The 57,671-nt window shown below is 71.3% G+C and carries 35 protein-coding genes, 1 pseudogene and 2 CRISPR repeat arrays (1 of these 38 cut by a window edge); of the genes and pseudogenes, 10 read left to right on the top strand and 26 right to left on the bottom strand.

All coding sequences use genetic code 11. The features are described 5' to 3' along the window. A protein-coding gene (locus WMF33_RS49465; protein ID WP_437335092.1) for an STAS domain-containing protein crosses the window boundary here: on the top strand, positions 1–1,812 show its 3' portion. Its footprint begins 33 nt before the window's first position; 1,812 of the gene's 1,845 nt are visible here — the last part of the coding sequence; its start codon lies off the left edge, out of view; its stop codon occupies positions 1,810–1,812. A gap of 13 nt (positions 1,813–1,825) precedes the next feature. Here WMF33_RS49465 and WMF33_RS49460 read toward each other — a convergent pair whose 3' ends face one another. From WMF33_RS49460 to WMF33_RS49445, 4 genes are all read right to left on the bottom strand, one after another. Continuing rightward, positions 1,826–3,757 (bottom strand): sensor histidine kinase, encoded by a 1,932-nt coding sequence (locus WMF33_RS49460; protein WP_437335091.1) that lies wholly within the window; start codon positions 3,755–3,757, stop codon positions 1,826–1,828. A gap of 156 nt (positions 3,758–3,913) precedes the next feature. Further along, a complete protein-coding gene (gene thrC / locus WMF33_RS49455; RefSeq protein ID WP_061623896.1) occupies positions 3,914–5,266 on the bottom strand; it encodes a threonine synthase in 1,353 nt (450 codons plus the stop codon). Between the two features lie 54 nt (positions 5,267–5,320). Beyond that, on the bottom strand, positions 5,321–6,406 hold the full coding sequence (locus tag WMF33_RS49450; RefSeq protein WP_437335090.1) for a serine/threonine-protein kinase: 1,086 nt from the start codon (positions 6,404–6,406) through the stop codon (positions 5,321–5,323). Positions 6,407–6,495: 89 nt separating this feature from the next. Continuing rightward, positions 6,496–7,794: an NAD(P)/FAD-dependent oxidoreductase gene (locus tag WMF33_RS49445; protein WP_437339592.1), complete on the bottom strand. Its 1,299-nt coding sequence runs from the start codon at positions 7,792–7,794 to the stop codon at positions 6,496–6,498. Positions 7,795–7,905: 111 nt separating this feature from the next. Here WMF33_RS49445 and WMF33_RS49440 point away from each other — a divergent pair, with 111 nt between their 5' ends. After that, on the top strand, positions 7,906–9,141 hold the full coding sequence (locus WMF33_RS49440; protein ID WP_437335089.1) for a hypothetical protein: 1,236 nt from the start codon (positions 7,906–7,908) through the stop codon (positions 9,139–9,141). Positions 9,142–9,182: 41 nt separating this feature from the next. Continuing rightward, positions 9,183–11,444 (top strand): DUF2169 family type VI secretion system accessory protein, encoded by a 2,262-nt coding sequence (locus tag WMF33_RS49435; protein ID WP_437335088.1) that lies wholly within the window; start codon positions 9,183–9,185, stop codon positions 11,442–11,444. A gap of 2 nt (positions 11,445–11,446) precedes the next feature. On the opposite strand, the gene WMF33_RS49430 is transcribed toward WMF33_RS49435, so the two are convergent. The 9 genes from WMF33_RS49430 to WMF33_RS49390 form a co-directional block, all read right to left on the bottom strand. Further along, positions 11,447–11,776: a hypothetical protein gene (locus tag WMF33_RS49430; protein WP_437335087.1), complete on the bottom strand. Its 330-nt coding sequence runs from the start codon at positions 11,774–11,776 to the stop codon at positions 11,447–11,449. Between the two features lie 11 nt (positions 11,777–11,787). Next, complete coding sequence (locus WMF33_RS49425; protein WP_437335086.1) at positions 11,788–13,386, bottom strand: PAAR domain-containing protein; 1,599 nt, start codon at positions 13,384–13,386, stop codon at positions 11,788–11,790. Positions 13,387–13,400: 14 nt separating this feature from the next. Beyond that, a complete protein-coding gene (locus WMF33_RS49420) occupies positions 13,401–13,835 on the bottom strand; it encodes a DcrB-related protein (protein WP_148314644.1) in 435 nt (144 codons plus the stop codon). Between the two features lie 63 nt (positions 13,836–13,898). Next, on the bottom strand, positions 13,899–16,595 hold the full coding sequence (locus tag WMF33_RS49415) for a type VI secretion system Vgr family protein (protein ID WP_437335085.1): 2,697 nt from the start codon (positions 16,593–16,595) through the stop codon (positions 13,899–13,901). Positions 16,596–16,639: 44 nt separating this feature from the next. After that, the gene (locus WMF33_RS49410; protein ID WP_437335084.1) at positions 16,640–17,650 is read right to left on the bottom strand and encodes a GAF domain-containing protein; all 1,011 of its coding nucleotides are present in this window, start codon (positions 17,648–17,650) and stop codon (positions 16,640–16,642) included. Positions 17,651–17,851: 201 nt separating this feature from the next. Beyond that, on the bottom strand, positions 17,852–18,811 hold the full coding sequence (locus WMF33_RS49405) for a histone deacetylase family protein (protein ID WP_437335083.1): 960 nt from the start codon (positions 18,809–18,811) through the stop codon (positions 17,852–17,854). Beyond that, the gene (locus WMF33_RS49400; RefSeq protein WP_437335082.1) at positions 18,808–20,214 is read right to left on the bottom strand and encodes an aminotransferase class III-fold pyridoxal phosphate-dependent enzyme; all 1,407 of its coding nucleotides are present in this window, start codon (positions 20,212–20,214) and stop codon (positions 18,808–18,810) included. Before WMF33_RS49400 ends, WMF33_RS49405 begins: the two co-directional genes overlap by 4 nt. A gap of 34 nt (positions 20,215–20,248) precedes the next feature. After that, a complete protein-coding gene (locus WMF33_RS49395; RefSeq protein WP_437335081.1) occupies positions 20,249–22,594 on the bottom strand; it encodes an FdhF/YdeP family oxidoreductase in 2,346 nt (781 codons plus the stop codon). Further along, positions 22,591–22,719 (bottom strand): hypothetical protein, encoded by a 129-nt coding sequence (locus WMF33_RS49390; RefSeq protein ID WP_437335080.1) that lies wholly within the window; start codon positions 22,717–22,719, stop codon positions 22,591–22,593. Before WMF33_RS49390 ends, WMF33_RS49395 begins: the two co-directional genes overlap by 4 nt. 135 nt (positions 22,720–22,854) lie before the next feature. Between WMF33_RS49390 and WMF33_RS49385 the strand changes: the two genes are divergently transcribed. Both WMF33_RS49385 and WMF33_RS49380 read left to right on the top strand, forming a co-directional pair. After that, positions 22,855–24,252, top strand: coding sequence for an AAA family ATPase (locus WMF33_RS49385; protein WP_437335079.1), 1,398 nt, complete (start codon positions 22,855–22,857; stop codon positions 24,250–24,252). Positions 24,253–24,255: 3 nt separating this feature from the next. Next, positions 24,256–24,942 (top strand): hypothetical protein, encoded by a 687-nt coding sequence (locus WMF33_RS49380; protein WP_437335078.1) that lies wholly within the window; start codon positions 24,256–24,258, stop codon positions 24,940–24,942. A 66-nt stretch (positions 24,943–25,008) separates the two neighbouring features. Here WMF33_RS49380 and WMF33_RS49375 read toward each other — a convergent pair whose 3' ends face one another. The 3 genes from WMF33_RS49375 to WMF33_RS49365 all read right to left on the bottom strand — a co-directional run bounded on the left by WMF33_RS49375 (position 25,009) and on the right by WMF33_RS49365 (position 28,368). Continuing rightward, on the bottom strand, positions 25,009–25,890 hold the full coding sequence (locus WMF33_RS49375) for a formate dehydrogenase accessory sulfurtransferase FdhD (protein ID WP_437335077.1): 882 nt from the start codon (positions 25,888–25,890) through the stop codon (positions 25,009–25,011). Positions 25,891–25,975: 85 nt separating this feature from the next. Then, positions 25,976–26,950 carry a hypothetical protein gene (locus WMF33_RS49370; RefSeq protein WP_437335076.1) on the bottom strand — a complete coding sequence of 325 codons (975 nt, stop codon included), beginning with the start codon at positions 26,948–26,950 and terminating at the stop codon, positions 25,976–25,978. Continuing rightward, on the bottom strand, positions 26,947–28,368 hold the full coding sequence (locus tag WMF33_RS49365) for an aminotransferase class III-fold pyridoxal phosphate-dependent enzyme (RefSeq protein ID WP_437335075.1): 1,422 nt from the start codon (positions 28,366–28,368) through the stop codon (positions 26,947–26,949). The genes WMF33_RS49370 and WMF33_RS49365 overlap by 4 nt, the downstream gene beginning before the upstream one ends. 81 nt (positions 28,369–28,449) lie before the next feature. Here WMF33_RS49365 and WMF33_RS49360 point away from each other — a divergent pair, with 81 nt between their 5' ends. Beyond that, on the top strand, positions 28,450–29,892 hold the full coding sequence (locus WMF33_RS49360) for an aldehyde dehydrogenase family protein (protein ID WP_437335074.1): 1,443 nt from the start codon (positions 28,450–28,452) through the stop codon (positions 29,890–29,892). 353 nt (positions 29,893–30,245) lie between these two features. Here WMF33_RS49360 and WMF33_RS49355 read toward each other — a convergent pair whose 3' ends face one another. From WMF33_RS49355 to WMF33_RS49345, 3 genes are all read right to left on the bottom strand, one after another. After that, the gene (locus WMF33_RS49355) at positions 30,246–31,043 is read right to left on the bottom strand and encodes a DUF4142 domain-containing protein (RefSeq protein ID WP_437335073.1); all 798 of its coding nucleotides are present in this window, start codon (positions 31,041–31,043) and stop codon (positions 30,246–30,248) included. A gap of 322 nt (positions 31,044–31,365) precedes the next feature. Further along, on the bottom strand, positions 31,366–32,499 hold the full coding sequence (locus WMF33_RS49350) for an STAS domain-containing protein (RefSeq protein WP_437335072.1): 1,134 nt from the start codon (positions 32,497–32,499) through the stop codon (positions 31,366–31,368). A gap of 295 nt (positions 32,500–32,794) precedes the next feature. Continuing rightward, complete coding sequence (locus tag WMF33_RS49345) at positions 32,795–34,294, bottom strand: ferritin-like domain-containing protein (RefSeq protein WP_437335071.1); 1,500 nt, start codon at positions 34,292–34,294, stop codon at positions 32,795–32,797. Positions 34,295–34,816: 522 nt separating this feature from the next. Here WMF33_RS49345 and WMF33_RS49340 point away from each other — a divergent pair. The 4 genes and pseudogenes from WMF33_RS49340 (at position 34,817) to WMF33_RS49325 (ending at position 42,626) form a co-directional block, all read left to right on the top strand. Continuing rightward, positions 34,817–41,272 carry an FG-GAP-like repeat-containing protein gene (locus WMF33_RS49340; protein ID WP_437335070.1) on the top strand — a complete coding sequence of 2,152 codons (6,456 nt, stop codon included), beginning with the start codon at positions 34,817–34,819 and terminating at the stop codon, positions 41,270–41,272. Between the two features lies 1 nt (position 41,273). Beyond that, positions 41,274–41,630: an Imm10 family immunity protein gene (locus WMF33_RS49335; protein WP_437335069.1), complete on the top strand. Its 357-nt coding sequence runs from the start codon at positions 41,274–41,276 to the stop codon at positions 41,628–41,630. A 224-nt stretch (positions 41,631–41,854) separates the two neighbouring features. Then, positions 41,855–42,079, top strand: a pseudogene (locus tag WMF33_RS49330) (AHH domain-containing protein); the annotation flags it as partial. Position 42,080: 1 nt separating this feature from the next. Next, positions 42,081–42,626 carry an imm11 family protein gene (locus tag WMF33_RS49325; RefSeq protein WP_437335068.1) on the top strand — a complete coding sequence of 182 codons (546 nt, stop codon included), beginning with the start codon at positions 42,081–42,083 and terminating at the stop codon, positions 42,624–42,626. Between the two features lie 34 nt (positions 42,627–42,660). Next, positions 42,661–44,913: a CRISPR direct-repeat array (repeat unit 36 nt; unit sequence GTGCTCAACGCCTTCCGGCATCACGGCGGGGATCGC). 107 nt (positions 44,914–45,020) lie between these two features. Continuing rightward, positions 45,021–48,854: direct repeats of the CRISPR family, unit length 36 nt; unit sequence GTGCTCAACGCCTTCCGGCATCACGGCGGGGATCGC. A 247-nt stretch (positions 48,855–49,101) separates the two neighbouring features. Here WMF33_RS49325 and cas2 read toward each other — a convergent pair. From cas2 to cas6, 7 genes are read right to left on the bottom strand one after another with little or no spacing between them, the layout of a single operon-like run. Beyond that, entirely contained in the window at positions 49,102–49,398 is a 297-nt protein-coding gene (gene cas2, locus WMF33_RS49320; RefSeq protein ID WP_063815964.1) for a CRISPR-associated endonuclease Cas2, read from the bottom strand. Positions 49,399–49,407: 9 nt separating this feature from the next. After that, positions 49,408–50,481: a type I-MYXAN CRISPR-associated endonuclease Cas1 gene (gene cas1, locus WMF33_RS49315; RefSeq protein WP_437335067.1), complete on the bottom strand. Its 1,074-nt coding sequence runs from the start codon at positions 50,479–50,481 to the stop codon at positions 49,408–49,410. 22 nt (positions 50,482–50,503) lie between these two features. After that, positions 50,504–51,178 carry a type I-MYXAN CRISPR-associated protein Cas5/Cmx5/DevS gene (gene cas5, locus WMF33_RS49310; RefSeq protein ID WP_437335066.1) on the bottom strand — a complete coding sequence of 225 codons (675 nt, stop codon included), beginning with the start codon at positions 51,176–51,178 and terminating at the stop codon, positions 50,504–50,506. After that, positions 51,175–52,194, bottom strand: coding sequence for a DevR family CRISPR-associated autoregulator (locus WMF33_RS49305; protein ID WP_437335065.1), 1,020 nt, complete (start codon positions 52,192–52,194; stop codon positions 51,175–51,177). Before WMF33_RS49305 ends, cas5 begins: the two co-directional genes overlap by 4 nt. A 4-nt stretch (positions 52,195–52,198) precedes the next feature. Then, the gene (gene cas8a1 / locus WMF33_RS49300; RefSeq protein ID WP_437335064.1) at positions 52,199–53,752 is read right to left on the bottom strand and encodes a type I-MYXAN CRISPR-associated Cas8a1/Cmx1; all 1,554 of its coding nucleotides are present in this window, start codon (positions 53,750–53,752) and stop codon (positions 52,199–52,201) included. Further along, entirely contained in the window at positions 53,737–56,199 is a 2,463-nt protein-coding gene (gene cas3, locus WMF33_RS49295; RefSeq protein WP_437335063.1) for a CRISPR-associated helicase Cas3', read from the bottom strand. Before cas3 ends, cas8a1 begins: the two co-directional genes overlap by 16 nt. Next, a complete protein-coding gene (gene cas6, locus WMF33_RS49290) occupies positions 56,199–56,828 on the bottom strand; it encodes a type I-MYXAN CRISPR-associated protein Cas6/Cmx6 (protein WP_437335062.1) in 630 nt (209 codons plus the stop codon). The genes cas3 and cas6 overlap by 1 nt, the downstream gene beginning before the upstream one ends. Positions 56,829–57,671: the final 843 nt, after the last annotated feature.

Genomic DNA, 57,671 nt, shown 5'->3' with positions numbered 1-57,671 from the left:
ATTCTGCTGATCGACGACAACGAGGCCATCCACGAGGATTTCCGCAGGATCCTCCGGTCCGACGCGGAGGCGTCGACCTTCGACCGCCTCGAGTCGGCGCTGTTCCGCGAGCCGCCCGGCCGGCGGCCGGTGAGGTTCGAGCTCACGACCGCGACCCAGGGCGCCGAGGGGCTGGAGAAGGTCCGCGAGGCGCGGCAGCGCGGCGCGCCGTACGCCCTCGCCTTCGTCGACGTGCGCATGCCGCCGGGGTGGGACGGCATCGAGACGCTCTCGCGCATCTGGCAGGAGGACGGCGCCATCCAGGCGGTCATCTGCTCGGCGTACTCGGATTACTCCTGGGAGGAGATCGCCACCCGGTTCGGGAACACCGACAACCTGCTCATCCTCGCCAAGCCGTTCGACCCGAACGAGGTCCGGCAGATGGCCTACGCGCTCACCGAGAAGTGGAACCAGCGCCGCGCCCTGTCCGAGGCGAACCACAAGGTGTCGGCGCAGTACACGGTGACGAGGATCCTCGTCGAGTCGACGACGCTGTCCGAGGGCATCCTCGCGCTCCTCGGCGCGCTCGGGGAGACGCTCGGCTTCCGGTTCGCCGCCCTCTGGCTCGGCGACGGCGAGAGCGGCGGCCTGCGCTGCGAGCACACGTGGAGCGCCGCGCCCGACGACGCCGCCGCGCTCGAGGCGGCGACCCGGGGCGCGCAGCTCGCCCTCGACGCGGGGCTGCCCGGCCGCGCGCTCGCCCAGGGGGAGCCGACCTGGTTCTGCGACCTCGACGCGGTCGAGGACGACCCGCGCGCGCGGGCGGCGCGCGGCGCCGGCCTCCGCTTCGCGGTCGAGCTCCCCATCGCGGTCCGCGCCGACGCGCAGGTCGCGGCCGTGCTGGAGCTCATGGACGCCGAGCCGCGCGAGCCCGACCCGGGGTTGCTCGACGTGCTGCTCGCGATCGCCGCCAAGGCCGGCCACTTCATCGGCAGCAAGCGCGTCGAGGCCGCCCTGCGCCGGAGCGAGGCGAACAACCGCGCGCTGCTCTACGCCATCCCCGACACGATCCTCCGGCTCAGCAGCGACGGCGTCTGCCTCGACTTCAAGGCGTCCCGGGAGTCGAGGCCGTCGCTCCGCGCCGAGGACTTCCTGCACCGGCACGTCGCCGACGTGTTCCCCGCCGGCGTGGCGGAGCAGATCACCGAGCTCGTCGGCCGCGCGCTCGCCGACGAGGCGACGCACGTCTTCGAGTACCAGGAGCAGGTCCGCGAGGGCACGCGCGACTACGAGGTCCGGATCGCCGGCAGCGACCGCGCCGAGGCGGTCGTGATCGTGCGGGACGTCACCGAGCGCAAGCGCGCGGCGGCGGAGACCGAGGCGCGGCGCGCCCGCGAGGAGGCGCTGCGGGCGCAGAACGAGATCCTCGCGGCCCTGTCGACCCCGCTCATCCCCATCAGCGACGACATCGTCGTGATGCCGCTCGTCGGCGCCCTCGACGCGCAGCGGGCGCGCCGCGTGCAGGAGACGCTGGTCCGCGGCGTCGCGTCCCGCCGCGCGCGCGTCGCGATCCTCGACATCACCGGGGTGCCGCAGCTCGACGGCCAGTGCGCCGACGAGCTCCTGAGCGCCGCCACCGCGGTGCGCCTGCTCGGCTCGGAGGTGATCATCACGGGCCTGAGCCCCGACGTGGCCAGGACGCTCGTCGAGCTCGGCGTCGACCTGAGCGGGATCGTCACGCACAACACCCTGCAGAACGGCATCGCCGAGGCGATGACGTCCGCGGGCGCCCGCGGCGGGCCGAGGCGGCGCCGCGCGCGGCGGCGCGGGTAGCGACGCCGGCCGCTCACGGCCCCGCCGCGCGCTCGGCGGCGGCGCCCCCGATCCGCACCGGGAGCTCGAGCGTGAAGGTGGCCCCGCGCCCCACGCCGTCGCTCGTCACCGACAGCACCCCGCTCATCTCCTCGGCGGCGAGCGCGCAGCTGTGCAGCCCGAAGCCGTGGCCGCCGCTGCGCGTCGTGAACCCGTGGGAGAAGATCCGCGTCAGGTGCTCCTTCGCGATGCCCACCCCCGTGTCCTGCACGCAGATCCGCACCGCGCCGTCCCTGCCCGCCCCGCGCGCCTCGACCCGCAGCGTGAGCTCGTGCTCCCTGCCGGGCAGCTCGTCCATCGCGTGCTTCGCGTTGCTGATGAGGTTCATCAGGATCTGCAAGAGCTTGTGCTTGTCGACGTAGACCGGGCGCGGGCACGCGAGCTCTCGCACGACCTTGAGGTGCGGGCGCGAGAGCGCCGCGTCGTTCATCCGGAGCGCGTCCTCCAGGAGCTCCGAGAGCTGCACCGGCTCGACCACCGCGGTGGTGCCGGCGTAGGTCTGCTGCGTCCGGACGATGTCCTTGATGTGGTCGACGCTCTTTTCGAGCTGGTCCACGTAGCGCAGGATGCGCCGCCGATCGCCCTCCAGCGCGGCGGACAGCGCCTCCAGGTAGGCGATGAGGTGCCGCCCGCGCTCGTCCTCGGTGAGGAACCGCCCGGGGTCCTCCCGGTGGCTCGCAAGGAGCTGCGCCGCCCGCTCGAGCTTCTCCAGCTTGAGGCCGCCGAGCTCCTCCCCGATGAGCTTGGCGGACACGTTGACGGTGTTCAGCACGTTGCCGATGTTGTGCACCACGTTCGTGGCGATCTCCGCCATGCCGGCGCGCCTCGCCGTGTCGAGGACCTGGCGCTGGGCCGCCGCGAGCTCCGCCGTCCGCTCGACGACCCGCTGCTCCAGCGCCTCGTTCAGCTGCCTGAGCTGCTCCTCGCTCGCCTTCAGCGCCGCCTCCGCGCGGCCGCGCTCGGCGAGCTCGACCTGGAGCCGCTCGTTGGCCACGAGCAGCTCCGCGGTCCGCTCCGCCACGCGCCGCTCCAGCTCGCCCTTGGCGCGCTCCAGATCCTCGTTGAGGGCCTGCACCGTCTCCCGGAGCTGCTGCTCGCGGGCCGCCCGGTCCGAGACGTCCGCGTACGCCTGCTGGAGCCGGTCCTGCCGCGCCAGGGTGACGCCGAGCAGGTGCTGGAAGGCGTCTCGCAAGTGCTTGATCTGCTTTATCTTTCCGGCGGGACTGAGCTCCCCGGAGACATCGCCCGAGGCGTAGCGCGCGGCGTCCGCGGCGAGGCGCTCGATGGGGCGCACGATCTCGCGGCTCAGGAGCCAGCCGAAGGTCAGCGCCAGGAGGATGCTGCCGCCCACGCCCGCGGCGAGCCCGATCAGCGCGCGCTGCTTGAGCGTGCGGCCCCTCGCCTCGAGCTCGCTCAGCGCCTCCTTGTGCTGCGCCTGGCCCGCCCGCGCGCTCGAGAGGAGCACGAAGGTCAGCTCCTGGGCCTCGCCGTAGAACACCGACGTCGCCCGCGCCGCGTCGCCCTCCTGCATCGCGTCGAAGATCGCCGCGTGCTGCGCGTCGAGCTCCGCGTACACCGCGCCGAGGTGCTGCCACAGCCGCTCTTGCGGCGAGCCCCGCTCGCCCCGCGCGCGGTTGAAATGCACGAGCGTCTGGTCCCGGCGGGACGCGTCATCGGTCGTGTACGGCGAGACGTCGAGCCCGCGCAGCGCCTCGCCGACGGTCTCGCGCTGGGTGATCACCGCGAGCTCCATGTCCTGCAGGTCGACGAGATCGCCCAGGAGAGCGAGCTGCTGCGCGGAGATCCGCGAGAGCGTCGCGTTGACCAGGGGGAGGAAGACCGCCAGCGCGACCGCCACCGTCAGGAGCGGGGCGAACGAGAGCAGCGTGCGGTGGCGGATGTCCACGGAGGCCTCTGCCGGACGAGGATGCCGGGGGGATCGAGCGCGTCAAGGCGCACCCGCGCCGCTGTCCCGCGCGGGCCCGCCAGCCCCCCCGGCCCCGATCGGGCGCCGATCATCGCACGCCGCCGGCCGGTCAGCGCCTCCGCGGGCCGGCGCCGCTCAACCCTTCTTGCCAGTCTGCGCGGTGTGTTTGGCGTGTTTGTCCAGCGCGGCGAGGACGCGGTCGTAGTCGGGCGGCAGCTCGACCGGCGGGTTGGCGAGCCGGCTCGTCACGTCGGGGAGCGCGCGCTCGTGGTATTTCACCTTGAACTCCGTGAACTTGAGGCCGTTCGCGGTCGAGACCACGACGACCCGCTGGCGCTTCTCGACGAGGCCCTTCTTCACGAGCTTCTCCAGCGCGGCGAGGGCGACCGCCGTGTGCGGGCAGGTGTACATCCCGGTCCGGTCGGCGCGCGCCGCCGCGTCGCAGAGCTCGTCCTCGGTCACCTCCTCCGCGACCCCGTTCATCGCCTGGAGCGCCATCATCGCCCGCGGCGCGCTCACCGGGTTGCCGATCTGGATCGCGCTCGCCAGCGTCTCGCCCGCCTTCATCGGCACGACCTCGCTGCGCCCCTCGGCCCACGCCCGGTAGAGCGGGTTGGCCCGCGCCGACTGCGCCACGCACAGGCGCGGGAAGCGCGTCGTCAGGCCGAGGTCCTTCAGCATCTTGAAGCCGGCGTAGAGCGCGTAGGCGTTGCCCAGGTTGCCGCTCGGCAGGACGACCCAGTCGGGCAAGGTCCAGTCGAACTGCTGCACGATCTCGATGGCCACGGTCTTCTGGCCCTCGAGGCGCAGGGCGTTCATCGAGTTCGCCAGGTAGACCACGCCGTCGGCCGAGAGCCGCTGCACGATGGCCATGCAGCCGTCGAAGTCCGTGTCGAGCGAGAGCACCAGGGCCCCCGACGCGATCGGCTGCACCAGCTGCGCCATCGACACCTTGCCCCGCGGCAGCAGCACGACCACGGGCAGGCCGGCCGCCGCGCCGTACGCCGCGAGCGAGGCCGACGTGTCCCCCGTCGACGCGCAGGCGATCGCGCGCACCTCGAGGCCCTCGCGGATCGCCTTGTTCACCACCGAGACGAGCACCGTCATCCCGAGGTCCTTGAACGACCCCGTATGGCTGTTGCCGCAGAGCTTCACCCAGACGTCGTCGAGCCCGAGCGAGCGGCCGTAGCGGTCCGCCCAGAAGAGGTTCGTGCCGCCCTCATCCATCGACACGATGGCCTCGTCCGGGACCTGGGGCGCGACCCACTCCCGCTTGCCCCAGACCCCGGAGCCGTAGGGCCACACCGTGCGCTTGTAGCGCTCGTCGAAGAGCTTCATCCACGTCGCGGGGCTCCGGTCGCGGAGCGCGTCGATGTCGTGCGCGACGTCGAGCAGGCCGCCGCAGGTCGGGCAACGGTAGAGGGGCTGCGTCAGCGGGTAGCTGCCGGGACAGCCGGTCAGACATCGGAATGCAGCAGAGTAGGCCATGGCAATACGGATCTCCTGGGTGGCGGGAAGCGCCCGCGGGAGGTGGTGTTCGGTTCAGTCGAAGCGTGGGGCTTCCATGCCGAGCCGCCTATAGAAGTAGATCGCCGCGTTCCTGGCAAACGATCCCTGCGGGACGTAGACGTCGTCCGGCTCGGGGAGCGGCTCGTCCGCCGAGAGCGGCCCGTCCCGCTCGCCCGCGAGGCGCTCGAGGTCCTCCAGGAACGCCTCCATCGAGGGATAGCGGTTCTCCGGGCGCTTGCGGATCGCCTTCAGGATCACCGACTCGAGCTGCGGGTCGATGCTCTTCCGCTTCTCCGAGGGGCGGGGCGGCGGGGTCACGAGCTGCCGGGCGAGGAGCTCGGACTGCTCCGAGCGCGGGAACGGGAGCTCGCCGGTGAAGGTCCGGAACATGACGACCCCGAGCCCGTAGACGTCGGTGCGGGCGTCGGGCCTGTCGCTCACGACCTGCTCGGGCGCCATGTACTCGAGCGTGCCCACCGCGGTGCCGGTCGCCGTGATGTGATCGGCGTCCTGGATCTTCGCCAGGCCGAAATCGAGCACCTTGACCGCGTACGGGTCGCCCTGCGCGCCGACGAGGTAGAGGTTGTCGGGCTTCACGTCGCGGTGGATGATGCCGACCCGGTGCGCGGCGGCGAGCCCGGACGCGGCCTGGGAGAGCACCGGGATGGCGAGGTCCGCCTCCATGCGGCGCTCGCGCCGGAGCCAGTCGCCGAGCGACTCGCCGAAGAGGTACTCCATGACGATGTACGGCGCGCCGTCGGCGGCGCGCGTGCCGGCGTCGAGCACCTTGACGATGTTCGGGTGCCCGATCTTCGCGGCGCTCTGCGCCTCGCGCACGAACCGCTCGCGCGTCCGCTCCGCCCGGGCCGCGAACGCCTCCAGGACCTTGATCGCGACCGGCTGCCCGGTCTCGATCTCGATCGCGAGGTAGACGCGCGCCATCGCGCCCTTGCCGAGGTAGCCGCGCACCTCGTAGCGCTCCCCGAGGATCGTCCCCCGCAGCCGGGTCGGCTTGTACCGGAACAGGTCGACGCGCCGCGCCTCGGCGAGCTCCGCGCCGTCGTAGGGGCAGAAGCGATGGCCCGCGTCGTACTCCCGGTGGCAGCGCGCGCAGAACATGGCCCCGCTTCGAATAGCGCCCCGCGCTCCGGCCACGCAAGCGCTCCGCGCGCGCGCCTCGCGCCCCTCGCGCCCCTCGCGCGCCGCGCTCACGCCGCCTTGCGCGGCGAGCGCCCCGTCAGCTTGGTGTAGACGTGATAGCCGAGCCAGCGGAGCGGCTCGGGCGGGACCCCCCCGAGCGGGTACATGTAGAAGGGCAGGTCCCGCCACCGCGCGTCGTCGCCCGCGTAGATGTCGCAGAGCACGCGGCCCGCGAGGTTGCCGAGCGTCACGCCGTGGCCGCTGTAGCCGAGCGCGTAGTACACGTTCCGGTGCTCGCCGCGCACCCCCATGCTGCAGATCCGGCTCATCGTGATGCCGAGCGTGCCCGTCCAGCGGTGCGCGATCCGGACCCGCTCGGCCGCGGGGAAGTAGCCGACCAGCCGGCGCCGGATCGCCTCGAACGCCTTCCCGGCCGAGTCGGGTGAGCCGGGGTAGGAGGTCCGGTTCCCGTAGAGGTAGGCGTACGCCGCGTTGCTGCCCCCGCCGAACACGAGCTCGCCGGCGGGGGTCATGCTGGCGTACGCGATCCTGTCGTGGTCGTCGCTGAAGCCGGCGACCTGCCCCCAGCCGAGCGCGGCGCGCGCCTCGGCGTCGAGCGGCTCGGTCGCGATCACGTGCGAGTGCAGCGGGAAGATGCCGGTCTTGAAGTAGCCGAGCCGCGGCGTGTAGCCGTTCGTGGCGAGCACGATGGCCGACGCCCGGACGACCCCGCCCGGCGTGGTCAGCTCGATCGTGCGCCCCTCCTGGATCCGGAGCACCGGTGTGTCCTCGTGGAGGGCGACCCCCCACCCGAGGAGCAGCGGGCGCAGGCCGCGCAGCAGGTCGACCCCGTTGAGCTGCCCCTCGGTCGCGTCCAGCACGGCCCCGGCCGCCCCGTGGACGCCGAGCCGCTTCGCGAGCGCCGCGCCGTCCAGGTACTGTAGCGGAATGCCCCACCCGGCGAGCTGCTCCGCCCGCGCGTGCGCCGCCTCGGCCCGGCGCGCGTCGGTGAGGACCTCCATGCAGCCGTCGCGCCGGTAGCGCACCGGGAGATTGTGCTCCTGGATCATCCCGACGATGCCGTCGATGCCCGCGCGCGTCGCCTCGTAGACGCGGCGCGTGAGCTCCGGTTCGCGGTAGCTCACCCCGTTAATCCAGTTCAGCATCATCCCGCCGTTGCGCCCGCTCGCGCCGTTGGCGAGGTGACGCGCCTCGAGGATCATGACGCGGAGGCTCGGAAATCTGCGGATTAGATGGTATGCCGTGGAGACGCCGGTGAACCCGCCCCCGACGATGGCCACGTCGGCCACCGCGTCCCCGCGGAGCGGCGGGGCGGGCTCATAGACCGGCCCCGCCTCGCTCCACACGGAGCGAGCGGAATCGATCTGCGTGCGGGTGTCGACGAGAGCTGCCTGGGTCACGATGATTACCTATCAGAGGAACGCTCCGTCTGGCACCATGGACCCCAGGAGCCCTGCTTGAAGCGACGTGTCCGGCTCTGCATGAAGGATCTCTTCCACCAGGACGTGGTGGAGATGATCGAGCGCGAAACCCGCAAATACCAGATCTGGTCGATCGAGGACCCTTCCGACCCGGACTTCGACACGGCGTATCAGATCCTCTGGGACTGCTTCGGGCCTCATGGAGAGATGGAGCGCAAGGAGGCGATCCACGCGTTCCTGCGGGACGACCCGTTCACGCCCGAGCCGTCGGGCACATACATGCGCTACTTCCTGCTCGTGGCGCGAGACGCGGACGGAAAGGTGCGCGGCGTGCGCGACGGCACCGTGCTCGTCAATCCGGCGTACGCGCCGGATCTCTGCGTCATCTACCTCGCCCACATCTTCATGATCCCCGAGGCGCGGGGGACGGTGCTGTCGTACTGGCTGCGCATCGCCCCGGTCGAGCTCGCCATGCAGTACCTCGCCGACCTCCACGCGATGGGGAAGATCACGCTCCCCGCGCCCTCGGCCCCGGGCAAGTACTTCGGGATGAACCTCGATCTCGCGGCCGAGGTCGAGTACTTCACCCCCGAAGAGCGCCTGTCGTGGCAGCGCATCCTGTTCTACGGCCGCGGCGGGTTCGACGCGATCAACCCGCGCCATTTTCCCTACCGCCAGCCCGACTTCCGCGATCCCGAGGAGATCCGGGCGACGGGCAACCAGCCCTCTCCGTTCATGGTCCTCGTCCGGCGCATGGGCCGCGAGCGGCAGGCGCAGCTGCCGATCGACGAGGCGCGGGCGCTCCTGCGGCTGCTCTACGACGATTTCGCGGATCACTGCGCGCCGCACCTGCTCGAGAACAGCCTCCAGCTCGTGCTCGACCGGCTGGAGGAGCGGGCGAAGCGGAAGAGCTTCGTCGAGCTCCTGCCGCTGCCGAGCGGGCCGAAGGACGTGCACCGGCTGAAGCCGCTCTTCCGGTACAACGTGTTCACGAAGTACTACCCGGAGAGCCCCGACATCCGCGGCTACCTGAACAGCGGCATCCGCGAGCGGCTGGCCGCGAACCCGCGCTACCTCGACGAGGAGCTCGCCCGCATCGCGCGGGAGCTGGAGGCCCGCCCGCCGTACGTCTACGGGAGCCGGGACAAGAGCGCGACCTGGGAGGGCACGCCGCTCGCGCCGGGGTCGGAGCCGCCGCCGCCCGAGGGCGCCGACGCGGGCGAGATCACCCGCGAGCTGCCGGCGCCGCCCGGGGCCGCGACGCCGCAGTGAACCAGCGGGCGCGAGCGCGCCCCGGAGACTCCCCCTCCCTCATGAACGTATTCGCCGCCGCGCCCGTCCCCGTCGCGTCGATCCTCTGGCAACCCTCCGCGGGCTCCTGGGTGCTCACCGTCGTCTGCAAGGCGACGTTCCTGCTCCGCCCCGGCGAGTCGCCGCTCGCCCCCGACCAGGAGGCGCCGACCCCCCACGACGCGGCGTGGGACGACGCGCCGTCGAGGAGCCTGCAGTCGGCGAGCGATCTCGCGCCCGCGAAGCCGCGCGCCGACGTCGTGCTCGTCGGCTTCGCGTACGCGCCGGGCAAGGCGCCGGCGCGCTCGCTGGTCGCCAGGCTCGCCGTGGGCGACCTGGACAAGTCGATCGAGGTGTGGTGCGACCGCATCTTCTCCCAGGACGGGACGCTCCACGAGGGCCCGCCGTTCGCGCAGATGCCGCTGGTCTACGAGCGCGCGGCCGGAGGGCCGGGCTCGTGGAATCCGGCCGGGCTGAGCGCCGGCGCGCGGAACGCCTACGGGCAGATCGCCGTGCCCAACCTCCAGCCGCCGGGGCTGCTCGTCTCCGATCCGGGCAAGGCGATCGAGCCCACGGGCTTCGGTCCGATCGCCCCGACGTGGCCGTCGCGCGTCGAGAAGCTCGGCCGCCACGCGGCCGGCTGGTCGCACCGCGACTGGAGCCGCAAGCCGCTGCCCGCCGGGTTCGACCCCGGCTACTTCAACATCGCCCCGCCCGATCAGCAGCTCCCGTCGCTGCGCGAGGACGAGCGCCTCGTGCTCGAGAACCTCCACCCCGAGCACCCGCGCCTCGTCACCCAGCTGCCCAGCCTCCGCCCGACGGCGACCCTCGAGGGCCGGCGAGGCGGCGCTCGCCCGGTGCCCCTGCGCTGCGACACGCTCTGGGTCGACACCGCGCGGGGGCGCTGCTCCCTGACCTGGCGCGCGCAGATCGCGCTGGAGCACCCGGAGGAGCAGGGGCGCGTGGTGGTGAGCCTGGAGCCGCCGCAGACCGCGCGCGGCGAGGCCGAGAGGTCCGTGCCCCCGAGCTCCGGGCACGTCGCGCCGCGCCCCCCGAGCACGTCGCAGACGCAGCTCCCCGGGCTCCGCTCCGAGCACGCTCCGGTGCTGCCCTGGAAGACGGAGGAGCGCGGGGCCGACAGCGCGCCCCACTCGAGCCCCCCGAGCGGCGGGCTCCCGTTCCGCGCGCCCGCGGCCCAGGGCGACCTCGGGGCGCTCATGGCGGCGCCGCCGGCGCGGTGGTCCGCGCCGTCTCCGCCGACCGGCCCCCTCGATCAGGCGCCGGCGACGCCGCCGCCCCCGGCCTTGGCGCCGCCGCCCCCCGCCTTGGCGCCCGCCGGGAGCCGAGGCCTCTGGGGAACCAACGACGCGCCGCCGGCGATGACGGTGGGCCAGAAGTTCGGGGCGGCCGAGAGCGCGGCCCGCGCCTCGCTGCCCGCCCCGGCCGAGGACGACCGCCCGTCGAGGGTCAGGGCGTCGCCGCCGAGGCCCGCGGCCGACGACATCGTCGAGCTGCTCTGGTTCGACCCCGCCGCGCTGCCGCGCGTCCGCGCTCGGTGGAGCGACCTGATCCTCGAGCTCGACTTCGAGGAGCTCGACCCGCGTTACGACCTGCCGGCCGACGACGCGGCCAAGGACCGCCACGACGTCCTCGGCGTGCTCACCGACGGGTCGCCGATCGAGCCGGGCGGCGTGCCGCAGGCGCTCCTCGCGTCGATCGGCGACAGGCGGCGGTTCACGCCGCCGCTCGTGCTCGTGGCCGGCGAGGCGCGGTTCGCGTTCGACGAGGTCGAGGCGCTCAAGGCCACCGTCGCCGTGGTCGCGCCGCTCGCGGGCCCCGACAAGCAGCTGAAGGACGCCCTCGACTCCATCGGGGAGCTGCTCAAATCGCCTTACCTCCAGAGCTCGACCGGCGTCGTGGACCGGCTGAACCAGCAGCTGAAGGAGCTCCTCGCGCAGTCGAGCCGCTCGCTGCCGGCGGGGCAGATCGAGGCGCACACGGAGCGGCTCCTGCTCGAGCAGCGGCGCTACCAGACCCGCAAGGTGCTCGGCGACGCGTGGATCCGCGCGCTGCTCGCGGCGGGCGGGCAGGGCGCGCTGCCGCTCTACCTGCCGAAGGCCCTGGAGCACCGGCTGCCCCTGATGACGAGCCTGAAGGTGCGCGTCCTCGCGGAGGCGCACCTCCGGCAGGATCAGCTCGAGCCGAGCCGCTACGCGCTCAAGGCGGTCGCGCTCGGGAGGGTCTTCACCGCGGACGAGCTGCGGCCCGCGCGCACGTCGGACTGAGGTCAGTCGAGCGGCTCCGTCGGCCAGACGTCGCTCGCGCCGACGAGCGGGAGCACCTCGACGATGAGCCGCTGCTGCGCCTCGAGGAGCTGCCGCTTCACGTCGCCGCCCGCCGAGGCGAAGCGCAGGTGCACCACGAACCTGGGGCCGTCCTCGTAGATGCGCGCCGCCGCCTCCGGCGTGAGCTTGCCGGCGACGTAGTCGCCGTGATGGTGGCTGTCCGAGAGCGCCCACACCGAAGGCCACCGCTCGTCGAGCCGCCGGAGCATCTCGTCCTGGGAGAGCTCGCTCTTGAAGGACCACGCGAGCGTCGTGCTTGCCGTCTTGCCCATATCACCTCTCCTCAGCGGCCGCCGTCCCGCGGATCGGTCGAGACGCCCGCCCCGCCCGCGCCGGCCGCCCCGGCGCTGCCGGCCGGCGCCTGCGGGGTGGCGGGGGGCGTCGCGCCGACCGCGTTGGGGCCTCGATAGATCGTCGGGAAGTCGCCGTTCGGCTCGCGCGGGCCGTTGAGCTTGAAGTCGAAGCCGCCGTTGCTCGGGTTGGGCTCACCGTAGATCTCCACGTTCCACCGCTCCGCCAGCGCGTTGAGCTTGCTCCCGAGCGACGTGTTGGAAAGCCCCGGCTTCCCCTCCGGGTTCAGCGCGCTCGGCGCCTCGCCGTTCTTGAAGATGCCGTATTTGGCGTTGTACGGCGCGCCCGCCTGCTGCGCCTGGACCAGCGCCTGATCGCTGTGGATCGCGAAATCGGTGTCCGACTTGGGCGACCAGAACCCGAAGGGCTTGTCCGGGTTGCCCTTGAACCCGTCCGTGGCCGAGCCGAGCTGCTTCACCGTCGCGTCCGTGATGCCCTCCGACTCGAAGACGTTCCGGATGTCCGACTGCAGCCTGTCGAACTGCGCGCGATCCTTGTACGTGAGCGGGACGCGCTGGCCGTCGGCGTCGCCCTCGACAGCCATCTTGAGCCGCTCGGGGGTCGTGTTCGGGTGCTCCAGCTCGCCGCGCTGCACCCGCTCGTAGGCCGCGCGGTTCTCCGCGATCCTCGCCTCGAGCTTGGCGGCCGCCGCGGGATCGGCCGCGGGCCCCGCGGCCATCTGCTCGTCGGTCCAGGCGCGCGCCCGGGCCACCTCCTCCGGGCTCGGCGGCCCCTTCCGCCCGAGCGGGACCTCCTCCGCGGCCGGCGGGCGGATCCACCCGAACCGCTCGCCGAGCTTCGCGGCGCCGATGCCCCCGAGGAGGCCGCCGCCGAACTCGCCGAGGATCTCGCCGACGCGCGCGGCGCGCTCGCCAAAGAGGCCGCCCACCGCCTCGCCCACGTGCGCGCCGACGAACGCGCCGGCCAGCGAGCCGGCGAGCCCCAGCCCCGCGACGACGACGCCGGCGCCCACGCCCGTCAGGACGAGCGCCGCCCCGCCCGCGATCAGCGCGGTCCATCGCAGGGTCGTGAGGAGCCACGACGGCACCTCCTCCTCGACGGGCACGAGCGTCAGCGTCTCGCCGCCGATGAACGTGGTGACGGCCGCCTGGCTGACGACGCCGCCGCACTCCGCCTTCTCGGTCCTGCGGCCCAGGTGCTTCCCGTTGACGAAGACCGTGGCGCTGCCCTGCGCCACCTTCTTGCCGCCGTGCTCGAGGACGTCGAGCTCCGCGCGCGCGGCGGCGCGCCCCTCGATGCGCGTGTCCGGCGATCCCGTCGCGATCTCCCCGCACGGGGACCCCTCGAACATCTTGCCGATCTCGGCGCCGGCCAGCGCGCCGCCGGCGCCGAGCCCGACGCCGCCGGCGACCGCCGCGCCGATGAGGACCGCCCCGGCGCCGCCGGTGGCCACGGAGAACAGGATCGCCCCGCCGATCGCGAGCCCGACGCACGCCCCCGCGATGAGGCCGGCCCACGCGGACGAGTGGCCGATCTCATCGCCCATCCGGGCCGCTTCGAGGGCGCTCACGGCCTCGCAGCCCCTCAGCCCTGGCCCAGCTTCACGCTCGCGAGGATGCGATCGAACACCGGGTTCAGCCGCGCGGCCTCGCTCTTCGGCATGGTCGCGGTGAAGCTGAGCACCGTCGGCTTGCGCCCCCCGACGAACACGAGCCGCTGCTCGATCGGCCCGCTCTGTCCCCTCCACGCGAACCGGATCTCCACGGCCGGCTGGCCGCCGAGCGTGATCTCCTGCCGCGCGTAGAGCTGGAAGCCGTCGAGCCGCTGGGCCATCTCGACGAGCTGCCGGTCGCCGTAACCCCGGATGTCCTCGCCCGCGGCCAGCGTGTCCCGCGTCATGACCAGGTTGGAGATCATCCCCTGGCCGGGCTTCGCCGGCGCGGCGAAGACCACCACCGAGCGGTCCTCCCAGTCGCGCGGCACGTCGAAGGACACGTCGGTGTGGTCATAACGCGGCATCGTCTCCGTCTCCACGCTGCGAGGCGCAGCGCTCGCTCTCCGACATCCAGCGGGCCCCGGGCGTCACGGCTCCACCTTGGCGAAGCCGCCCTGGAGGTCGCCCCGGTAGAGGGCCACGCCCTGCGCCGACAGCGCCCCTGCGTACGCCCGCTCCGCGGGCACGCCCGAGGCCTCGGTCGCCTGCGCCGCGGTCTTCACCGCCGCGCCGTTCACCGATCGCGGCGCCGCCGCGGTCCGCAGCGCCAGGAACTGCGCCACCTGCCCGCCCGCGCCGCCGACGTGGAAGATGCCGGCCGCGCTGCCCGCGTTCACGAGCGTCCCGAGGTCGCCCGCGCTCAGGCCGCCGAGCGCCGGCAGCGGCGTCGTGAGCACCGGACCGAGCACGTCCAGCGTCGACGGCAGCGAGGCGAGGCTCTCCCCCTTCGCGAGCCGGAAGAGCTCCAGCGCGCCGCTCCCCGTCGCCACCAGCGCGGCGAGCGACGCGGAGGGCGCGCGCACCGCCTCCTGGATCGCCGCGCCGGCGGCGGGCCCGATCCGCAGGGACGCCGGGGCCGCGGCCGGGGTGAGCGGCGGCGAGGCGACGGCGCGGTCGAGCCGCAGCGCCGCGCCCTCCACCTCGACGTCCTCGATGCCCCCCGGCGCCTCGACGGCGCCGCCGCCGCGCATCACCTCGGCCGGCGCGCTCGTCTCGCCGCCGCCGCCCGGCCGCCCCGGCGCGCTCGGCGCCCTGGCCTTGCCGATGGTCGCCACCGCGGGCGCCTTCGCGGCCGTGGTGTTGATGAGCACGTTCGGCCCGCCGTCGATCTGCACCTCCGCGCCGGACAGCTTGAGCAACCCGCCCGCCGAGATCTCGAGCTTGCCCTGCGCGTCGATGAAGATGCCCTCCGGCGTGATCTTGATCGACGCGACGCCGTTCGTGATCTGGACGGTCTTGTCCTTGTTGATCGTGTACCCGACGCCGTCGCCGACCGTGACGCTCTGGCTGTCGCCGGCGTCGACCGCGTCGGAGGTGCGCACGATCGACGTGCGGCTCTCGCCGATGTGGTTGATCTGCTGCTCGCCGATCGTGTGGCTCTGGCTCTTGACGACGTTGAAGCTCTGGCTCCCCCCGACGGTGACGGCGTCGGCGCCGGTCACGCTGGCCGAGCGGTTCGAGAGCACGGTCGAGCGCTGATCCCGCTTGATGATCTCGGTGTAGTCGCGCTGCGCCTGGACGTGGATGAGCTCGCGCCCCGCGGCGTCGTCGAAGGAGAGCTCGTTGAACCCGCCCGAGCCCGGGGAGGAGTCGCTCTTCCAGCCGCTCTTGGTCTTCTCGGCGGGCAGCGTGTACGGCACGCGCGTGGTGCTGTTGAAGACGCGGCCCACGATCACCGGCCGGTCGGGGTCGCCGTCGAAGAAATCGACGAGGACCTCCTGCCCGACGCGGGGGATGGCCACGAGCCCGTAGCGGCTCCCGGCCCAGCCCTGGCTGACGCGGATCCAGCACGAGCTCGCGTCGCTGAACCGCCCCTCGCGGTCCCAGTGGAACTGCGCGCGCACGCGCCCGAACTCGTCGGTGTGGATCTCCTCGCCCGGAGGGCCGACAACGATCGCGCTCTGCACGCCCACGACCCGCGGCTTCGGCGTCCGCCGCGCGGGGCGGTAGGGCTGCTGCGCGAACACGGCCTCGCCGGTCATGGTCCACTCGCCGCTGTGATCGCCCTCGAACGTGGACGCGACGACGAGCAGCGCCTGGTCCGGGGCGAGCTCCTTGCGGGGGTGCCCGCCGAGCGCCAGGACGACGCCGGGGCACAGGTCGAGGGCGTTGGTGCGGTACCGGACGGCGCGCCGGCCGCCCCGCTCGCCCTCGAGGCTCCTCGCCGCGAGCGCCTCCGCCTCCTTGATGTCGACCCGCGCGACGCCCCTGTCGTCGGCGACCGGCGTGTCGCCGCCCTTGCCCGGCTCGACCACGAACGCCCCTGGCACGTAGTGGTACTGCTCGTAGCGGAGCTCCTCCTCGAGCCCCTCCCGCGCCTCGGCGAAGAGCTGAACATCGGGCCTCGACCTGAAATCGAAGTCGCGGAGGGTGACGTGGCCGGGCCGCACCTCGTGGCTCACGACGAGCTCGCTCACGTACTCGCGCCCGGACGACTGGTTCGGGTTGTCGACGTAGGCGATGGGAGCGCCGGGGCGCGGCTCCCGCCGCTCGGGGGCGTCGCTCAGGACGAGGCGGGTGAGCTCGGCGCCCATGCGGCCGCCGTCCGCGCGGTGCGAGAAGTAAAAGGAGATGCCCGCCTCCTCGAGCAGCCGGCAGATGAACGCGTAATCGGTCTCGCCGTACTGCACGCGGTATTCATGGGCGGGGTACTTCGCGCCCAGCGCCACCTCCGGCTCGATCTCCCACTCCTTGAGCACCAGGAGCACGATCTCGGGGATCGTCATGTGCTGGAAAATGCGGCTGTTGCGCCGGAGCGTCGCCCGGAACAGCAAAGGCACGATGCGCAGCCGGTAGGTGGAGAGCCCCGTCGGCTCGACCTGCACCTGCTCCACCTGGGCGCAGAGCCCGGCCCAGACCCGGGCGGGAACGGCCGAATGCAGGACGGCCGACTCGGCCTTGAAGGCGGCGGCCTTGCCCACGAGGCTGTCGAGATCGAGATCCTCGATCTCGGAGACGGCCAGTATCGACACCTCGAAGAGCGACGAGATCTGCTCCCGGACCGAGAACCGTCGCACCGAGAGCGATTCTTCCTTGGACGCGAACGAGAGCGAGAGGCGCGACATGGACGGAACGCCGAGCGTAGAGCATGGGCTCGGCGCGATCTAGATCACGGCGCCGCCCCGCTGCCCGTCGCCGCGCGCGCGCGCAGGGCGCCCGCGCGGATCTCGTTCACCGCCGCGCAGGCGGCCTCGTGGGCGTCGATCGCGCCGCGCAGCACGAGCGACCTCCCCCGCTCGGCGGCGGTCTCCTCGAGCGTCCCCTCGAGCACGCCCTCGGCGAGGCGTACGAGCGGGCCCACCTCGGCCATGCCGCGCGCGAGCGCCCGGGCCGCCGCGACGAGCCCGGACGCCGCGGGGGCGGAGCTCGCGACGGCCGCGGCCTCGTCGCAGAGCTCGTCCGCCACGGAGCCCATGTCGCGCCAGCACCCGACGGCCGCGCGCAGGCTGGCGATCGTCACGAGCGCCGAGGGGGTCGCGTGCATCGCGTCGACGGGCGCCTGCGGCCGCACCCCCGCCGCGTTCTGCGCCGCGGCGATGACCGGGGCGAGGGACAGGAGCGCGCGCTCCAGCACGCGCGTGGCCTGCTCGATGCGGACGAGGCGCTCCTGCACGTCGGCGCTGCCGACCGGCGCGTCGCGCTCGACGAGGTCGGAGAGGCGGCCGGCGACCTCGATGGCGAGCTGATCGAGCCCGTCGATGGTGCGCGGGTCGAAGCGGCGGGGCACGACGTCGAGGACGCACAGCGAGCCGATCGCGTGCCCGCGCACGCGCACCGGCACCCCGGCGTACGCGCGGATGCCGTAGTGCTCGACGAGCTCCTTCGGCACGCGCTCGTCCCGCAGCGCGTCCTCGACGAGGAGCGGCGCCTCGTCGCGCACGACGAGCTGGCAGAAGGAGTTGCTCCGGGAGGTCGCACAGCTCACGGCGAGCTCCAGGGGCAGCCCGTGGTGCGCGCGCAGGAGCTGGATGTGGCGGACGACGAGGCTCACGAGCGCGATCGGCGCGCGCGCGAGCCTGGCGGCCCGCGTCACGCAGGCGTCGAGGATGGCGTCCGCGTCCGTGCGCAGCATGGCGCCGTGCAGCTCGGCCAGGCGGACGGGGTCGTTGAGGTCGGCCATGGCGAAAGTCTACCAGCAAAGGCCGCCGCCCCGGCGCTGCACTGCGTCGCGCCCCGCGGAACCCGGGGCGCGGGAGCATTCACCTGCGCCGCGCGGATTTGCCGGGAGCGCGCGCGGAGCCAGCGGCTCGGCAGAGAGCTACGGATGGAGCCTATGGGTTGAGCCGAAGCTTCCGAGCACAGGAGCCCGACCCCGCAGACGTCACCCCCGAGCCGCCTGCGCCTCCCTCGCCCGCACCGCCGCGACGAACGTGCCGAGGTGCACGTCGACCACCCGGCTCACGTCGGGCGTGTAGCCGCCCGCGAGGACCCACGCGATCGGGATGCGGCGCTCGAGCGCGGCCCGGAACACGACCTCGTCGCGCGCGCGGAGGTCGTCGTGCGTCAGGTCGAGCGGCGAATACGGGTCCTCGCGGTACGGGTCCGCGCCGGCCTGGTACAGGATCAGGTCGGGCGCGGCGCGGTCGATCGCGGGGCCGAGGTGCCGCTCCAGGATCTCGAGATAGGCGGCGCCGCCGCTCCCGCCCGGCACCGGGACCGACCAGCCGTTCTCCGTGTCCGGCGCGCGCTCGGCCTCGACGTCCCGGTACGCCCGGTTCTGCTTGTACCAGTTGCCGTAGATGGAGAGCTGGAACGCCCACGGCCGCGACGCGAGCAGCGACGCGGTGCCGTTGCCGTAATGGAGGTCCATGTCGACCACCAGGGCGCGGCGGATGCGCCCCTCGGCGCGCGCGCGCTCCATCGCGACGACGAGGCCGTTGAAGGTGCAGAAGCCCTGGCCGTGATCGGCGTGCGCGTGGTGAAAGCCGCTCGCGAGGTTGCCCGCGACGCCGTCCTCGAGCGCCGCGAAGGCCGCGGCGACGCAGCCGCCGTTCGTGAAGCGCACCGCCCCGGCGAGCGCCGGCGACCACGGGAACTTCTGCGACTCGGCCAGCGCCCGGGGCTCACCGGTCGCGATCGCCCGGACGTACTCGGGCGTGTGGACGCGGAGCAGGTCCTCGTCGCCGACCGGCTCGGGCTCTTCAACCCGCGCGCAGAGGCCGCTCCGCTCGATCGCCTCGCGCACCAGGGCGAACTTGCGCATCGGCATGACGTGCTCGCCGATGTCCGCGAAATAGCGCGGCGAGTGGAACACCCGGATCGGAGGCGAGGCGCCGGTCACTTGCAGACCGACTCGAGCAGATCGAGCGCCTCGGCGACGTGGCGCGGGGCGAAGACGAGCGCCGGCCGGAAGCGGAGCGTGCGCTCGCCCGAGCCGCCCACCTCCAGGCCGCGGTTCCGCAGCGCGGTGAGCGCCGCGTCGCGGCGGGCGGCGTGGGGGAAGTCGACCGCGGCGAAGGTGCCGCTGCCCCGGGCGCCCGAGAGCACCCCCGGGTACCGGACGCAGAGGTCCTCGAGCCCGGCGACCAGGCGCTGGCCGGTCGCCCGCGTGTTCTCGAGGAGCCGGTCGCGCTCGATGACCTCGAGGATCACCTCGAGCTGCGCGCCGCGGAGCGGATCGCCGAGCCAGGTGTTGAAGATGCGCAGCGGCTCGATCGGCGCGAGCTCCTCGCGGCAGTAGAAGCCGCCGAGCTGCATCTTCTTGGAGAACGTCACCATGTCCGGCGGCTCGGGCAGGTCCCACGCCTCGTGCGCCCACAGCGCGCCGGTCCCGCCGCCGCAGGTCTGCACCTCGTCGATGATGAGCGCGACGCCGCGCTCCGCGGTGAGGCGGCGGAGCGCCTGGAAGAACGCCGGGCTCGCGTGGCGATCGCCGCCCTCGCCCTGGATCGGCTCGACGATGACCGCGGCGACCTCGTCCGGGTGCGCGTCGATCGCCGCCTTGACCGCCTCGAGCGAGCGCGCCTCGGCGGCGCGGTTCTGCTCGGCGTGGGCCGCCTCGGGGAACTGGATCGCAGGGAACGGCACGACGGGCCAGTCGAACGCCGGGATGTCGAGCTTGTGGATCGGCTTGCTCCGCGTCGCCGAGAGGGCGCCCATGCTGCGGCCGTGGAACCCGCCCTCGAAGGAGATGACCTTGAAGGCGTTCACGCCGGGCTGCCGGTTGAGCATGCAGGCGGCGAGGTCGGCGTCGCTCGGCTGCGCGCCGCCGCGCCGGCGCCGGGCGAGCCGGATGAACGCGGCCTTGAGCGCGTTCTCCACCGCCTCCGCGCCCGTGGTGAAGGTGAACACGTGCGCGTGCCCCTTCGGCGCGACGCGCATCAGCGTCTTCTCGACGATGTCGACCCACTCGGGCGCGGGCGCGACCCCGAGCGCCGAGCGGTAGCCGGCGCACCAGTCGAAGCGGCCGTCGCGCCACGCGGCGAGCAGATCCGGGTGGTTATAGCCGATGGGCACGGCGGCGATGTGGCCGTAGACGTCGAGCAGGACGTTGCCGTCCACGTCGACCATGTAGTTGCCCAGGCTCTTCCGCGCGTCCTGATAGAGGTGGATCGGCCGCGCGTCCTGGTAGCGATGGTGGCGGGCGCGGAGCGCCTCGGACGCAGGCCCCGGGACGGCGGTGCGCATGGAAGCGCGCTCGGGCTCACCGGGGATGGGCGGAGAGATGCTGGGCGGTGCGTTCATGGTCGGACTCCAGTGCAACGGACGCGGCGGAGCGTCACGCGGATCCGTCGCTCGCGACGGCCCGCCGGACGCGCACCACGATCGATTTCGACGCGGGGGTGTTGCTCTTGTCGGCGATGCTGCCGAGCGGCACGAGCACGTTGGCCTCGGGGAAATAGGCCGCCACGTTGCCGCGGGGGATCGTGTAGAGCACGACGCGGAACGCGCGCGCCGCGCGCTCCCCGTCGGAGAAGCGGCTCGTGACGTCGACGAGGTCCCCCTGCGCGAGCCCGCGCTCGGCCGCGTCCTCGGCGTTCATGAACACGACGCGGCGCCCGCCGCGGACGCCGCGGTAGCGGTCGTCGAGCCCATAGATGGTCGTGTTGTACTGGTCGTGGCTGCGGATCGTCATCATCAAGAGCTCGCCCGGCTCGAGCTCGTGCCGCGGGAGCGGGTGGACCAGGAAGTTCGCCTTGCCCGTGGCGGTGCGGAACTCGCGCCGCGCCGCGGCGTTCGGCAGGGCGAAGCCGCGCGGGTCCTTGACCCTCGCGTTGAAGTCGTCGAACCCGTCGATGGTGCGCTCGATGAGATCGCGGATCCGATCGTAATCGGCCGTGAGCGCCTCCCACGGCACGCGCGAGCGCGCGCCCAGCGTCGCGCGGGCGAGCCCCGCCACGATCGCCACCTCGCTCCGCAAGAGCTCCGAGGCGGGCGGGAGGTTGCCGCGCGAGCTCGAGACGACGCCCATCGAGTTCTCGACCGTCACGAACTGCGGCCCGCGCGCCTGCACGTCGCGCTCGGTGCGCCCGAGGCAGGGCAGGATGAGCGCGCGCCGGCCCGTCACGAGGTGCGCCCGGTTCAGCTTGGTCGACACGTGCGCCGTGAGGTCGCACCGGGCGAGGGCGCGCGCCGTGAAGGCCGTGTCCGGCGTCGCCGAGAGGAAGTTGCCGCCCAGCGCGAAGAAGACGCGCGCGCGCCCGTCGGCCATCGCGGCGATCGCGGCGACGGTGTCGAGGCCGTGGCGGCGCGGCGGCGAGAAGCCGAAGTTCTCCTCGATCCGGTCGAGCAGCTCGGCCGGCGGCCGCTCCCAGATCCCCATCGTCCGGTCGCCCTGCACGTTGCTGTGCCCGCGCACCGGGCACGGGCCCGCGCCGGGCCGCCCGACGTTGCCGCGCAGGAGCAGGAAGTTCATCACCTGCTGCACGTTGGCCACGCCGTTCTGGTGCTGCGTGATGCCCATGGCCCAGCACGCGATCGTGCGCTCGGACCGCATCGCGACCTCGGCCGCCGCCCGGATCCGGTCGCGCGGGATCCCGCTCTGCTCCACGATGTCGCCCCACGGCGCGGCGCGCACGGCGGCCGCGAGCGCCTCGAAGCCGTGGGTGTGGCGCTCGATGAACGCGCGATCGAGCACGGCCCCCGGCCGCCGCTCCTCCTCCTCGAGCATCTCCTTGATGATCCCGGTGAAGAGCGCGACGTCGCCGTTGATGCGCACCTGGAGGAACAGCGTCGAGAGCGGCACCCCCGCGCCGACGAGATCGAGCGGGTGCTGCGGGTGCTGGAAGCGCTCGTTGCCCACCTCGGGGAGCGGGTTCACGGTCACGATCTCGCACCCGCGCAGCCGCGCCTCGCGCAGCGTCGAGAGCATGCGCGGGTGGTTCGTCCCCGGGTTCTGCCCGACGATGAAGATCGCGTCGGCCCGCTCGAAATCGTGGAGGGAGACGGTCCCCTTGCCCACCCCGATGGCCTCGCGCAGGCCCACGCCGCTCGACTCGTGGCACATGTTCGAGCAGTCGGGCAGGTTGTTCGTCCCGTACTCGCGCACGAAGAGCTGGTAGAGGAACGCCGCCTCGTTGCTCGTGCGCCCCGACGTGTAGAAGACCGCCTCGTCCGGCGAGCCGAGGGCGCGCAGCGACGCGGCGACGAGCTCGAGCGCCTCGTCCCACGACACCGGGCGGTAGTGCGACGCGCCCTCGTCGAGCAGCATCGGGTGGACGAGCCGCCCCTGCTTGCCGAGCCAGTGGTCCGACTGCCGCGAGAGCTCCTCGACGCTGTGCTTGCGGAAGAACTCCGGCGTGACCCGCCGGAGCGTCGCCTCCTCCGCGACCGCCTTCGCGCCGTTCTCACAAAACTCGGCGGCCGAGCGGTTCTCCTCGGGCTCGGGCCACGCGCAGCCGGGGCAATCGAAGCCCTCGCCCTGGTTCACGTGCAGGAGCGTGCGCACGGCGCGCGCGACCCCCATCTCGGAGACCGCGTGCTGCAGCGTCGCCCCGACCGCCGCGAGCCCGCCGGCCGCCGCGCTGCGCTCGCCGAGCCGGGGCGCCTCGGCCTCGAGCGGCGGCTCGGCCTGCACGTCGCGCGCCGCGTCCTGCACGTCGCGCGCCGCGTCCCGCGCCGTCACGACGCCGCCTTCGAAAGGGCCGAGAAGAGATCGCGCCGCGCCTGGACCGCGCGCCGATCCTCGGCGTCCGCGGCGCTCTCCTCGGGGATCTTGCGGATCGCGATGTGGAACATGGTGGACGGCATGGCAGGGTCGTTCCGCGCTCCATCCTACCGCGCCTCGTCCGATCGAGCAGGCCCCGCGAAGCTGCGTTCGGTGTCCTGCCAGCGTGCGGGACGGGCACGGTTGATGCCGAGCGTCAGCGCTGACATACACGGATCATGAAGCCGCGATGGAAGCTCTCCGTGGAGGCGTTCGGGAAAATCGAGCGGGCCGAGGTGGATGTCCGGCCGCTGACCCTGTTCGCCGGGCCGAACAACAGCGGCAAGAGCTATCTGGTATCGCTGCTCTGGGGACTCGTGGCGCTCCCAGGCGAGCTGGTGCCGCAGGAGTGTCCCGAGCTGGAGGCAGCAAACGCGTGGATCGCGCAGCGCGTCGAGGAGGGGAAGGCGTCGTTCGAGCACGACCTGACGGTCGAGGAGCTCGGCTTGTTCGACAGGTTGTTCGATGCGCTCCTCCTCGCCAATCGGTCTCGGCTGTCACGCCGGCTCTTCAATAGCGATTCTGTCACGCTCGGCGCCATCTCGCTCCAGCGCGCCTGCGCCGAGCGACGCTTGCGGCTACGCTGGCGAAGGGGACCGGATGGTCAGTTCGTGGCGGAGGCGATCTGGTCCGGTGAAAACGGCATTTATGCCGAGATCGATCGGCCAACGATCTCCTACGCCCGGGAGGTGGCCAGGGATCTCGTGATGCGCGCCGCTGTGCTCGAGCGCCTTTCGACCGCCTTGCCGGGAGAGATGGATGCCTTCGAGGACTTTACCCCAGTTTACCTTCCTGCATCCCGCACGGGCTTCATGCACCTGTACAAGGCTGCAGCGCGCCGGAGCCTGCACGAGACCTTCCGTAGAACAGCGGAGAGGCGCGACTTCTCTCTGGATCTCACCACCCCGGCCTTCCACTTCATCGACATGCTGGCGTTCGGGCTCAAGAGCGAGCAATCCCAGCTGAAGCGCGAGCAGTTCCCGAGCTATGCCGAGGAAGCCGCGTTCCTCGAGCAGTCCTTGACGGGCGAGGTCGAGCTCGTCGCAGGCGCCGGTGCCGTCAACGAGTACCGCTATCGCCCGGCGGGGACCCCGGCCCCGCTGCCGATGCAGCTCTCGTCCGCGCTCGTCACGGAGCTCGCCCCTCTGGTCCTCGTCCTTCGTCATCTGTCGTCCTTCCCCGCGCTCATCCTGGAGGAGCCCGAAGCCCACCTCCATCCCGAGCTCCAGCGCCGCATCGCTCAGGTCATAGGGCGCCTGGTGCATAAAGGGCTCTTCGTCTGGGTCACGACCCACAGCGAGAATTTCTGTCAGGAGATCAACAACCTCATCAAGCTGGGCAGCCTCCCGCCCGACAAGCGCGCCAAGGCGCAGCAGGTGCTCGGATACGGCCCGAACGATTACCTCGATCTCGATGACGTCTCTGGTTGCGAGCTCAAGCTGGATCCGACCGGCGAACGGTCCACCGCGGTAGCGATGAAGCGCACCGAGGCCGGCCTGGTGATGCCCACATTCAATCGGGCCATCGTCAAGCTCAGCCAGGACGTCGCGTACCTCGATGGCCTCCTGAACGAGTAGGTCATGGCACGGCACGCAGGCAGCCTCGAACAGCGTCTCGCCGCGATCATCACGCCGGCGCTGGGAGACGGGGTACCTTTCTACGAGGTGCTCCGTGCTCCCTCACGGGCGACGATCAAGGAAACCAAGAAGGACGGCTACGCCGAGGTGGCGTGCACCATCCCCGAAGGGCACATCTGCATCCAGTGGAGATTCGAGGAGACCGGTCGCTTCCTGTTCCTGCGAGGGGATAAGAACGCCGATGGCGCGTTGCTCTTCATCGGGCCGGATGACCGCATCGAGGCGCACATCATCGAGTGCAAGAGGAAGGTCACCCAGGGGAAATGGGAGGACATCCTCCAGCAGATGCGCTGGACGCTGTACAAGCTGCTCGCGCTCGCTGGCGTCCTGGGGCTCTCAATCGACGAGGTCCGTCTCGGCACAGCCTACCGGTTTGACGAGCTCTCCGAGGAGAGCTCCCCCAACCCGATCCTCGGCAAGCCGACGCTCGGGGGTACCTCAGAGCGAACGCCCGGTGAGGATCAGCTCAGCGAGTCCCGCCTGCGGCAGCTCGCGTGGGAGAACGACGAGGTCTACCTTCCCGGCTTCGACGGGGTTTTCCGCCATATCAAGATCCAGCTCGACGAGGACAGCGGACGCGGCGTCTACCAGACGCCCGCGCCTCGGTCCCGGTTCGCTCGCCAGCTTTGAGGGGATTGCCGTCGAGGCTCCATGCTTCCGCAGGTCCACGCCACGGGAGTCGTCCAGCTCGCGCCGTCACGACGCCGCCTCCACCGCGACATCGATGCGCTCCCGGCCCGCGTATACGTTGAACCGGCCGTCGCGCGCGAAGCCGACGAGCGTCATCCCGTGCGCCGCCGCGAGCTCGGCGGCCAGGCTCGACGGCGCGCCCACCGCGACCATCACCGGGATGGAGGCCCGCAGCGCCTTCTGCACGAGCTCGAACCCGGCGCGCCCGCTGACCATGAGCACCGCGCCCGGGTCGGGCAGCCGCCCGGCGAGCAGCGCGGCGCCGATCAGCTTGTCGACCGCGTTGTGGCGCCCGACGTCCTCGCGAAGATCGGCGAGGGTGCCGCCCGCGTCGAAGAGGGCCGCCGCGTGCAGCCCTCCGGTCCGGCCGAACACCGGCTGCGCGCCGCGGAGCCGCGCGGCGAGCCCGTGCACGACGCCCGGCGCGATCCGCGGCACGCCCCGCGCGAGCGGCGCGGGCGGCGCGCACGACGCGACGTCGATCGACGCCTTGCCGCAGACGCCGCAGCTCGCGTTCGCGACCGCGAGCGCGCGCTCGCTGCGCCCGAGATCGAGGGTCACGTCCTCGGTGAGCGCGACGCGCACGAGATCGCCCGAGGGGCCGGAGAGCTCGTCGACGCCGACCACGTCGGCCGAGCGGGAGATGATCCCCTCGGCGAACAGGAGCCCGATCGCGAGCTCGCGGTCGTTGCCGGGCGTGCGCATGGTGATCCCGAGCCGGCGCGGGGCGCGCTCCTGCAAGGCCGAGGGGCGCGCGCCGGGAGCGTGCGCGGCGCGCGCGACGACGACGATCTCGAGCGGCGCCTCGACGGCGAGCTGGTCCTCGACGTCCGAGGCGCTCTCGTCGGTGATCCTGCGGATCGAAACGGGGGTCGTGGTGGACGGCATGGCGGCGGATCCGGCGATCTCCATCGTAGCCCGCGGCAGACCGCCGGGGAGGACCCGCGTGGAGCCGCCCGCCCGGCCGCCCCGGCTATCCCGAGGCCCACGCGGCGACGAGCCGCGCGAGCTCCCGCTCCGGCGCGTCGAGCGGCGCCTTGCCGCGCCACGCCGGCGGGAACAGCGGCATCACCGCGCTCCGGAGCACCGGCGCGAAGCCAGCGATCTCGGCCGTATCGCGCGGGATCCGGATCAGCGGCACGCGCTCGCCCGGGAACGCCGCGAGGCGCGCGAGCGCGTTCTCGCGGATCGGCGCGAGCTCGCCCTGGCTCACCTCGGCGGCGTGGACGGCCTGGTAATGGCGCAGGAACGACGCGGCCCGGGCGCGCGGGATGTCGTCGCGCCCCTCCTCGCCGACCTGGCGCACCACCGCGAGCAGCGGCAGCGGCACCGGCGCCACGCCGAGCGCCGCGAGGTCGCGGAAGTCGGGCTGCGCGTACGGGAGCACCGCGGGCGGGATGATCGCGAACCCGGCGCGGCCGTAGGCGATGAGCCGCACCACCGTGTCGCGGTCGTCCGGGTCGACGGCCTCCATCTCGGCGGCGAGCATCACCTCCGCGCCGCCGCCGCCGAGCCCCGCGCCGTCGAGCGCGCGGCGCGCGAGCGCGACGGGCGCCGCGCGCAGCAGGGCGGCGAGGCCGGAGCGGCGGTACGCCGGCAGGACGAGGGCGTGCGAGAGCAGCACCACGCAGCGCCGCGCGGCGCGGTCGAGCGTGACGTAGCCGTCGCGCACGCCGGCGAGGCGCCCGTCGTCCACGCTGCGCGCGAGCAGCATGTGGTACCTCGCCTCGATCGGCGCCGCCGGGTCCGTGTGCTGCCCGGCGAACCACGCCGCGAGCACCTCGCGGCGCTCGAGCTCGCCCTTCGGCCCGAAGACCTCGTCGAGCGCGCGGTAGCCCTCGTCGAACGCCGCGTCGTCCCGCGCCTCGACCACGGAGAACCGCGCGAGCGCCCGCGCGACCTTCTCCGGCCCCTCCCCCGGGCGCACGTCGCGCGGATCGACGATCATCCGGCCATCTCGCGCAGCACGGCGTCGAACACCGAGGCCGCCTCGTCGACGTCCGCGGTCGTCGTGATGAGGTGCGGGCGGAGCCGCACCGATCGCGTCCCCGTGTAGCTCGCGAACACCCCGCGGCGCAGCGCGCGCCCGAGGAAGTCGTCGCGCGCCGCGGTCGTCGGCAGGTCGAACGCGAGCAGGAAGCCGCGGCCGCGCGGCTCGGTCGCGAGCGCGGGGTAGCGCTCGCAGAGCTCCTCGAGCCGCGCGAGGAAGTGGCGGCCGGTCGCGCGCACGTTGGCGAGCAGCTGCTCGGCCTCGATCGCGCGGAGCGTCGCCAGCGCGACCGCGGCCCGCGCGCGGTCGCCGTTGCGCGTCTGGTACATGCGCCCGAACTGCGCGACGTCGTACGCCGACGTCGCGAAGAACCCGCCCATCTGCATCTTCTTGCCGAAGCACATCAGGTCGGGCGGGCGCGGCAGGTCGAGCTGCTCGTGCGCCCACAGCGTGCCGCTGATCCCGAGGCCCGTCTGCACCTCGTCCAGGATGAACGCCGCGCCCGCCTTGCCGGCGAGCTCCTGCGCGCGGCGGAAGAAGACCGGGCTCGCGTGCCGGTCGCCGCCCTCGGACTGCACGGGCTCGACGATCACGGCCGCCACCCTGCCCTGGTGCGCGTCGAGGATCCGCTCCAGGGCGGCGAGCGCCTCGGCCTCGGCGCGGTCGTTCTGGTCGGCGAAGCGCGCGAGCGGGAAGCGGCTCGCGGGGAAGGGCGCCGTGGGCCAGGGGAACGCGGGCAGGTCGGCCTTGTGGATGACCTTGGAGTGCGTCGCGGACATCGGCCCGAGGCCGCGGCCGTGGAACGCGCCGGAGAACGACACGACCACCGCGTCGGTCCCCGCGTTGTCGAGGATGCGCTGCTGCTGCTCCTCCGGCAGCTCCAGCGGGTTCTTCGGCAGCCCGGCGGCCTCCCGGCGGCGCTCGCCGTGCCGGATGAACGCCGCCTTGAGCGCCGACTCGACGCCCTCGCCCCCCGCGTCCACGCAGAAGACGCGCGCCATGCCGCGCGGGGCGTACCGCTGCTCGAGCGCCTCCACGAACTCGAACCACGCCGGCGTCGTCACGAACGGCGTCGACGTCGGGTTCGCGACGGCGCGGATGAACGCCTCGCCGTGGGCCGCCTCGACGAGCGCGGGGTGATTGTAGCCGAGCGCCCCGAGCGCGAAGTTCGCGAACAGGTCGAGGAACACGTTGCCGTCCACGTCGACAAGCGAGCACCCCCGGCTCGCGGCGTCGTCCATCACGACGGCGCGGTAGCGCGACTGCATGTCGAAGCCGCCGCGCGCCATGTAGGCGCGCGCCTTCGGCCCCGGCAGCTCGGTGACGACTCTTCGCGGAGGGACGGACGGCAGCGTGGGGCGGTCGGAGAGGTCCATGGGCAGGACGAGTATCCCGCACGGCAGGGCCCGTGTCATCGCCGCTTGCCGCGCCCGGGTGCGCGGGTTTACGACGAGAGCATGCCCGAGACGCGCGAGACCGTGAAGAAGCTCTGGATCGACAACGCCGACAGGGACGCCCTCTCCGGCGAGACGTTCGAGACCGCGAACCCCGCGACCGGCGGCTCGCTCGCGCGGCTCGCCCGCGGCCGGCGGGAGGACGTCGACGCCGCCGTGGCGTCCGCGCGCGCGGCGTTTCCGCGCTGGGCGGCGATGGATCCGAACGAGCGCGCGCGCATCCTGTGGAAGGCTGGGGAGCTGATCCTCGCGCGGTGCGAGGAGCTCGCGCGCCTCGAGGCCGTGGACACGGGCAAGCCGATCACGGCGGCGCGGACGATCGACGTGCCGCGGACGGCGGACACGTTCTTCTATTTCTCCGGGTGGGCGACGAAGCTCGGCGGCGAGACGATCCCGGTGCGGGGGCCGTTCCTGAACTACACGGTGCGCGAGCCGCTCGGCGTCATCGGCGCGATCATCCCGTGGAATTTCCCGTTGCTGCTCGCGGCGCGGAAGGTGGCGCCGGCCCTTGCGGTGGGCAACACGGTGGTCGTCAAGCCGCCGGAGGAGGCGAGCCTGACGACGCTGGAGCTCGCGCGCATCCTCGCGGAGGCGGGGGTGCCGCCGGGCGTCGTCAACGTGGTCACGGGGCACGGCGAGGAGGCGGGCGCGGCGCTCGTGGAGCACCCGGGTGTCGCGAAGATCTCGTTCACGGGCGGCACGGAGACGGGCCGGACGATCATGCGCGCGGCGGCGGGCACGCTGAAGAAGCTGTCGCTCGAGCTCGGCGGCAAGAGCCCGAACATCGTGTTCGCGGACGCGGACGTGGAGAGCGCGGCGAGGGCGGCGGTGACGGCGATCTTCTACAACCAGGGCGAGCTCTGCACGGCGGGGAGCCGGCTCCTCGTGGAGCGGTCGGTGCACGATCGCGTGCTGGAGACGGTCACGAGCGGCGCGCGCCGGCTCGTGCCGGGCGATCCGCTCGATCCGTCGACGCAGCTGGGCCCCCTCGTCTCCGAGGCGCACTTCACGAAGGTGCTCGGCTACATCGATCGGGGCGCGGCCGAGGGGGCGCGCCGCGAGACCGGCGGGCGCCGCGAGGGGCCGGGGTTCTTCGTGGAGCCGACGGTGTTCTCGGCGGTGTCTCCGTCGATGGCCATCGCCCGCGAGGAGATCTTCGGCCCGGTGCTGGCGGTCATCCCCTTCGACGACGTCGAGGAGGCGGCGCGCGTCGCGAACGCGACCGAGTTCGGCCTGGCCGCGGGCATCTGGACGCGCGACGTGGGCAAGGCGCACGCGCTGGCGGCGCGGCTCGCGGCGGGGACGATCTGGATCAACACGTACAACCGGTTCGACGCGGCGAGCCCGTACGGCGGATACAAGCAGTCGGGCTTCGGGCGGGAGAACGGGCGGGCGGTTCTGGACGAGCTCACGCAGCTCAAGTCGGTGTGGGTGGCGCTGAGCTGAGCCGAGGGCGCGGCGTCGCCAGAGCCAAATTCAACAGATTGCGGCAATGCAGCAAGAGGAGAGACCGCAAGGGCGCAAGAGGCGCAACGGGACATAGATGAAGTTGTATTCTTCTCTTCCCCTTGCGTCCCTTGCGCCCTCGCGGTCCTCTTCTCATAAATCTTTTTTATTCGCCGAATTTCGGCATGATCGGCGTGCTAGGTAACTCGACATCAATGCCGTTCTGACCCAAGGCCACAAAAACGGCACCGCGCGCAGCCGGTCACTGGACCAGCTGCGCGCGTCTCTATCGCCACCCCGGGCGCGCGATCGACGCCGCGCGCCCGTCTCGGCGCTGCCGTGGGCCGCGGAGACTACTTCATGCCGGCGCCGGCGGCCGGGGTCGCCGCCGGCGGCTGCACGCCGCCCTGGCCGCCCGGGCTCCCCGCCGTCACGCCGGTCTGACCGGCCTGGTGCCCCGACTGCGCGCCGGCGGCGTGCTGGCCGCCGCTCGCGGCCCCCTGGGCGCCAGCGCCCGTCGCGCCGGTCGCCGCGCCCGTGGCCCCCGCAGGGCCGAGCTTCTGCGCGAGCGCCTCCGCGTCCTTCAGGTGCTTCTCGATCGTCGGCCGGAGATCCTTCTCGAGCAGCGCCTTCAGATCCGCGTTCTTCGCGTCCTGCAGGATGCGACGGTCGATGAGGTCGAGCGTCGTCTGGTGGTCCTTGACCATGAGCTGCACGAACTGCTGATCGAAGTCGGCGCCCTGGAGGGCCTTCAGCTGATCGACCGCCTGCTGCGTCTCGGTGGCGAGCTGCTTGCTCTTGTCCGACTCGGCCGCGGTGATGCCGAGCTTCTTGACCAGCTTGGCCTGCTTTGCCTTCGCGTCGTTGTGGTGCTGGACGATGACCCTGGCGTAGGCCTTCACGTCCTTGTTCTTGGCCTTGGTCTGCGCGAGCTGCGCCTCGTCGATCTCCTTCTTGTTCGCGGCGTCGAGCACGGCGACGATCTGCTCGTCGGTGAGCGGCGCCTCGGCGGGCGCGCTCGGCGTCGTGCTCGTGGTGGCATCCGGCTGCGTCGTCCCCGCCTGCGCGTCGACGCTCGGCGGAGGGGCCGGCGCCGTCTCCGGCGGCGTGGTCGGAGCCGGGGTCGGGGCCGGCGGCGGCGGTGCGTTCACCGTGCTCGGGTCGCTTGCCGCAGGCTGGTTGGAGCAACCGGCGCCGAGAGCAAGACCGACCGTCAAGACGAGAACGTTGCGCGATACGACCATAGGTAAGGACCTCCTCAGGTGTGTTCAGGTGCCGGCCCGTGTGCAAGATCGGTGCACAAGACGACAGCACGTTTTTCCCCGAAATCCTCGGGACCGTGGCCGCCCGCACTGTGGCAACTTGCTACGGCCGTGGCGAATCTGCTTTAGAAGGCCGTTTCGAGGATCGCCCCGCTCATCCCACATGATGCCGAATCCACCGAATGGGTGACCCCGGCACGCACAGCGGGATCTAACCGCGTTCCGCGGTCGCGGAGCTCTGCTTGGCGCTCGCCAGAGCGGGGCTCGGGGAGGGCGTGAGTTGCGGCGGGTTCATCTTGCGGATGCAGTAGCTGAGGGCGGCCCGCAGGTTCCGCTGCGTGACGATCTGCGAGAGATCGAGCCCGAGCGCGACCATCGTCTGGGCCACGTTCGGCTTGATGCCGGCCACGATACCCTCCGCGCCGAGGAGCCGGATCGCCGTCACGAGCTCGATCAGGTGGCTCGCCACCCGCGTGTCGACCATCTCGACGCCGGTGAGGTCCAGGATGGCGAAGCGCGCCTGCTGCTCGACGATGCGCTGGAGCACGCTGTCCATCACGTCCGCGGTCCGCACGCTGTCCACGATGCCGACCATCGGCAGGGTGAGCACCCCGCTCCACACCTCGATGATCGGCGTCGAGAGATTGCGGATCACCTCCTGCTGCTTCTCGATCTGCCGCAGCCGCGAGCGGAGCTCCTCCTCGGCAGACTTCGCCGGCGAGATGTCGAGCGCCACCCCGACCGCCCCCTCGATCTCGCCATCGCCGCCGCGGAGCGGGACGACCCAGCTGTCCCAGTGAGCGCCCTGCACCTCATCGCAGGTGTGGATCAGCTCCCCGGCGAGCGCGCGCTTCACCTCGCCGGCGAGCTCGCTCCCCTCCTCCGCCTCGAAGAGGCTCACGCCTTCGCACTGGTGTTGCGTGAGGCAGAGCTTCTCGAGCGCCCTGCCCTCCTGGTAGCCGAACCTGCCCTCGCGATCGACCGCCCAGAGCGCGATGGGGAGGTGCGCGACCACCTGATCCAGGATGCGCTCCTTGAGCGAGCGGTTCGCCTCCGGCGCGGGCGCGCCCTGGAGCGAGCCGTAGATCGCGTCGCCGTCGGGCGACCGGGTCGCGCTGCACGTCAGGGCCTGCTCCGCGCCGCGCGCGTCGCGGAAGCGCAGGGCGAGCCGGAGCGGCTCCGCGCTCTGCTGCAGCCGTGACCAGGCCGCCGCGAGCGGCCCCCGATCGGCCTCATCCACGAGCGAGGCGAGCGCCGCCCCCGGCGCGGCCGCCGGACCCAGGGTGCGCCGCAGCGCTCCGCTGACCTGCTGCAGGCTGCCGTCCCGTCCCGCGACGAACAGCATGTCCGGGCAGGAAGCGAAGAATGCTTGAAGTGAATCCTTGGATGATCCCTGGTCCGCCACGTTCCCTCCCAGCGCACGCGAGCGACGAGGTCGCGTTGTAGCAGAGGCCCGTCTCGCTTGAGAAGCGCGTTCGCCCGGCCGACGCGCGCGCCTGCTCGCCGGTGCGCGCTCCATTCTGCCGTCGCGGATGGGACATCGCCGCTCCGGCTACAGCGCTGTCAGGCGACTCATGATGTCGCCCCGCGGCGCGCGTCATCGGAGCTCCCGTCGCGGCGGCGCGCGCGCTCGGCGTCCGTCAGGCCGAGGCGCCCCGCGGCGAGCTCGACGGGGCGGCAGGAGCGTTGTCGCGCGACAGCCCCGGGAGCGCCGCGCGGCAGGGGGCGACGACCTCGGCGAGCACCTCGCGGCGCAGCGCCCCGAGCGCGTGCGCCGGGAGCAGGCCGAGCGCCTCGTGCGCGAGGAGCCCCGGCGCCGGGTCGACCGCGAACCGCGCGGCGGCGCGGGAGAACGCCCGCTCCGCCGCGGCGCGCGCCGGCTCGCCGAACGCCGCGAGCATCCACGAGAGCGCCCTCCACGACAGCGCCGCGTGCCGCTCCTCGTCGGCGGCGATGCGCGCGAGCGCGGCCGCGAGCGCCGGGTCCGCGGCGATCCGCGAGAGCTCCCGGCCCTCGGCGGCGCCCAGCGTCTCGCCGACGCAGCCCTCCTCGACGAGCGCCTCCACCACCTCCGCGACGCCCGCGCCGACGGGCGCCGTGGCCGCCTCGAGCAGCGGCCCCGGGCCGATCGCCCGGCCCGCGAGGCGCGAGGCGATGTCGTAGGCGAGGCGCGCGTGCTCCAGCTCGTCGAGCGCGGCGCGGTGCGCCTCGCCGACGAGGGCGGCCGGCGCGCCGAGCGCGAGGAGCTGCAAGGAGAAGCGGGCGAAGCTCGCGATCGACGCGTGCTCGAGCGCGGCGACGGCGGCGTAGTGCGCCGCCGCGCGCTCGCGCACCTCGGGCGGGAGCGACGCGACGTCGAGCTCCGTGGACGCCGCGGGCGCGCGCCAGTCGTCGCGCGCGGCGCGCTGCGCGGCGCGCGGCGCTCCCTCGACGACGAGGGGGCGGCCGATGGCGCAGGAGATCCCGGCGCACTCCCAGCGCGCGCTCTCTCCCTCGATGTCGGGGACGACGCAGGCGACCCCCGGGTTCGCGTCGGGCGCGCAGTCGGCGTCGCTCTGGCAAGCGTCGTCCTTGGTCCTGCAGGCGAGCGTGACCTGCTCCCAGCACCCGTTGAAGTACGCCGACAGGCCGCAGGTGCTGCCAGGGCAATCCGCGTCGACCGCGCAGAGGGCCTTCGCGCAGACGGAGTGCTCCTCCCGGAGCGCGCCAGTCCCCTTGCACACGCACACCTCGGACGGGCCGCACTCGGCGTCGGTCTCGCAGGCGTACTCGCAGCCGCAATAGGGGCCAATCTGCCCGAAGGAGCTCACGCATTTGCCGCGCGGCCCCTGCGTGCAGTCGGCGTCGGTCCTGCATTGAAACGATCGCTCGGTGCCGGCGCACGCGCGCTGCGCGATGGTCGCGTCGCAGCGGACCGTCGACGCGCGGTGGACGGTGCCGTCCGCTTCCTGCATCCAGCCCGCGCTGCGCTGCGGCCGGGGCGCGGGCGCCGCCGGGTCGTCCGCGGCGCCGGCGTCGTCGGCCGTGGCCTGCGGCTCGGCGAGCGTGACGACCGCGATGTCGCGGCTCTTCGCGCTGGAGCAGCCGGCGGCGCCGGCGGCGAGGAGGAGGGTCATGCGGAGCGAGCGGTGGCGGTCCATCCCGCGAGGGTAGCAGAGGGGCGCGCGGCCGACGGTCGGGCACACGGCGGGGCGAGAGGTGCGCGTGAACGCCGAGGACGATCTCCGTGGGTCGCGAGCGTCGGCGAGCTCGGCGCATGCGGCGCGACGCTGCCGGCGTGACCGGACGCTGTTTGTTCGGCGATCGCTCATCGCGCGCGTGGAGCGCGCCTCACGCCAGCGCGCCGACGTTCCTCGGAGCGCTCGTGGGGACGGGACGGAGTTTCGACGTCCATTCCGTCGTCTCGGCGTTCGCCAGCCGCGAGCGAGGTTGATCGCATCCCATACCGGAGATACGGGAGCGGCGCGCTTCCAGGGAGAGCATTGCAAATGAGCGCCGGATCATCTCTTGCCGTCAGCGTGTCGCCCTGTGTGCCGTGGCGGTCTCGCGGCCCTCGTGGTCCGCGGAGGCGCACGCATCGCTGGCTCCTGGCAGCGCTGCTCGCCGCGGCGTGCGTGCTCGCCGTGACGGCGTGCTCGGATTCGCCGCGGATACCCGCCTCGTTGCTGGAGCTGCCGGACGCGCCCTGCCCGGAGCCCGACGAGACGGCGCCGCCATTTCCGGCAGAGCTGCCGCACTCGGCGACGGTCGAGGCAGGCGCGATCGCCGGGTCGTTCGGGGTGACGAGCACCGGAGAGGCGACGTACACGATTCCGCTCGCCGTGCCGCCGGGGCGCGCGGGGATGGAGCCTGAGCTCGCGGTGCAGTACGACAGCGCATCGGGTGAGGGCGTGCTCGGCGTGGGGTTTTCCGTGACCGGGCTGTCGGCGGTGATGCGGTGTCCGCGGAACCTCGCGCAGGACGGCGAGATCCGGGCGGTGCGGTACGACGAGGGCGACGCGCTCTGCCTCGATGGCAAGCGGCTGGTGGAGGTCGGCGGAGGCGGCGAGGTCGTCGAGTACCGGACGGTCCCGGACACGTTCGCGCGGGTGATCGCGAGCTACGAGGGCGGGTGGGACCGGACCAGAGGGCCGAAGCGATGGCGGGTGTTCACCCGGGCGGGGCGCATCCTCGAGTACGGCGGGGAGCCGAGCGGGCAGGTGCTCGCGAAGGGGGGCGTCATCCGCGCGTGGTCGGTGACGCGGGTGAGCGATCGGAGCGGCAATACGATCGACTTCCATTACCAGAACGAGACGAGCGCGAGCGAGGGCTACACGGTCGAGCACGCGCCGCGGCGGATCGAGTACACGGGGCACCCGCGGGCGGCGGCGACACGAGCGGTCGAGTTCGTGTATGCCCCGCGGCGGCCGGGCGCCGGGCGCGTGCTGTACTCGCGGGGGATGGTGCTGCGGAGCTCGCTTCAGCTGGATCGTCTCCGGATGCTCGGTCCCGGCGGCGCGCTCGTGCGGGAGTACCGCTTCTCGTACACGAGCGGGCCGGCGACCGGACGGCGTCTGCTCGATGCGGTGCGGGAGTGCGCGGCGGACGGCAGGTGCAAGCCGGCGACGCGCTTCCGGTGGCATCACGGCACGGGGCCGGGGTTCGCGGAGGTGGGGACGCGGCTGCGGGTGCCCGAGTCCGAGCGCGGCAGCCTGATGACGATGGATGCGACCGGCGACGGGCGCGACGACCTCGTGACGACGGATCTGGACCTGCCGGTCGACGACGATAATCCCATCACGAACTTCTTCGTCGCGCCGAACCGCATGGCCGAAGGGGGCCCTTCGGTCTTCGGCGCGCTCGCCCTCGCGCATCAAGAGATGCATCACGCGCCGCCGTCACCGGTCCAGCCGGAGCTCGGCACGCCGATCGATTACAACGACGACGGGAGGATGGATGTCTTCCTGCACGATGTCCATGGCCGGTATTCCGATTGGCACGTGCTGCTGGCGACGCCGGAGGGGACGTTCCGGCGGAAAAGCACCGGAATCCGGCGCAAGTTCGGGATTGGCGCCCCGCCGCCGCTCGATCTGAACAGCCGCAACGCCTCGGCGCACCTCGCCGACGTCGACGGCGATGGCGTCGCCGACCTGCTCCAGTGCGAGGACACCGGGAGCGTGTTCACCGAGTGGACGCTGCACCTGTGGCGTCCGGCGGCGTCGGGCTTCGAGCCGGAGCCGAGCCGGATCCCGGCGCTGCGCGGGCACCCCTGCAACGCCGAGATGCACCTCGCCGACGTCGACAGCGACGGCAAGGTCGACCTGCTCGTCTACGAGGCGACGATCACGGGCAACGGGACCATGTTCGGCACCACGTTCGACGCGCTGTCCTTCGTGCGGCCGGGCGAGTGGACGAAGCGCGCGACGGGGCTGCCGGTGCTCGAGGCCGGCAGCGGCGGGCGGGTGATCTTGCTCGACGTGAACGGCGACGGGCTGCCGGACGCGGTGGAGACGGGCTTCGACGATGGCCAGCTGCGCACGTTCATCAACACGGGCGACGGCTTCGCGGCCGGCGTGAGCAGCCTGCCCTCGTTCGTGCTCGACGCCGACGCGTTCGCGAAGCTGGCCGCGCCGATCGATCACAACGGCGACGGGCGGCAGGACCTGCTGATGCCGATGCGCGAGCCCGGCGGGCCTGTCCTGTGGAAGATCTTGCAGGCGACGGGCAGCGCCGGCGACGGGACCTTCGTGGTGACCGACGCGCGCCTGCCCGTGAGCGAGGTGCTTGTCGACCGAGAGATCACGCTCGCGCACCCGTGGGCGCCGCGCGTCACCGACGTGGACGGCGACGGCAACCAGGACGTGGTGCTGGCCGTGGGCAAGGCGCTGACGGTGTTCCGCAGCCGGCTGCACGAGGAGGACCTCCTGTGGACCGTGAGCGACGGCATGAGCGCGTACGACCCGGAGGATGCGGCGCACGTGCCCAAGGTGCAGATCGAGTACAGCCACCTGTCGGCCGCAGAGCCGGGCGTGCGCGGCGAGAAGAGGACGTACCTGCCCCGGTACGACACCGGCGAGCCGGGCGACGGCGCGTGCGATTACCCGGTGCGGTGCGCGCTCGGGCCGCGGCGCGTGGTGAGCAGGTATGCGCTGAACAACGGCGCGGATCGGCTGCGCACCTTCCAGGTGGCCTACAGAAACGGCAAGTACCACCGGCTGGGCCGCGGCTTTCTCGGCTTCGGCGCGCGCATCGTGCGCGACGCCGCTTCTGGCGCGGGCAGCGCCGAGTTCTTCGACAACGTCACGTTCGATCCGTTGGACCGCAGCTTTCCCCTGGCGGGTCACGTCGTCCGGGAATGGCGGTGGACCCCCGAGCCGTCGCAGAAGGGCGTTTCCAGGGTCGAGCTCTCGTATACCGAGCGGCTGATCCACGCGATCCTGACGAACCGCGGCAAGAGCTACTTCACGCTGCCGGTGTATCAAAAGCAGCGGCGGGAGCAGGGCGAGCACCGGCGGCACAGCGGCAAGACGCTGGAAGAGTACGTTCGCGAGTCGTGGTATGCGCCGGCGCAGCTCCTGAGCCGTACGGAGAGGCTCGTGAGCGCGTGGGATGCGTTCGGCAACGTCCGGGAGGAGAGCACGTCGACCGCGGGCGTCGACCTCACGCTGAAGGTGAAGCGGACGTTCCGGAACGACGAGGACGCGTGGCTCATCGGGTTGCTGGAGACGCAGCAGGAGTGCAGCCGCGCGCTGTCGATCGAGCAGTGCCGCACGAGCTCGCGCACGTACGACCGGCACGGGCGCGTGCGCACCGAGTCGGCGGGCAGCGACGACGGCGATCCGGAGACCGTGGTCCGCGTGCGGTACACGCGCGACGCGTTCGGCAACGTGATCCACACGAGGGCGGAGGACGCCTCCGGAGGGCGGCGGAAGGCATGTGTCTCGTACGACGCCGAGGGAGTCTTCCCGTACGCGCAGCGGAACCCGGAAGGGCACGTGACGTACACGAGGTACGACGCGGGCCACGGGGTGCTCGAGGCCGTGGTGGATCCGAACGCCCTCGCGACGCAATGGGCGCACGACGGCCTCGGGCGCATCACCGAGGAGCGCCGGCCCGACGGCACGACCACGCGCGCGACGCTCTCGCGCACGCGCGACGGCGGGCCGCGGGGCGACGCGTGGCAGACGCTGCGCAGGACCAGGACCGACGGCGGCGCCGACGAGACGGTGGAGCTCGACGGGTTTGGGCGGCCGATCCGGGGGTGGGCGTACAAGGCGCGCACCGGCGACGGGCCGGCGGAGCGCGTGGTGCAGGAGATCGCGTTCGATCGAAGCGGCGAGCGCGTGGCGCGGCGGTCGCTGCCCGCGGCCGAGGGCACGCCGCGCGAGCGGATGCAGGACGAGACGTACGGGCACGACGCGATGGGCCGGATCGCCTGGCACCGCGCGGCGTGGGGGGCGGAGACGCGCTACCGGTATCTCGGCAGGACGGTGGAGGTGGAAGGCCCGGGCGGGCGCGTGACCACGATCGAGAACGATGGGCTCGGGCGGCCGGTGCGCATCGTCGATCCGGAAGGGGGCGTCACGTCGTATGCGTACGGCCCGTTCGGCGGCTTGTGGACGGTCACCGACCCAGGCGGCGCGAAGACGACGACCGAGCGCGACGCATACGGCCGGGTGCGCCGGCACATCGACCCGGATCGCGGGACCACCGTCGCGCACTACGACGGGTTCGGCCAGCGGACCTCGACGGTGGATGCGCTCGGGCGAGAGGTGAGCTGGAAGCACGACCACCTCGGCCGGGCCGTGGAGCGCAGCGACGACGACGGCACGACGACCTGGACCTGGGACGAGGCCGAGCACGGGGTGGGCAAGCTCGCCGAGGTGGCGAGCCCTGAAGGGCACAGGACGACGTACCGGTACGACGCGCTGGGAAGGTTGCGCGCGGAGGAGCTGGCGATCGAGGGCGAGCGGTTCGCCACCGCGGTCGATTACGACGTGTACGGCCGTCCGTTCCGGCTCTGGTACCCGCAGGCGGAGGGGGAGCGGCGCTTCGGGGTGCGGCGCATCTTCGATGCGCACGGCCATCTCGTGGGCCTGCGGAACGAGCGCTCCCGAGAGATGTTCTGGCGGCTCACGGAGACAGACGACGCCGGCCGCATCCGGACCGAGGAGTTCGGCAACGGGGTGACCACGGAGCGGTCGTACCACGAGACCAAAGGCCGGCTGCGCCGGGTCGCCACGATGAAGGACCACGTCGTGCTCCAGGACCTCTGGTACGGGTACGACGACAGGCTCAACCTCACCTCGCGGCGCGACGACCGGCTGGAGAGGACCGAGCACTTCCGGTACGACAGGCTCGATCGGCTGACGTGCGCCGCGCGGCAGGAGCGGTTCTGTCTGTTCGGGACGACGTACGCGCCGAACGGGAACATCCGAGAGAAGCCCGACGTTGGCGAGTACACGTACGACCCGGAGCACCCGCACGCGGTGAGGACGGCGGGGGCCGACGTGTTCGCGTACGACGCCGTGGGCAACCAGATCCGGAGGCCGGGCGTCGAGGAGATTTGGTACACGGCGTTCGACTTGCCGGCGACCATCACGCTCGCTGGCGGGGCGGGTACGGTCGACCTCGACTACGACGGCGATCAGCGGCGGATCAGAAAGACCACGCCCGCGGAGCAGACGGTCTATGCCGGCGACCTGTACGAGCGGGTCACCGACCTCGCGACGGGCGCCGTGGAGCATCGGTACACGGTTCGCTCCAGCGAGCGCGCCGTGGCGGTGTTGACGAAGAGGGCCGGCGAGGAGGCGCGGACGCTGTACATCCACGTCGACCACCTCGGCTCGGTCGACCTGCTCACCGAGGGGCGCGGCGAGGACGCAGGCAAGGAGGTGGAGCGGCGCAGCTACGACGCGTTCGGCGCGCGCCGCGATCCGGTGACGTGGCGGCGCGCGCCGGCAGCGGAGGCGCCGCCGGCGCTGCTGGCGCGCGGGTTCACCGGGCACGGGAGCGACGACGAGCTCGGGCTCGTCCACATGAAGGGGCGGCTGTACGACCCGAGGATCGGGAGGTTCACGACGCCCGATCCGGTCGTCTCCAGGCCGCTCTTCGGCCAGAGCTGGAACCCCTACAGCTACGTGCTGAACAACCCGCTCGCGTACGTCGACCCGAGCGGTTTTCAGGAGGCGGTTCCGGAGGACCGGGATGGGTCATCGCGAGCGGCCGGCGCGGAGTTCACGTCGGACGAGCTCGGGCTGCCGCCGATCGAGGAGCTGGTGGTCGCCAGGTTCCCGGAGCACGAGGCGCGGTCCGATGCCGACGCCAACGCCACGGGCGCCGAGGTCGGCGGCGCCGTGCCGCCGGTCGACGTCGGCGTCTACGGCACCAGCGCGGGCTTCGTGCCCCAGCCGGCGCCGTCGTCGCCGGAGCACGCGAGCGCCGCCAGCGTGGTCGGCGAGGGCTTGCTCGGCGCCGGCGAGGGCACGGGCGAGCTGGCGCTCGGCGTCGCGCGGTCGCTGGTGCTGAGCGCGCTCACCTTCGGGGGCTACGGCACGTACGAGCTGGGCCGCGCCGTGTGGGACGGGTACGAGGAGGACGGCGTCGTCGGCGCGCTGAACGCCGTCAACCCGCTCTACCAGATCGGGCGGGGAGCGGCGGACACGGCGCTCGCGATTGATCGGGACGACTACCGCGCTGCCGGCGCGGCGGGGGTGAAGACGATAGTCATCAGCGCGGCCACCGTGTTCGGCGCGGGGAGAGGGCTCGGGACGCTCGCCGAGGAATCCGCGGCTGCGGCGGGAACGGCGAGGGGGGCAGCGTTCGGTTCTGGGCGGCCCCCGCATGTCGCGGATGTGACGATCTATCGGCGCGGGCATATAAAATTCGCCGACACGCTATCAAGTGGCGCAATGACCACTGAAGAAGCCGCGCTAGGTTTCCCGAGGTCATCATTGGCGACACACACGGAGGCGCGCGCTGCGCGAATTCCGCTTCAAGCCGGCGACACAATGATCATCCAGGGACAGTACCCACCCTGCCCCTCATGCAAGGGTGCAATGAAGAACGCGGCATCGTCCTCTGGAGCGGAGATCCACTACCTCTGGAAGGACCAGCACTGGACTGCGGGAGGACAGTAAAATGCGCAGATTCAAAGCGAAAGCGTTGGCCGTGGCAGAGGACCCTGACCTCAACACGTACGCGATCATACTTGCTGAACAATCCGACGGCAGCGGGATGCGCCTTGAGATTCAGAAATCATTGCTTTCAAACGAGCAGGACCGACAGCTCGGACTAGATACGTATTGCCTGTGCACGGAGGAAGGATCGACTCACTACGGGGGAATTGTTTCGTGGACCCTGGCCCATGATTCGCTAGAAGTCGAGCTCGACGCGAAGGCTGCTGATGCTCTTGGCGTCGAGGGCGGGTTTGTGGTCGATTTCGCGCCCGAGAATCGACCCGCTCTCAAAGACGGCCTCGATAGGGTTCTTGGTTGAAACGCGCTGCTCCGCCGATCGTTCAACGTCCGCCCTCTCCTCCCCGGACAGGATTGCAGGCACTGCTGCTGAGCACGCTTTCACTCCCCGGGAAAGCCACCTTGTAGAGGGCACAGGAGGGTCCGCCTTGCGGCACGCCCGCACCGCCTACAGCGAAGCCCCGCGCACTTCCCGCAGCGTCCTGCACCACCTCCGGCGAAGCCCCGCGCGCATCCCGCAGAAAAGCGGGAATGACTCTGGAAGATGCCGCCAATCGGGTGACCGTCCCAGGTCATGCAGGACCACATCCCGAGGCTTATCATCAAGCTGTATTCCAGCGATTCTTCGACGCCACAAAGGGTCTCTCGGGGGACGCATACGCCACAGCCTTTCAAGCCGAACTTTCCGTCATCCGAACTGAGGCGATGACACCAGGGAGTGCAACAAACAACCTTCTCACAGGTCAGTGACATGCGTTACTTTGAGCTGGTTGACGACGTGAACATTCCTCAGCGATGGCATATTGGAGAGATCACTGCCGATGACGGCTGGGAGTCGCCATTCTGGTCGGGGAGCGCTTTCCAGGGGAGCCCAATCGCAACAATTTCTCGACCTGGCATACCTCTGGATTTTTCCCTGACCAGCTTCGCTGTCCCTGTAGCTACACGTCGGGTTTCGCAAGCGATCGGCTCCGTTGCTGGCGACGACCTCCAGCGAATTCCCCTACGAATCCATGGGCACGTCGGGTTCGAGGTGCTCAACGCGCTGCGTGTCGTCAAGTGCCTCGACGAGAGCCGGTCAGAGTTCACCAAGTGGACCGAGAGGGATCACCGGGCCGATCTTGCTGGACAGTACCGAGGGGTCACGAAGCTACGGATCGATCCTGCGAGCGTCCCAAGCGACGCACACTTCTTTCGCATCGAGGGCTGGCTCGTCGCTCTTATTGTATCGGATCCGGTAAAGCTCGCAATGGAACAGATCGGCTGCCGCGGAGCCAAGTTTCAGGAAGTTACATAACGAAACATGGTCGATTGCTATATGCCTTCACCCTATGCTCAACGCCTTCCGGCATCACGGCGGGGAGCGCACGAGGGCTCCGCGTAGCACGCCCGGAAGATCATCGTGCTCAACGCCTTCCGGCATCACGGCGGGGAGCGCCGATCGACGTCGAGGTCTCGACGTCGAAGTAGCGCGGGTGCTCAACGCCTTGCGGCATCACGGCGGGAATCGCCGGGCCGCGATGCTGCTCATGATGTCGATCGTCGGGTGCTCAACGCCTTCCGGCATCACGGCGGGGATCGCTGCTCATGATGCCTCCTCAAGCGTCGGGCAGCTCCGTGTGCTCAACGCCTTCCGGCATCACGGCGGGCACGGCGGGGATCGCATGTGCGCGGTCACTACCGGGGCCAGCTCGTCCGAGTGCTCAACGCCTTCCGGCATCACGGCGGGGAGCGCTCCCTCACACTGTCCGGTGAGTCCTCCTCGTCTTGTGCTCAACGCCTTCCGGCATCACGGCGGGGAGCGCGTGATCGAGGGCACGAGGAGCGGGGCCGGTGCGGTGTGCTCAACACCTTCCGGCATCACGGCGGGGAGCGCTGCCGCTTCCCTCCCACTCACGCGCACGTCGTCGGGTGCTCAACGCCTTCCGGCATCACGGCGGGGAGCGCTTCTCCGCCTCCGTGTACAGCTCCCCCGCGCGCGCGTGCTCAACGCCTTCCGGCATCACGGCGGGGAGCGCCCGCGTGCGCCACGCCAAGTAGCGGCGGCAGGTAGTGCTCAACGCCTTCCGGCATCACGGCGGGGAGCGCGAGGCTCCTGGATCGGGAGGCTCGACCCATCTCGAAGTGCTCAACGCCTTCCGGCATCACGGCGGGGATCGCCCAGGTGGCAGGCGAAAGCCTTCCTCGAAGCGCTTGTGCTCAACGCCTTCCGGCATCACGGCGGGATCGCCTGCGCTGTGTCGGTGAGGGGGGCGAGCGGGAAGGTGTCGTGCTCAACGCCTTCCGGCATCACGGCGGGGAGCGCCTCCTCGAGCATGACCCGGCCGAGGTGATCATCCAGTGCTCAACGCCTTCCGGCATCACGGCGGGGAGCGCTCCGCGCCTCGCGCATCGCCGCCTCGTCCTGCGGGTGCTCAACGCCTTCCGGCATCACGGCGGGGAGCGCTCCGCGCCTCGCGCATCGCCGCCTCGTCCTGCGGGTGCTCAACGCCTTCCGGCATCACGGCGGGGAGCGCTCCGCGCCTCGCGCATCGCCGCCTCGTCCTGCGGGTGCTCAACGCCTTCCGGCATCACGGCGGGGAGCGCCGGCAGCCTCGAGCGCAGGTCTGGGTGGCACATCGTCAGGTGCTCAACGCCTTCCGGCATCACGGCGGGGAGCGCCACCGGGGAGCTGCGGGTCCAGCACATCATGCGCCTGTGCTCAACACCTTCCGGCATCACGGCGGGGAGCGCCTCCTCGTGAAGCTCGCCGCGGCCCCCGGCGGACCGTGCTCAACGCCTTCCGGCATCACGGCGGGGAGCGTGTGGGGGAGGGTCAGCTCTCGGTGAAGAACACGATGTGCTCAACGCCTTCCGGCATCACGGCGGGGAGCGCCCGGTGAAGGACCTCGCCGAGGCGCTCGGCGTCTCGTGCTCAACGCCTTCCGGCATCACGGCGGGGAGCGCGCCTGACCGCTTGGTCTCTGCGCGGCGCTCCGTTGTGCTCAACGCCTTCCGGCTTCACGGCGGGGAGCGCGCGCCGAACTTTGACGAGGCATTCGAGTGTGCGGCGGTGCTCAACGCCTTCCGGCATCACGGCGGGGATCGCTTGCAGGCGGATCCAGCAACGGGCGCCGCGCGCGTGTAGCGCTCAACGCCTTCCGGCTTCACGGCGGGGATCGCGCGACGACGATGCGCAGCTGCGCCAGCAGAAAGTAGTGCTCAACGCCTTCCGGCATCACGGCGGGGATCGCCCGGCATGGAGCTCCGGACGTGGGCGCAGGCGTGGTGCTCAACGCCTTCCGGCATCACGGCGGGGACCGCAGGGGAATTTCGCCGGAGGCGACGCCCGAGGTCTGTGCTCAACGCCTTCCGGCATCACGGCGGGGATCGCTAAAAGTGGCCCTCATTGCGCGTGGGCTGAGAGAGGTGCTCAACGCCTTCCGGCATCACGGCGGGGATCGCCTATCGTTGGCGTGACGGTGGTGCTCGCCGTCGCGTGCTCAACGCCTTCCGGCATCACGGCGGGGATCGCGACTCGCGCGACGCTGGCTCCAGCCGCGCCTGAAGTGCTCAACGCCTTCCGGCATCACGGCGGGGATCGCGGCCAGCCATGCATAGAACGCATCGCGCACGCAACGGTGCTCAACGCCTTCCGGCATACGGCGGGGATCGCCTTCGGAGCGTGACCTGAGCGTGACCGCGCCGTGTGAGTGCTCAACGCCTTCCGGCATCACGGCGGGGATCGCCGAGGAGTGCGCGCGCGGCTCTGTCGTATGCGTTGTGCTCAACGCCTTCCGGCATCACGGCGGGGATCGCACGCCTTCGCCGCCGGTGTGAAGAACACGCTGAGCGAGTGCTCAACGCCTTCCGGCATCACGGCGGGGATCGCAGCTGAACCGCGGGCATGAACAACGGCGGAGGCTTGTGCTCAACGCCTTCCGGCATCACGGCGGGGATCGCGGGAAGAGGCAGAAGAACCCGCCGACGTCCCGCACGTGCTCAACGCCTTCCGGCATCACGGCGGGGATCACCCGGAGATGCGCCCGCCGCTCTCCGCCAACGCAACGTGCTCAACGCCTTCCGGCATCACGGCGGGGATCGCACGAACAGCGCGGCCAGCAGCATCGCGGCGGGTCTGTGCTCAACGCCTTCCGGCATCACGGCGGGGATCGCACCGGATGCGCCCGCTCCTGCACCGCGCCGTCATGTGCTCAACGCCTTCCGGCATCACGGCGGGGATCGCTCGGCGCGCACCTTCCTCACCTGGACGCCGGGCGAGTGCTCAACGCCTTCCGGCATCACGGCTGGGATCGCACCGCACGCAGATCTCCTGGGACCGGTCGCGCTCCATGCCGTGCTCAACGCCTTCCGGCATCACGGCGGGGATCGCGCGGTGCTCTCGGCCGGCTTGCTGAAGGCCGACACGTGCTCAACGCCTTCCGGCATCACCGCGGGGATCGCTCCTCCGCTCTTCCTTGGCCATCCGCTCCAGGATGCGTGCTCAACGCCTTCCGGCATCACGGCGGGGATCGCGCTCTGTACGCCGACGTCGTGGCGCCAAGTCCACGTGCTCAACGTTTTCCGGCATCACGGCGGGGATCGCGGTAGCGGCTGGCCGCGCGCCGCGGTAGCGTCGTGGTGCTCAACGCCTTCCGGCATCACAGCGGGGATCGCCCAGCGGCTCGTTTCGGGTGTCGTCGGCGTCGCTGTGCTCAACGCCTTCCGGCATCACGGCGGGGATCGCTCGCGCAGTTCGTCGCACTTTGCCCGTGCCTCAGGTGCACAACGCCTTCCGGCATCACGGCGGGGATCGCCGCTCAGTGGCGGCCGGGTCGCGGCGTGCGTAGCCTGGTGCTCAACGCCTTCCGGCATCACGGCGGGGATCGCTGGATCGTCGGCAGGCCAGTGATCGCGAAGTCGACGTGCTCAACGCCTTCCGGCATCACGGCGGGGATCGCCAACGGCTCCAGGCGGGCGCGCTACCACCCTCTAGTGCTCAACGCCTTCCGGCATCACGGCGGGGATCGCGAGACGCCGGAGAGCGCTTCCCCGAGGCCGAGCGAGTGCTCAACGCCTTCCGGCATCACGGCGGGGATCGCACTTGGGCCTGCGAGAGCCTCGCCCCGTCCTCCGTGGTGTGCTCAACGCCTTCCGGCATCACGGCGGGGATCGCTCGCGGGAATCCCTCGACCCGGCGGCGCGGCGTGGCCATGTGCTCAACGCCTTCCGGCATCACGGCGGGGATCGCCCCCGCTGCCGCTCGTGAAGCGGAAGGGACTCAAGTTCTCAACGCCTTCCGGCATCACGGCGGGGATCGCCCAGCATCAGCACCAGCAGCAGCGCCCCGCTCCCAGGTGCTCAACGCCTTCCGGCATCACGGCGGGGATCGCAGCGCCGCGGCGCGGTCGCGGACGTCGGCGGGGGTGTGCTCAACGCCTTCCGGCATCATGGCGGGGTTCGCGACATCGAACCCCACGAACCTGACTCTTTACACTCTGTGCTCAACGCCTTCCGGCATCACGGCGGGGATCGCGGGAGAACGGGTAGGGCTTCGCTCGGCCGTCCCGGTGCTCAACGCCTTCCGGCATCACGGCGGGGATCGCCGCCGATAACCCTCGCATAGAGGAACGCGGTGTTGTCGTGCTCAACGCCTTCCGGCATCACGGCGGGGATCGCCTCGGCGGTGAGCGCGGCCTTCAGGGCAGCGAAAAAGTGCTCAACGCCTTCCGGCATCACGGCGTGGATCGCCTGCCGACCGAGATCAGGACGTCGGCGAGCGGCAAGTGCTCAACGCCCTCCGGCATCACGGCGGGGATCGCTCCTCCCGCAGGCCGACACGTCGCAGGACCACGAGTGCTCAACGCCTTCCGGCATCACGGCGGGGATCGCCACCTCCAGCGCCCGGAACTCGCGTCGCAGCTCGCGGAGTGCTCAACGCCTTCCGGCATCACGGCGGGGATCGCCCGCGGCAGCAGCGGCAGGTGATCGCCAGGGCGGTGTGCTCAACGCCTCCCGGCATCACGGCGGGGATCGCAAGCCATGGAGGGAATCGAGAGGGGCGCCGCGAGGCGGTGCTCAACGCCTTCCGGCATCACGGCGGGGATCGCTTCTGCGGCGCGCTGGATGAGGGTGGCGGAGGTGGTGTGCTCAACGCCTTCCGGCATCACGGCGGGGATCGTCCGTACATCGTGCCCTCGCAGCGGTCGATTTACGAGTGCTCAACGCCTTCCGGCATCACGGCGGGGATCGCCGGGACGCGCACGCTCACCGGGATCGGGACCAGCGGGTGCTCAACGCCTTCCGGCATCACGGCGGGGATCGCCTTGCGCGGCCAGCGCGGTTTTCCAATCGTTCGTGTGCTCAACGCCTTCCGGCATCACGGCGGGGATCGCAAGCCCAGCGCGCGGCAAGTGTCTACAGCGTGGCAAGTGCTCAACGCCTTCCGGCATCACGGCGGGGATCGCAAGAGGACCTGCGGCGCGTGCTGCTCGACGGCCACCGGTGCTCAACGCCTTCCGGCATCACGGCGGGGATCGCGTCGAGTGCGTCGCCGGCGTGCGCATCTCCGGTGCGTGCTCAACGCCTTCCGGCATCACGGCGGGGATCGCGCGATCCGGCGCGGCGCGGACAAGTCCGAGATCATGTGCTCAACGCCTTCCGGCATCACGGCGGGGATCGCCCATGCGCGCGCGCGACCCGCTCCGGGTGAGGTAGTGCTCAACGCCTTCCGGCATCACGGCGGGGATCGCCTCGCTCGCCGGCAGCGGAGTTCCACGCGGCCGGCCGTGCTCAACGCCTTCCGGCATCACGGCGGGGATCGCCTCTGTCGCACCCGCTGGCGCATCTGGCTCTGGCTGGTGCTCAACGCCTTCCGGCATCACGGCGGGGATCGCCGCGGAGGCTGGGGTGCCCGCGACGCCCGGCACCATCGCGTGCTCAACGCCTTCCGGCATCACGGCGGGGATCGCAGCTGGAGGAGGGGCGCGTATGAGTCTGTTCGCCGTGTGCTCAACGCCTTCCGGCATCACGGCGGGGATCGCTCGTGGTCGCGCTCTGCGCCCGCGCGAGCTGACGGTGCTCAACGCCTTCCGGCATCACGGCGGGGATCGCCGCGTTTGCCGCGCTCGTGGCCAGGCCGCTAACCGGTGCTCAACGCCTTCCGGCATCACGGCGGGGATCGCCCCGTGACGCCTGAGCGCGTCCAGCACCCGCGCCTGGTGCTCAACGCCTTCCGGCATCACGGCGGGGATCGCGCTCACGTGGACGCTCGCCGACGGCGCGGGCGACGCGTGCTCAACGCCTTCCGGCATCACGGCAGGGATCGCAACAGCCCAGGCGCGCGCGTCGCGTCCACCTCGGTGTGCTCAACGCCTTCCGGCATCACGGCGGGGATCGCTGGGCCTTCGACGCCGCGGTGGCGTCCTGCTTCCCCGAGTGCTCAACGCCTTCCGGCATCACGGCGGGGATCGCTGATCGCCTGCGCAAGGGCCTTTGCCTCGTCGGTGAGGTGCTCAACGCCTTCCGGCATCACGGCGGGGATCGCCCCGCTCGCACAAACCATTGAAATGGCTCACCTATTTCACCTCCCCTGCAAGCTCCACCCTTCCTTGGCCGGGGTCCCCGCCCCGCCCGCGTGCCTGCTCCTCCTCCAGCCGCGTCTTCACTCGCATCTGCTGCCATTCACGCACCTGCCCAGCCCTCAGCACGACGTAAATTATCGTAATCACTAGGTTTGATTGTCAAGGACCGAGGCGCGTCGGGCATCGTGCGCCGATGCTTGATCCTCCGGCTCACACGATCCGGAACGGCGGTGGCTCAAGATCGAGCGGCGCCAGATCTTTGCCCTGAACGGTAACCCTGGTGGCGCAGTCCGGGCAGAGTCGGATGAACATCAGGCGGTCTTCCGAGGCGATGAGCCCGGTCAGCTCGAAGCGCAGGCGCGCAAGCTCGCGAGCCGTTCCGCGCACGCGGAAGACCGAGTACTGAACGGGCTTTCCCCAGGCGCTCAGCACCTTGTGCACCTTGCGCAGCGCCTTCGGCTCGGAGACGTCGTACACGACGAGATGCCAGTGACGGGGCTCGGGCATGGGGAACCTCTACCGGATACGAAAGCGGGCAAAGAGACCAGGCTCGCCCGACCACTCTTTCTCCAGCAGCCGCACTTCGAGCTCCATCATGCGCGCATAGGAGAGAGAGAAGCCGAGCACGTCGTGGCGGTACTCCTCGTGCTTGCGACGCTCGTACACCTCGATGAACGCGCGACGGCCAACATCGGACAGCCAGACCTGACGGCCCGTGATCGCGAAGTCGCGCTCCGCATCGAAGGTCCGGCGGTTGACAGCGCCGAGGACCGCCATGTCGACAACTGGGACCCGAAAGAGCTCGGTCAAATCCAAGGCCAGCGGGAACGCTGCGGAACGTGGCTGGTGCAGCACACCGAAGCCGGGCTCCAGCCCGACCCGGAAGATCGCGCTGAGCACGTCCCGGTAGAGCAGCGTGTAGCCGAAGGAGAGCAGCGCGTTGAAGCGATCTTCCGGCGGCCGGCGAGAGCGACCGCGCGGGCGCAGCGCGTCTCCGGCATCCGGATGCACGAGCACCGCGAGCGCGCTGAAGTAGCCACGCGCAGCGTTGCCCTCCTGACCCATGAGCGACAGGCGATCCGCGGCGCGGCGCAAGCTGCCACGCAGGATCTCGATCGGCTCCTCGACGGCCGCGCGCAACGAGTCGTCCTTGCGCGACGCCCTGAGCACATGGCGAAGCTGCATCTCGATCTTCGCCGTCACCAGCCGCCGGGCGAGCTCGATGGCGAAGATGTTGTCCGTCAGCCCGCGGAACTGGCGGATCCTCCGCTGCACGCCCGAACTCCCGCCGCTGAACACGCCGATGTGTGCCCCGCCGACGCCGACGAAGTGGACACCGATCTCCTCGGCGGCGCAGAGTCTGAGCGCCTGCGTGGTGATCTGCGCATGACCGTGCACCACGATGTCGCTCACCTCTCGCGCTCCGATCCGCGTGCGCTCACCTTCGCGCTCGATCACGTCGAACGCGTCGGCGGAGCGACCGCGTCGAGGATGGCCGCGCTTGTGCTCCACCGGGTACAGGTCGCCGCTTCGCCCGCGGAGCGCGTCGATGCGCCCTCGGATGCTCAGCGCGGCCGACGCGAGCGTCATCTCGACGACGTCTCCCGGCGGCTCATCCGCCTCGGCCAGGACGCGGATCGTCGATCTCCACGAAGTGCTCCCGCGGAGGCGAGCGGGAGACCTCCTGCGATTCCGCGTCGAAGTGAAACCGCCGCCAGCGCGTGTGGAGGGAGCCGACGTGATCGACCCACGTGGGCAGCTCGACTTCCCCTGCCTCATCCGGCACCAGCCGTCGCCACCTGCCCTCCGGTTCGCTCACCAGGGTCACCGCGTCGACCGCGTCGTCGCTGAGGCCCAAGCACACGATGCCGCTCCGCGTGACGGTCTCCGGCGACAGCACGGCGCGCTCCACGCGCTCCTCCAGCCCTGGGCGAGCCGCGCCGTGCCCCTCGCCTGTGACCTCGCCGGCGCTGTCGATCCAGCAGAGAAAATCGAGCCCGCAGAGCGTCTCGACGAAGTCCGGCGCATTGCCGAGCTTCTCCTGCTTGGAGGCCACCCCGTACTTGTACCGGCTCAGCTTGCGGAGCGTCGTCGCGACGGTCGGCTGGCGCGCGTACGCAAACGCCAGGCGCACCCCGGCGTGACGCGCGCGCGATCGCTCGCCGACGAGCGACAGGAGCATGCCGTACACCGTCGCCGGCGGCGCGAACGGATAGCTCTCGGCGAACGATCGCGCGTAGGACTTGCGGAAGCTCGCGTACGGCGCCTGGACGCGAACGGTGATCATCCGCCGGCGCCCGATGCGGCGACCGCCGCGAACGGCCCCCCGAGCCTGGCGATGCGCGCCCGCGTCTCCACGCCCGCCGCGGCGATCCCGGGCAGCACGGTCGCGCCGAGCTCCTTCAGCCGCGATCCAGCCTGCGTGGCAGCGATCTCGCCCGCGACGATGAGCTCGCCCGCGGGGACGTCGCCGCTCTGCACGCGATGAAGAAGGCGATCGACCTTGTAGGTGCGGCGCGCCTCGTCGTGATCGAAGCAGTTCTGGATCCGGGACGAGTGCGCGTGCGTGAGCCGGAGGACGATCGACGCTGGCGAGAAATCGTACGCGAAGCGCGCGTGGTTGCCCGCGACCGGCGGCGGATCGAGGATCGCGTCGACGAGGTGACCGATGTTCCGCTTGTCGACCACGTCGCCGAGGTTCAGGCCGAACGAGTACTGATACTCGGTCGTGTGCATCTCGGCGCTGTAGAGCGAGAGCTTCCCCTTCTCCTTCTCGCCGCTGACGGCGTTGTACGAGAGCTCTCCACGGTACGGACGCAACGACACGGCGCGACCGACCGCGAGCGGGCTCGGGCGCTTCGTCGTCTTTCCCTTGCCCTTCGGCTTGGCAGCCTGTTTTCCCTTCTTGCCGTTGCCTTCCTTCGCGCCTGAGGCCCCCGCGTCCTCCTCGGCCTCGTCGCCGTCTTCCTCCTCTCGCTCCTTGGCCGCGGCAGCCGCGTCCATGAAACCCATGAGATCATCATCGACAAAAACGGCACCCGCGGGATCCCAGCCGGTCCGCTTCTCGTCCTCGTACTTCAGCCTCCCCAGGCCGCCGTCGTAGCTGCGGTTGACCCGGAGCCCCTGGAGCTGGAACCGGTAGCGGATCGCGAAGCGAATCGCTTCCGCCGACACGCTCGTGTGCAGGTCGTCCTGGAGGAACACCTTCTGCAGCGTGGTCGTATTGCCGATGTTCTCGCCCCGGTTGTTGGCGGCGACCGCCTCGCCCGTCAGCACCGTCCCGTAGAGATAGTTCGTGGGCATCGTCTCACACCTCTCCCGTGGTCCGCGCGCTCGTGTCGTCCTTCGCGTAGCTCACGAGCGCGAAGAGCAGCAGGTTCTGCAGCCGCTGTGCATTCCGTTCGTTGAAGATGAACTCGCGCAACACGGCGGCCTCCTTCTGCGCCGCGGGCAGGGAGGCACCCCGGGTCGCGTCGGCGCAGAAACGCAGGAACCAGCCCGCAAGCGCGTCGGCCGTCTTGGAGCGCAGGATCGAGTTCCGGATCCGCTCCCGCTCCACCTCGGTCAGCCGCTCGAAGCTCAGCCCGTCGCGGCGCGCTCGCTCGCCGAGCGCGCCCATCGTCTTGCGCCACGCCTCGTGAAACATGTCGATGACGGCCTGGTCCACGCCGTCCTTGATCGCCTCCTTCATCTTCTGCAGCCCTTTCTGCGCGAAGCGCATCCTCGAGAAATCCTTCGACTCGCTCACGAGCTCGCGGAAGTGCGCCGCCCAGTGCCGGCCGGTGGCAAGGTTCGCCGCGACGAGCTCCGGGATCGGGCTCATCGGCACGGCGTAGCCGTCGCCCTTGCTCCCCGGGACGATCCTCGTCTTCCCGAGATGCGTGCTCGCGCTCCGAAACACGTCGAGCTCAGGGTAGGTCAGACCGATCCTCACCGTGGCGCTCCGGTTGACCTGGTTCTTGTCCCACGCCACCTTCCCCATCGCGATCGCCTGGAGACCCGCCACACCGGGGCTATCGCGCAGGTCGTCTGCCGTGAGATCGACGAGCAACCGCAGCGCCGCCTCCTCGGCGCCGCCAGCGACGCGCCCGAGATAGCTGCTGCTGAGCCGCGGCCGCTCGACGTCGACCCCCGCCACCGCCCGCAACGCCCTCGAGAACGCGACGAGATCGCTCACGTCCGGCACGACGACGCACGCCTGCATCTTTTCCTTGTACGTCCTCGGACGCAGCAGAAACACCGCGCTGCCCACCATCAGGTAGAGCAGCAGGATCGCCTCCTCCGCGGTGGTCTCGAGCGGCTGCATCCCCGTCATGGCGCCCGGGACCACCGACTGCGGGATCGTCGCGACCGCGGGGAACCGCCCCGCCGACGAGCCCTTCTTCGCCGGCTCGAGCAGCCCGGTCCCCTGCGCCTTCTGGTGGGCATACGAGGTGACGGCCTTGTACGTGAACAGCCCGCGGGTCTCGTCGTCCGCGCTTCGAATCTCGACGCGCTTCGGCTCCTTCTCCGAGGGGCGCATCTTGGGGTGCTGCAGGAAGGTCGCGCACAGACCGTTGTGGATCGCGAGGCGGAGCTCGACATTATCCTCGGCCACAGCCTGGCCGACGAGATCGATCAGCTTGTCCTTGGTGAGCCGGAACGAGGCGTCGAGGATCCGCTGCAGCGCCTCCTGATCGGAGAGGTCGTCCCGCCACGCGAGCCGCACGCGGTCGCGCTGGACGTCGTGCTCGATCCCGGCGGGCGCGCTGCGCGGCTTCGCTCGCCATGCGAGCACCGTCGATGCAAGGCCGCCGAGCGCCGCGCGGTGGTAGACGGTGTAGTTCGGGTTCGTGAGCCGGTAGGTCAGCTCTCTCGCCATCGCGCGCCGGTCCCTTCTCCGGTGGATTCGTCGTAGTCGTAAACGACAGCGTCCTCGAGCGCGACGGGCAGCCCGGCCACGCGCGGCCACCCGTGCACCGCCTGCCTGATCGGGATCGACACCTCGTGCTCGCGGAGCCACTCGGCGGTCGGGGCGCTGTCGCCATGGTCCCGCCGGTGCGCGGCCACGTCGCGCTCGAGCAGCACGGTGACGGTGTACCCGGCGCCGCGGGTGCTACCAGGCCGCGTGCGCCAGAGGCCGCTGCGCTCTGGGACCCCCAGGAAGACGGCGGCCTCCTCGGCGGCGGCGTAGTCGATCGCATGCGCTGAGGCGAGGGAGGCGAACTGCTCCGAGAGATCGCGCTGGTGCAGCGCGCGCCCGAGCTTCGCGAGGTTGCTCCTCCAGACGCGGCTCGCCTCGATCTCCTCCGCGCTGTAAGGCAGCGCCTCCTTCACCGGGACCGGCACGATCAGCGCCCGCTTCGGGCTCCCCGGGGACTTGGGCGTGGCGCGTCGGTTCAGACGTCCGAGGCGCTGGATCAACGCGGGAACGGATGCCTCGTCCGAGACCAGCAGGTCCGCGGAGAGATCGAGCGACATCTCTGCCACCTGCGTGGCGACCAGCAGAGCCGGCGTCCCCGCGCGCTTGAAGCGATCGATCACCCGACGGTGTCGGCGGCTGCGATCTTTGTACCGCAGGCGCGAGTGGTACACGTCGACCCTCATCTCCGGGAACCGCTCGACCGCGTTGCGGTACACCGCGTTCGCCCACGCGACGCGGTTCCGCACCCAGAGCACCTTGCCGCCTCCGCGCAGGCAGGCGTCGATCTCTGGCCAGCAAGCCTCCGAGCTCTCGGCCTCGGCCACGCAGTACCGCGGAAGCGTCTCCAGGTCGGCCGGCCCGGGCACGACGTGGACGTCGGGCCGAACCTCGGCCAGCGCGCGTCGGCGCGCCTCCGGCAGCGACGCGGTCATCAGCAGCACCGGGATGCCCGGGAAGTTCTTCAGGAACACCAGCAGGTGCCCGAAGAGGTGATCGTCGAACGCGTGGATCTCGTCGAAGACGATCGCCGACTGCACGATCGCCGGCAGCGCGCACAGCGCACGGCGTGCGTTCGCCATCAGCCCGAGCACGGTGTCGGCGGTCGTCACCGTGACGCGCGCGTCCCAGAGCGCGAGCGCCTCGATCTTGTCCCGCTCGGCTCTCAGCGCGTTCTTCGCTGACTCGGCGCGGTCCGAACGATCTGCGCCGTCTCCCGCGTCCTCGTCTTCCTCTTGGTCGGCGGTCGTCGCGAGGGTGTGCAGGTCGACGGACGCCCGCGAATGGACAAGCTCCGCCGGGACGTCCGCCTCGATCGCGTAGTCCTTGAAGTGCTCGGTGGTCGTGCCGGTGGTCGGGAGGCAGAAGAACAGGCGGAAGCCGGGTGCACCGGCGATCTCACGGCGTGCACACCATTCGCGCACCCAGAGGTAGGCAGCGACGCTCTTCCCGGAGCCGCACCCCGCCTCCGCCAGCGTCAGGCGCGAAGGGGACGCCGCCACGTCCTCCTGAAACGGCCGGTACCCGAAACCAGGTGGAAGCTGCGAGAGGTCCACCGGCGCCCGGCCGTCGTAAGTCCGCCACGCCCAGCGATGGATCAGCCCGGTCAACTCGCTGCGGGTGAGCCGCGTCGACAAACTGCGAGCGATGAACTCCGGGAGGGAGTAGCGCGCTGCCATGACGTGGCGCCGTGCCACCGCGCTCGCCGCCACGTCGGCGGCGATGCCGAGCCCCTTCACCAACGCAACGAAGCGGCGCTGGCGGTCGTCCTTGAAGTCGGCCTCGGCGTCCCGGAAGTCGTCGACCATCTGCTGTCGCATCGGCCCGGCGACGCGGTCCGCACGGTCCCGCCTGCTGCGGCCGATCGTGAAATCGCGCTCGAACCTGGGCGGCGCTGGCAGCCCGAGGTCGGCCGCCATGTCCCGGAGGAGCGTCGCGAAGTCCTCGTGGGCTGCGTGCACGGTCAGCGCGGCGCCCTGGTTCATTCCAACCTGCTCGTCGAACTTGCGGTGGTGACCGAGCGCGCCCCACGTCGCGACCAGGAGGACCTCCTCCATCGGCGCGAGCCAGCGACGGATCGCGGGATCCAGCCAGACGAGGAACCCGGAGACCGTCTCATGCCGCACGAGCTGCTCGATCTGCGGCTGGTCGTGGACCATCGCCTGGAAGTCGCTGTTGGCCTTCCCGACGTCCTGCATCCAGCCGCACAGCCGCAGCGTCATGGCGAAGCGCTCGAGCTCGCCTGCGTCAAGCGCTGCCGCCTCCAGTGCGGCCGCACCGATCACATCGGCCAGCGCCCGACACGCAGCGGCCACGTCGCGGCTGTGCTGCGTGAGGAGCGCGAAATCCGGCGGGCCTTGCTTGAAGCCCTTGCGGTCGTACGACTTCGCGAGGAGCGGCGAGCGCATCACGCCTCGGCCCGCGCCTGCGTTCGACGAGCGCGACGCCCGGTCGGCACGAGCACACCGCACCCCATCCGCTGCTTGCCTCCGAGGCCCGCGTACTGGGCCCGCAGCGAACCGTCCGGCGTCAGCTCATGCAGCGCCGTCTCGAACCCCACGACGGTGTAGCCGTTGACGGTGATCGTGCGCCGTCGCCCGAGCTCGATGCGCGCGGCGACCTCCAGGGCGTCGAGCTGCCGCCGCAGCGCCTCCCGGAACGGCTCCGGCTCGGTGAACCCCTTGATGACGACGATGCGGGCGCGCAGCTCCGCTGCGGGCTCGATCGCGTGCACCGTGGAAACGCCCACTCGCGCGGAGTGTCCATCGAGCTCGAGACGCTTGCCGGCAAGGCAGAGGACACGAGCGATCTGGCCAGGCTCCAGCCGGAGGCGAAGGCCGCGGTGTGCGTCCACCGCGAGCAAGCCGTCAGGCCGTGGCACGCCGGGAAGCGGGTGCACCGCGAGCCACCCCGCGCCGTGCAGGTCGCCGGCGATCCGACAGATCGCGCCGAACAGGGCGTAGCCGTGGTCGAGCGGGACGAGATTCGCCGCGAGGCGGAACGCGATATCAACGCGTGGTGCGATCTCCTGGGACACCGACATCTCCTTGAAGGACAGGTTGTGCGCTCATGCAACAAACCGCGCATCATCATCGATGAAGCAGAGCAGCTGTACCCGACTGCGTTCTTTCGATGACGGATTGCTCTCAATAGTCTCTTGATTGCTTGAGGAACCAGAACCGATCCCACTTTAGAGAAGTGATCGTTTCTGTCATCTGCCATGCCCCTGCAGCATCCACACAATCAGCACGACCGCTCCTGCAACAATCCCTAGGTTTAACGGATTGACCGCGGACGTGGCAACAGCCAAACCAGCGCAGCCGATCGTAGCAACAAGCTGTTCTCGGCCGCTACCAGCAGAGCCGCCGGGCGTTCTGCGCCGCTCAGGCGCAGGAAACGATGGCTTGTCGGCCATTCCTGTGTCAGCCTCTGACGAGGCGGGCAATTTCAGTCGGGAAGGCTGCCGTCGCCCTCTCGCCCTCTTGCCCTTGTCGCCACGCACGGTACCCTCCTCGCCCTCAGCACAAAATCACGCTTGCGCACTGAACCGTGGTTCCAGTGCGGACACGAAGCTGGAGTCGATAGTACAGATGCGAAGCTAGCTAACTGCTACGAAGCTAGCGCTGAACAAAAGCGGCGGCAAGAGGACGATGGTGGGTACGGAAGGAGTTGATGCTTGAGCTCGCACCATCGACAACCGAGTTCGAGTGTTGAGCATGTACACATCCGCAGCTGGCACGGATGGTGCTCGTGGAGAAATCTCGCCGTGATGCCGGAAGGCGATCCCTCTCCGATCAGCTGATCGGCAAACCGAACCAGCCGCCACAGCCCTGCCCTCGGCTCCGCATCCTGCAGCCGCCGACGAAGCCGTAGCGGAACG

Origin of the sequence: Sorangium sp. So ce394 (assembly GCF_051474665.1) — a bacterium.
In the GTDB taxonomy this organism is placed as follows: Bacteria; Myxococcota_A; Polyangia; order Polyangiales; family Polyangiaceae; genus Sorangium; species Sorangium cellulosum_D.
The sequence above is the reverse complement of the archived record's forward strand: the minus strand, read 5'-3'. Positions and strand labels throughout refer to the sequence as shown.

Bases quoted from the DNA above. Each gene is read 5' to 3' on its own strand.
- thrC (WP_061623896.1), bottom strand. From the start codon at position 5,266: ATGGCCTACTCTGCTGCATTCCGATGTCTGACCGGCTGTCCCGGCAGC.
- WMF33_RS49450 (WP_437335090.1), bottom strand. From the start codon at position 6,406: ATGTTCTGCGCGCGCTGCCACCGGGAGTACGACGCGGGCCATCGCTTC.
- WMF33_RS49435 (WP_437335088.1), top strand. From the start codon at position 9,183: ATGAACGTATTCGCCGCCGCGCCCGTCCCCGTCGCGTCGATCCTCTGG.
- WMF33_RS49430 (WP_437335087.1), bottom strand. From the start codon at position 11,776: ATGGGCAAGACGGCAAGCACGACGCTCGCGTGGTCCTTCAAGAGCGAG.
- WMF33_RS49420 (WP_148314644.1), bottom strand. From the start codon at position 13,835: ATGCCGCGTTATGACCACACCGACGTGTCCTTCGACGTGCCGCGCGAC.
- WMF33_RS49415 (WP_437335085.1), bottom strand. From the start codon at position 16,595: ATGTCGCGCCTCTCGCTCTCGTTCGCGTCCAAGGAAGAATCGCTCTCG.
- WMF33_RS49410 (WP_437335084.1), bottom strand. From the start codon at position 17,650: ATGGCCGACCTCAACGACCCCGTCCGCCTGGCCGAGCTGCACGGCGCC.
- WMF33_RS49400 (WP_437335082.1), bottom strand. From the start codon at position 20,214: ATGAACGCACCGCCCAGCATCTCTCCGCCCATCCCCGGTGAGCCCGAG.
- WMF33_RS49390 (WP_437335080.1), bottom strand. From the start codon at position 22,719: ATGCCGTCCACCATGTTCCACATCGCGATCCGCAAGATCCCCGAGGAG.
- WMF33_RS49385 (WP_437335079.1), top strand. From the start codon at position 22,855: ATGAAGCCGCGATGGAAGCTCTCCGTGGAGGCGTTCGGGAAAATCGAG.
- WMF33_RS49380 (WP_437335078.1), top strand. From the start codon at position 24,256: ATGGCACGGCACGCAGGCAGCCTCGAACAGCGTCTCGCCGCGATCATC.
- WMF33_RS49375 (WP_437335077.1), bottom strand. From the start codon at position 25,890: ATGCCGTCCACCACGACCCCCGTTTCGATCCGCAGGATCACCGACGAG.
- WMF33_RS49370 (WP_437335076.1), bottom strand. From the start codon at position 26,950: ATGATCGTCGATCCGCGCGACGTGCGCCCGGGGGAGGGGCCGGAGAAG.
- WMF33_RS49365 (WP_437335075.1), bottom strand. From the start codon at position 28,368: ATGGACCTCTCCGACCGCCCCACGCTGCCGTCCGTCCCTCCGCGAAGA.
- WMF33_RS49360 (WP_437335074.1), top strand. From the start codon at position 28,450: ATGCCCGAGACGCGCGAGACCGTGAAGAAGCTCTGGATCGACAACGCC.
- WMF33_RS49350 (WP_437335072.1), bottom strand. From the start codon at position 32,499: ATGCTGTTCGTCGCGGGACGGGACGGCAGCCTGCAGCAGGTCAGCGGA.
- WMF33_RS49345 (WP_437335071.1), bottom strand. From the start codon at position 34,294: ATGGACCGCCACCGCTCGCTCCGCATGACCCTCCTCCTCGCCGCCGGC.
- WMF33_RS49335 (WP_437335069.1), top strand. From the start codon at position 41,274: ATGCGCAGATTCAAAGCGAAAGCGTTGGCCGTGGCAGAGGACCCTGAC.
- WMF33_RS49325 (WP_437335068.1), top strand. From the start codon at position 42,081: ATGCGTTACTTTGAGCTGGTTGACGACGTGAACATTCCTCAGCGATGG.
- cas2 (WP_063815964.1), bottom strand. From the start codon at position 49,398: ATGCCCGAGCCCCGTCACTGGCATCTCGTCGTGTACGACGTCTCCGAG.
- cas1 (WP_437335067.1), bottom strand. From the start codon at position 50,481: ATGACGCTCGCGTCGGCCGCGCTGAGCATCCGAGGGCGCATCGACGCG.
- cas5 (WP_437335066.1), bottom strand. From the start codon at position 51,178: ATGATCACCGTTCGCGTCCAGGCGCCGTACGCGAGCTTCCGCAAGTCC.
- WMF33_RS49305 (WP_437335065.1), bottom strand. From the start codon at position 52,194: ATGCCCACGAACTATCTCTACGGGACGGTGCTGACGGGCGAGGCGGTC.
- cas8a1 (WP_437335064.1), bottom strand. From the start codon at position 53,752: ATGGCGAGAGAGCTGACCTACCGGCTCACGAACCCGAACTACACCGTC.
- cas3 (WP_437335063.1), bottom strand. From the start codon at position 56,199: ATGCGCTCGCCGCTCCTCGCGAAGTCGTACGACCGCAAGGGCTTCAAG.